Annotated in this window: 52 protein-coding genes (2 of these 52 only partly in view); 21 read left to right on the forward strand and 31 right to left on the reverse strand. The window is 61.7% G+C overall.

The features are described from left to right. Positions 1 to 663 carry the 5' portion of a GGDEF domain-containing protein gene (locus tag RTH74_RS19305; RefSeq protein WP_316915712.1) on the reverse strand. 378 nt of this gene lie to the left of the window's left edge, so only the first 663 of its 1041 coding nucleotides appear in the window; its start codon is at positions 661 to 663; the stop codon falls past the left edge of the window. Between the two features lie 185 nt (positions 664 to 848). Between RTH74_RS19305 and RTH74_RS19310 the strand changes: the two genes are divergently transcribed. Then, positions 849 to 1709: a CAP domain-containing protein gene (locus RTH74_RS19310; protein WP_316915713.1), complete on the forward strand. Its 861-nt coding sequence runs from the start codon at positions 849 to 851 to the stop codon at positions 1707 to 1709. Between the two features lie 13 nt (positions 1710 to 1722). Here the strand turns inward: RTH74_RS19310 and RTH74_RS19315 are convergent, their stop codons facing one another. After that, positions 1723 to 2310 carry an NAD(P)H-dependent oxidoreductase gene (locus RTH74_RS19315; RefSeq protein WP_125880477.1) on the reverse strand — a complete coding sequence of 196 codons (588 nt, stop codon included), beginning with the start codon at positions 2308 to 2310 and terminating at the stop codon, positions 1723 to 1725. A gap of 153 nt (positions 2311 to 2463) precedes the next feature. Between RTH74_RS19315 and RTH74_RS19320 the strand changes: the two genes are divergently transcribed. Continuing rightward, positions 2464 to 2772 carry a putative quinol monooxygenase gene (locus RTH74_RS19320; protein ID WP_316915714.1) on the forward strand — a complete coding sequence of 103 codons (309 nt, stop codon included), beginning with the start codon at positions 2464 to 2466 and terminating at the stop codon, positions 2770 to 2772. Positions 2773 to 2974: 202 nt separating this feature from the next. Here the strand turns inward: RTH74_RS19320 and RTH74_RS19325 are convergent, their stop codons facing one another. Beyond that, positions 2975 to 3403 carry a helix-turn-helix domain-containing protein gene (locus RTH74_RS19325; protein ID WP_296232863.1) on the reverse strand — a complete coding sequence of 143 codons (429 nt, stop codon included), beginning with the start codon at positions 3401 to 3403 and terminating at the stop codon, positions 2975 to 2977. Between the two features lie 73 nt (positions 3404 to 3476). On the opposite strand from RTH74_RS19325, the gene RTH74_RS19330 reads away from it, so the two are divergent. Then, positions 3477 to 3953: a DUF2938 domain-containing protein gene (locus RTH74_RS19330; protein ID WP_256579531.1), complete on the forward strand. Its 477-nt coding sequence runs from the start codon at positions 3477 to 3479 to the stop codon at positions 3951 to 3953. Here the strand turns inward: RTH74_RS19330 and RTH74_RS19335 are convergent. After that, positions 3941 to 5950 (reverse strand): U32 family peptidase, encoded by a 2010-nt coding sequence (locus tag RTH74_RS19335; RefSeq protein ID WP_316915715.1) that lies wholly within the window; start codon positions 5948 to 5950, stop codon positions 3941 to 3943. The genes RTH74_RS19330 and RTH74_RS19335 overlap by 13 nt on opposite strands. A gap of 146 nt (positions 5951 to 6096) precedes the next feature. Here RTH74_RS19335 and RTH74_RS19340 point away from each other — a divergent pair, with 146 nt between their 5' ends. Next, positions 6097 to 6741 (forward strand): YecA family protein, encoded by a 645-nt coding sequence (locus tag RTH74_RS19340; RefSeq protein ID WP_316915716.1) that lies wholly within the window; start codon positions 6097 to 6099, stop codon positions 6739 to 6741. An 86-nt stretch (positions 6742 to 6827) separates the two neighbouring features. On the opposite strand, the gene RTH74_RS19345 is transcribed toward RTH74_RS19340, so the two are convergent. The 3 genes from RTH74_RS19345 to RTH74_RS19355 all read right to left on the reverse strand — a co-directional run bounded on the left by RTH74_RS19345 (position 6828) and on the right by RTH74_RS19355 (position 9375). Then, the gene (locus RTH74_RS19345) at positions 6828 to 7649 is read right to left on the reverse strand and encodes an HDOD domain-containing protein (RefSeq protein ID WP_316915717.1); all 822 of its coding nucleotides are present in this window, start codon (positions 7647 to 7649) and stop codon (positions 6828 to 6830) included. A 169-nt stretch (positions 7650 to 7818) separates the two neighbouring features. Further along, positions 7819 to 8295 carry a serine protease inhibitor ecotin gene (gene eco / locus RTH74_RS19350; protein ID WP_316915718.1) on the reverse strand — a complete coding sequence of 159 codons (477 nt, stop codon included), beginning with the start codon at positions 8293 to 8295 and terminating at the stop codon, positions 7819 to 7821. A gap of 114 nt (positions 8296 to 8409) precedes the next feature. Then, on the reverse strand, positions 8410 to 9375 hold the full coding sequence (locus RTH74_RS19355) for a LysR substrate-binding domain-containing protein (RefSeq protein WP_316915719.1): 966 nt from the start codon (positions 9373 to 9375) through the stop codon (positions 8410 to 8412). A gap of 103 nt (positions 9376 to 9478) precedes the next feature. Here RTH74_RS19355 and RTH74_RS19360 point away from each other — a divergent pair, with 103 nt between their 5' ends. Beyond that, on the forward strand, positions 9479 to 9748 hold the full coding sequence (locus RTH74_RS19360) for a DUF2798 domain-containing protein (protein ID WP_125836887.1): 270 nt from the start codon (positions 9479 to 9481) through the stop codon (positions 9746 to 9748). Positions 9749 to 9768: 20 nt separating this feature from the next. On the opposite strand, the gene RTH74_RS19365 is transcribed toward RTH74_RS19360, so the two are convergent. The 5 genes from RTH74_RS19365 to RTH74_RS19385 form a co-directional block, all read right to left on the reverse strand. Continuing rightward, positions 9769 to 10428 carry a cytochrome c oxidase assembly protein gene (locus tag RTH74_RS19365; protein ID WP_316915720.1) on the reverse strand — a complete coding sequence of 220 codons (660 nt, stop codon included), beginning with the start codon at positions 10426 to 10428 and terminating at the stop codon, positions 9769 to 9771. Next, entirely contained in the window at positions 10418 to 11008 is a 591-nt protein-coding gene (locus tag RTH74_RS19370; protein WP_316915721.1) for an SCO family protein, read from the reverse strand. The genes RTH74_RS19365 and RTH74_RS19370 overlap by 11 nt, the downstream gene beginning before the upstream one ends. Before the next feature lie 230 nt (positions 11009 to 11238). Next, positions 11239 to 11586 carry a cupin domain-containing protein gene (locus RTH74_RS19375; protein WP_316915722.1) on the reverse strand — a complete coding sequence of 116 codons (348 nt, stop codon included), beginning with the start codon at positions 11584 to 11586 and terminating at the stop codon, positions 11239 to 11241. A gap of 211 nt (positions 11587 to 11797) precedes the next feature. Continuing rightward, positions 11798 to 12238, reverse strand: coding sequence for a phage infection protein (locus tag RTH74_RS19380; protein ID WP_316915723.1), 441 nt, complete (start codon positions 12236 to 12238; stop codon positions 11798 to 11800). A 187-nt stretch (positions 12239 to 12425) separates the two neighbouring features. Continuing rightward, positions 12426 to 13517 (reverse strand): SMP-30/gluconolactonase/LRE family protein, encoded by a 1092-nt coding sequence (locus RTH74_RS19385; protein WP_106735465.1) that lies wholly within the window; start codon positions 13515 to 13517, stop codon positions 12426 to 12428. A gap of 301 nt (positions 13518 to 13818) precedes the next feature. On the opposite strand from RTH74_RS19385, the gene RTH74_RS19390 reads away from it, so the two are divergent. After that, positions 13819 to 14562: a class I SAM-dependent methyltransferase gene (locus tag RTH74_RS19390; protein ID WP_316915875.1), complete on the forward strand. Its 744-nt coding sequence runs from the start codon at positions 13819 to 13821 to the stop codon at positions 14560 to 14562. A gap of 35 nt (positions 14563 to 14597) precedes the next feature. Here the strand turns inward: RTH74_RS19390 and RTH74_RS19395 are convergent, their stop codons facing one another. Beyond that, complete coding sequence (locus RTH74_RS19395) at positions 14598 to 15299, reverse strand: NAD(P)H-dependent oxidoreductase (RefSeq protein ID WP_316915724.1); 702 nt, start codon at positions 15297 to 15299, stop codon at positions 14598 to 14600. 119 nt (positions 15300 to 15418) lie between these two features. On the opposite strand from RTH74_RS19395, the gene gcvA reads away from it, so the two are divergent. Beyond that, the gene (gene gcvA, locus RTH74_RS19400) at positions 15419 to 16318 is read left to right on the forward strand and encodes a transcriptional regulator GcvA (protein ID WP_316915725.1); all 900 of its coding nucleotides are present in this window, start codon (positions 15419 to 15421) and stop codon (positions 16316 to 16318) included. Positions 16319 to 16400: 82 nt separating this feature from the next. Next, positions 16401 to 16625 carry an addiction module protein gene (locus RTH74_RS19405; protein WP_316915726.1) on the forward strand — a complete coding sequence of 75 codons (225 nt, stop codon included), beginning with the start codon at positions 16401 to 16403 and terminating at the stop codon, positions 16623 to 16625. 390 nt (positions 16626 to 17015) lie between these two features. Here the strand turns inward: RTH74_RS19405 and RTH74_RS19410 are convergent, their stop codons facing one another. Beyond that, positions 17016 to 18407 carry an FAD-binding oxidoreductase gene (locus tag RTH74_RS19410; protein ID WP_316915727.1) on the reverse strand — a complete coding sequence of 464 codons (1392 nt, stop codon included), beginning with the start codon at positions 18405 to 18407 and terminating at the stop codon, positions 17016 to 17018. Between the two features lie 293 nt (positions 18408 to 18700). Between RTH74_RS19410 and RTH74_RS19415 the strand changes: the two genes are divergently transcribed. Then, positions 18701 to 19000 (forward strand): putative quinol monooxygenase, encoded by a 300-nt coding sequence (locus RTH74_RS19415; RefSeq protein WP_316915876.1) that lies wholly within the window; start codon positions 18701 to 18703, stop codon positions 18998 to 19000. Between the two features lie 251 nt (positions 19001 to 19251). Here RTH74_RS19415 and RTH74_RS19420 read toward each other — a convergent pair whose 3' ends face one another. After that, positions 19252 to 19947 (reverse strand): GNAT family N-acetyltransferase, encoded by a 696-nt coding sequence (locus RTH74_RS19420; protein WP_125880463.1) that lies wholly within the window; start codon positions 19945 to 19947, stop codon positions 19252 to 19254. Positions 19948 to 20145: 198 nt separating this feature from the next. Further along, positions 20146 to 21318: a GGDEF domain-containing protein gene (locus RTH74_RS19425; protein ID WP_316915728.1), complete on the reverse strand. Its 1173-nt coding sequence runs from the start codon at positions 21316 to 21318 to the stop codon at positions 20146 to 20148. Between the two features lie 241 nt (positions 21319 to 21559). Between RTH74_RS19425 and RTH74_RS19430 the strand changes: the two genes are divergently transcribed. Both RTH74_RS19430 and RTH74_RS19435 read left to right on the forward strand, forming a co-directional pair. Next, complete coding sequence (locus tag RTH74_RS19430; protein ID WP_316915729.1) at positions 21560 to 21895, forward strand: hypothetical protein; 336 nt, start codon at positions 21560 to 21562, stop codon at positions 21893 to 21895. Then, on the forward strand, positions 21879 to 22070 hold the full coding sequence (locus RTH74_RS19435; RefSeq protein WP_316915730.1) for a DUF1289 domain-containing protein: 192 nt from the start codon (positions 21879 to 21881) through the stop codon (positions 22068 to 22070). The genes RTH74_RS19430 and RTH74_RS19435 overlap by 17 nt, the downstream gene beginning before the upstream one ends. A gap of 43 nt (positions 22071 to 22113) precedes the next feature. On the opposite strand, the gene RTH74_RS19440 is transcribed toward RTH74_RS19435, so the two are convergent. The 4 genes from RTH74_RS19440 to RTH74_RS19455 form a co-directional block, all read right to left on the reverse strand. Next, positions 22114 to 22680 (reverse strand): isochorismatase family protein, encoded by a 567-nt coding sequence (locus RTH74_RS19440; RefSeq protein WP_316915731.1) that lies wholly within the window; start codon positions 22678 to 22680, stop codon positions 22114 to 22116. A gap of 818 nt (positions 22681 to 23498) precedes the next feature. Further along, positions 23499 to 26048, reverse strand: coding sequence for an ATP-binding protein (locus RTH74_RS19445; protein ID WP_316915732.1), 2550 nt, complete (start codon positions 26046 to 26048; stop codon positions 23499 to 23501). Between the two features lie 122 nt (positions 26049 to 26170). Further along, a complete protein-coding gene (locus tag RTH74_RS19450; protein WP_037000242.1) occupies positions 26171 to 27421 on the reverse strand; it encodes a ribonucleotide-diphosphate reductase subunit beta in 1251 nt (416 codons plus the stop codon). A 470-nt stretch (positions 27422 to 27891) separates the two neighbouring features. Next, the gene (locus tag RTH74_RS19455) at positions 27892 to 30798 is read right to left on the reverse strand and encodes a ribonucleoside-diphosphate reductase subunit alpha (RefSeq protein WP_316915733.1); all 2907 of its coding nucleotides are present in this window, start codon (positions 30796 to 30798) and stop codon (positions 27892 to 27894) included. Between the two features lie 762 nt (positions 30799 to 31560). Between RTH74_RS19455 and RTH74_RS19460 the strand changes: the two genes are divergently transcribed. Continuing rightward, entirely contained in the window at positions 31561 to 32316 is a 756-nt protein-coding gene (locus tag RTH74_RS19460) for a winged helix-turn-helix domain-containing protein (RefSeq protein WP_316915734.1), read from the forward strand. Between the two features lie 10 nt (positions 32317 to 32326). Further along, positions 32327 to 33934, forward strand: a complete 1608-nt coding sequence (locus RTH74_RS19465; RefSeq protein ID WP_179544385.1) for an ATP-binding protein — start codon at positions 32327 to 32329, stop codon at positions 33932 to 33934. Positions 33935 to 34054: 120 nt separating this feature from the next. Here the strand turns inward: RTH74_RS19465 and RTH74_RS19470 are convergent, their stop codons facing one another. Then, entirely contained in the window at positions 34055 to 34759 is a 705-nt protein-coding gene (locus RTH74_RS19470) for a 4'-phosphopantetheinyl transferase superfamily protein (protein ID WP_316915735.1), read from the reverse strand. A gap of 540 nt (positions 34760 to 35299) precedes the next feature. Between RTH74_RS19470 and RTH74_RS19475 the strand changes: the two genes are divergently transcribed. Beyond that, positions 35300 to 37174 (forward strand): MFS transporter, encoded by a 1875-nt coding sequence (locus tag RTH74_RS19475; protein WP_316915736.1) that lies wholly within the window; start codon positions 35300 to 35302, stop codon positions 37172 to 37174. Between the two features lie 83 nt (positions 37175 to 37257). Here the strand turns inward: RTH74_RS19475 and sugE are convergent, their stop codons facing one another. The 3 genes from sugE to RTH74_RS19490 form a co-directional block, all read right to left on the reverse strand. Further along, positions 37258 to 37572 carry a quaternary ammonium compound efflux SMR transporter SugE gene (gene sugE / locus RTH74_RS19480; RefSeq protein WP_017674886.1) on the reverse strand — a complete coding sequence of 105 codons (315 nt, stop codon included), beginning with the start codon at positions 37570 to 37572 and terminating at the stop codon, positions 37258 to 37260. 142 nt (positions 37573 to 37714) lie between these two features. Beyond that, positions 37715 to 38662: a bile acid:sodium symporter family protein gene (locus RTH74_RS19485; protein ID WP_316915737.1), complete on the reverse strand. Its 948-nt coding sequence runs from the start codon at positions 38660 to 38662 to the stop codon at positions 37715 to 37717. Between the two features lie 184 nt (positions 38663 to 38846). Next, complete coding sequence (locus RTH74_RS19490; RefSeq protein WP_177429707.1) at positions 38847 to 39707, reverse strand: MurR/RpiR family transcriptional regulator; 861 nt, start codon at positions 39705 to 39707, stop codon at positions 38847 to 38849. A gap of 211 nt (positions 39708 to 39918) precedes the next feature. On the opposite strand from RTH74_RS19490, the gene zwf reads away from it, so the two are divergent. The 6 genes from zwf to RTH74_RS19520 all read left to right on the forward strand — a co-directional run bounded on the left by zwf (position 39919) and on the right by RTH74_RS19520 (position 45887). Further along, positions 39919 to 41388: a glucose-6-phosphate dehydrogenase gene (gene zwf, locus RTH74_RS19495; protein WP_316915738.1), complete on the forward strand. Its 1470-nt coding sequence runs from the start codon at positions 39919 to 39921 to the stop codon at positions 41386 to 41388. Then, a complete protein-coding gene (gene pgl / locus RTH74_RS19500) occupies positions 41375 to 42088 on the forward strand; it encodes a 6-phosphogluconolactonase (protein WP_316915739.1) in 714 nt (237 codons plus the stop codon). Before zwf ends, pgl begins: the two co-directional genes overlap by 14 nt. Before the next feature lies 1 nt (position 42089). Continuing rightward, entirely contained in the window at positions 42090 to 42761 is a 672-nt protein-coding gene (locus RTH74_RS19505; RefSeq protein WP_316915740.1) for a bifunctional 4-hydroxy-2-oxoglutarate aldolase/2-dehydro-3-deoxy-phosphogluconate aldolase, read from the forward strand. Positions 42762 to 42902: 141 nt separating this feature from the next. Further along, a complete protein-coding gene (locus tag RTH74_RS19510; protein WP_316915741.1) occupies positions 42903 to 44825 on the forward strand; it encodes a methyl-accepting chemotaxis protein in 1923 nt (640 codons plus the stop codon). 205 nt (positions 44826 to 45030) lie between these two features. After that, a complete protein-coding gene (locus tag RTH74_RS19515; RefSeq protein ID WP_099525543.1) occupies positions 45031 to 45465 on the forward strand; it encodes a YciI family protein in 435 nt (144 codons plus the stop codon). Positions 45466 to 45467: 2 nt separating this feature from the next. Beyond that, a complete protein-coding gene (locus tag RTH74_RS19520) occupies positions 45468 to 45887 on the forward strand; it encodes a VOC family protein (RefSeq protein WP_099525542.1) in 420 nt (139 codons plus the stop codon). A 141-nt stretch (positions 45888 to 46028) separates the two neighbouring features. Here RTH74_RS19520 and ggpS read toward each other — a convergent pair whose 3' ends face one another. The 6 genes from ggpS to phhA all read right to left on the reverse strand — a co-directional run bounded on the left by ggpS (position 46029) and on the right by phhA (position 53701). After that, positions 46029 to 48287, reverse strand: a complete 2259-nt coding sequence (ggpS, locus tag RTH74_RS19525) for a glucosylglycerol-phosphate synthase (RefSeq protein ID WP_316915742.1) — start codon at positions 48285 to 48287, stop codon at positions 46029 to 46031. A gap of 145 nt (positions 48288 to 48432) precedes the next feature. Next, a complete protein-coding gene (locus RTH74_RS19530) occupies positions 48433 to 49695 on the reverse strand; it encodes an MFS transporter (protein ID WP_316915743.1) in 1263 nt (420 codons plus the stop codon). Between the two features lie 145 nt (positions 49696 to 49840). Then, on the reverse strand, positions 49841 to 51184 hold the full coding sequence (locus RTH74_RS19535) for a DUF2254 domain-containing protein (protein WP_316915744.1): 1344 nt from the start codon (positions 51182 to 51184) through the stop codon (positions 49841 to 49843). 85 nt (positions 51185 to 51269) lie between these two features. Next, a complete protein-coding gene (locus RTH74_RS19540; RefSeq protein ID WP_316915745.1) occupies positions 51270 to 52469 on the reverse strand; it encodes an amino acid aminotransferase in 1200 nt (399 codons plus the stop codon). Further along, entirely contained in the window at positions 52466 to 52822 is a 357-nt protein-coding gene (locus tag RTH74_RS19545; protein WP_017362122.1) for a 4a-hydroxytetrahydrobiopterin dehydratase, read from the reverse strand. The genes RTH74_RS19540 and RTH74_RS19545 overlap by 4 nt, the downstream gene beginning before the upstream one ends. A 93-nt stretch (positions 52823 to 52915) precedes the next feature. After that, complete coding sequence (gene phhA, locus RTH74_RS19550; protein ID WP_316915746.1) at positions 52916 to 53701, reverse strand: phenylalanine 4-monooxygenase; 786 nt, start codon at positions 53699 to 53701, stop codon at positions 52916 to 52918. 253 nt (positions 53702 to 53954) lie between these two features. On the opposite strand from phhA, the gene RTH74_RS19555 reads away from it, so the two are divergent. After that, the gene (locus RTH74_RS19555) at positions 53955 to 55508 is read left to right on the forward strand and encodes a sigma-54-dependent transcriptional regulator (RefSeq protein WP_316915747.1); all 1554 of its coding nucleotides are present in this window, start codon (positions 53955 to 53957) and stop codon (positions 55506 to 55508) included. A gap of 86 nt (positions 55509 to 55594) precedes the next feature. Here the strand turns inward: RTH74_RS19555 and RTH74_RS19560 are convergent, their stop codons facing one another. After that, on the reverse strand, positions 55595 to 55705 hold the final stretch of the coding sequence (locus RTH74_RS19560) for a nucleoside deaminase (protein WP_316915748.1). It continues 444 nt past the right edge of the window; the window shows 111 of its 555 coding nt (coding positions 445–555); the start codon falls outside the window, past its right edge; its stop codon occupies positions 55595 to 55597.

The raw sequence follows: 55705 nt of genomic DNA on the forward strand, positions 1-55705 counted from the left end.
CTGCTTGAAGTGATCGATATCGACGAATACCAGCGAAAGCGGCGTGCCATTGCGCAACGCATGGGCACGCTCACGCTCGAATACCTCGGCCAGCTTCAGGCGGTTTGGCAGGCCGGTCAGAGAATCGGTGGTCGCCTGCTCGGTCAGGCGCTGCTCATTGAGCAGGCGGCTGCGCTCGTAGATGTGCGCGAAAATCATCACTGCCAAGCTGGCGAGGCCGAGATTGGCGATGATCTCGACGTTTTGCAGCAATTCATCGGACGAAAACCGCTGACTGAAGACGAACAGGCCGACACCGACGAACACGATCGAGCCGTACATCCCCAGGCGCAACCCCAGCAATAGATAGCAGATGATCGGAATTGTCTGGATCCAGGCGAACACCGCGAAGGTCGTGGTGGTCTGAGCCAGCGCCACAATCATGATGCTGAAGAACGGCAACAGGTAAATTGCGGTCAATAGCTGCAGGTTGCGTGTTTTATCGATGATGGTCAGCAGATACAGCGACACAGTGGCATAGCCGATCTCCAGACCGGCCAGCAGCCAGTTGTCGTGCAACAGATTGACGACCGAGAAGAACAAACCGCCGCTCAAGGTGATCCATAGCAAGGCTTTGAGGACCAGGCGGCGATGTTGTTCGTTCTTGGCGAAGTAACCGGGCATTAGTGTTCTCAGGCGGGAGAGGCGAGTGCATAAGTTGTGTGATGACGATAGATGGCGTCATGCAGGAAACCTGCCGTTCGGCCGCGATGCCAATGTACGCGGGCGTTCGATGGGATCAGGAAATCGACCATGACCCTGCGCCGGGAATTGCGTCAGAATCACGACGTTAGTTGGGAGAAGGCTGTATGACAACAACAATGAGCAAATGGGGAAGGCAAGGCTGCCTGCTGGCGCTGCTGTTGATGGGGATCGCGGGCACCGCTCAGGCGGCTGAGGACCTTGAGCTGATCGAGACGATCAACAGCTATCGTAGCGAGGTGCAACGCTGCGGCGTGCAGGCCTCCGAGCCATTACCGCCGTTGACCAACGATCCACGCCTGATCCTGCCTGCCAATGGCACTGCTGACCTGCAGGATTCACTGAGCGCGGCCGGTTACCCGTTGGTCAACGTACAGGCCATCACGCTCTCCGGCCCACGCAATGCGCAGGCTGCCATGCAGGCATTGAGCGAGAGCTTCTGCCGCGTGATGCTCGACCCTCAGTTCATCGATATCGGCGTCAGTCAGCAGGATCGCGACTGGCGCATCGTGCTGGCCCGGCCGCTGCTCAGTGGCCGGCTGCAAACCTGGCAGACCGAGGGGGAAAGTCTGCTCCTGCTGATCAACTCCGCCCGCGCCGAGGCGCGCCAGTGCGGTGACCAGACCTTTGCCGCTACTACGCCGCTGGTATGGAGCGCCGAACTGGGTAGCGCCGCCGAGAGCCATAGCCGGGCCATGGCCAATGGCAATTTCTTCGCTCATCAGGGGCGTGACGGCCTCACGCCGGGTGACCGCGCGGAGCTGGCGGGTTACAGCGGTACCAAGGTCGGCGAGAACATCGCCGCAGCGCTGGATACCACCGCCAAGGTGGTAGAGGGCTGGCTGGCCAGCTCCGGGCACTGCGCCAATATCATGAACCCGGAGTTCAGCGAGCTAGGCGCTGCCTATGCCAACGACCCGCAGAGCGATGCCGGCATCTATTGGACGGCGTTGTTCGGCGGGCAATGAGCGAGCGCCTGCGTCAGGCGACGCCGAACACCTGGGCCAGGTGCTGCTCGTAGCGCGCCACGTCCTGCTCGATGCTCGGCACTTTCATCACGTCATTGCAGATGAAGGTGGGCAGGCCAGTCATACCGAGGAATTCGTTGGCCTTGTGGAAGGGGAAGTACACCGCGTCCACGCCTTTGCCTTCGAAGAAGTCGGACGGATCTTCGAAGGCCTGCACCGGAGCGTTCCAGGTCAGCGACAGCATGTACTGCTTGCCCTGGATGAGCCCGCCGCTGCCGTACTTCTGCGAGGCGTCGGAGCGAGTACGCCCGTCGTTGGCATAGAGGCTGCCGTGACCGGCGGTGAACACCTCGTCGAGGTACTTCTTCACCGTCCAGGGCGCGCCCATCCACCAGCCGGGCATCTGGTAGATCACCACATCGGCCCAGAGGAATTTCTGCACTTCTTCTTCGACGTCGTAGCCGCCGTCGATAAAGGTGGTCTTGACGTCGAATCCGGCGCGGTCGAGGAAGGCCACCGCCGCGTCATGCAGGGTGGTGTTGTACTGGCCGTGGGAATGGGCGAACGCTTTGCCGCCGTTGAGCAGGAGGATCTTTTTCATGGGGGTTCTCCAAAAAATGTGGCTGCAGGTTATCCAGCCCTGCGCGTGCGAAACACCCCGAAACGGTCAAATCATTGTTGACTGAAAATCATGAAAGTCTTGCTGAATGCTGCGCTAGGGTGAGGCATCTTCCCACATCGAGGAACCTGCTCCATGTACGGCTTCATCCTTCACGCCCACACCAGACCCGAACAGTCCGAGGCCTTCGAGCAACTGTTTCGCGCATACGTCGAACCCAGTCGTGCCGAGCCAGGCTGCATCGAATATCACATGCTGCGCGACGCGCAGGACCCAACGCTATTCATCTTCTACGAGGTGTGGGCGTCACGGGAGGCGCTGGCCGAGCACACGGCGTTGCCACACATGGGCGCGTTTCACGACAAGCGCATGGACTACCTGCGTCGTGATTTCGAGATTCGTGAAATCGAGATGCTCAGCCCAGCCCGCTGCGTGAGTCGTTGAAAATCCGGTGCGCACGACTTGGGCGGCCCCGCGACACCCTACGGAGCGTGTTGCTCTTGGTGCGCACGGCGCACCCTACGGAGCGTTTCGCGCTTGGTACTACGGAGCACGTCGCTGTTGTAGGGTGCGCCGTGCGCACCGAGGCCAAGACGATGCAGCCGCAGGCCCGAGCACAAGCTGACGACACAAGCGTTGCGGCCGTTCAAGCCCGCTCGGGAACGGCAGGGCGCTTTCGGCCCATCTGCTTGCTGGCCATGGTCATCAGGCGCTGAAAGGTGGGGCAGCTCAGGTGGTTGTCGGCCGGGCAGAGCGCCGCATGGCGCAGCCCGTCGCGAATGGCGGACAGGCGGCGAATGGTGTGATCCAACTGCTCTGCCTTGCGTTCCAGTTGCTCACGGTCGATGGCAGGACCGCCCTCGGCAGCCAGCATCTCGGCGATAGCGTCCAGTGAGAAACCGGCCGTGCGCCCGAGTGCGATCAACGACAGGCGCTGCAGCACCGACTCGGCGAAGACCCGCTTCAGGCCATTGCGCCCGATGGAGTGGATCAGCCCTTTTTCTTCGTAGTAACGCAAGGTCGAGGCCGGCAGACCTGACCAGCGCGCGACCTTGCCGATATCCAGCTCTTTCATGCTTGACCTCAAGTCGACTTTAACTGGCAGCCTTGTTTTGAAGGCTTTTCAGATAGATTAGATGGAGGTGCGTATGGCAGTCGAGATCATCATGTTGGGTATTGGCGCAACGCTGTTGATGGACCTGTGGGCGCTGGCGCGCAAGCGCTGGTTCGGTGTGGCGGCGCTGGATTACGCCTGGGTGGGGCGCTGGCTGGGGCACATGCGTCATGGGCAGTTTCGCCACGCAGCGATTGGCCAGGCGCCCACGCTGCGCGGTGAGCGTGCACTGGGCTGGATCTTTCATTACCTGACAGGGCTGTTATTTGCCGCGTTGTTCCTGGCCTGGGTTGGCGAAGCCTGGGTGCTGCGCCCCACGCTTGCGCCGGCGCTGGCCTTTGGTGCGCTCAGCATGGCAGCGCCCCTGCTGCTGATGCAGCCGGCGTTCGGCATGGGCGTGGCCGCTTCACGCACGCCGCAGCCCTGGCGGGTGCGTGTGCGTGCGCTACTGACCCATCTGGTATTCGGCCTGGGCCTGTACCTGATGGGGCTGTTAGCTCAATGGCTGTAACCCGGCTTCTGGCGAATGGTCTTGAGCAGGTCGTCGGGTGAAATGTGCCCGACCACCTGGGTCGCCGCGCTGCCCGGTTGCGGCAGGTCGAGAATGTGGCCCTTCATCTTGCCGATCACGTGCATCTCGCACGGCTTGCAGTCGAACTTCAGGGTCAGCACTTCATCACCATGTACCAGCTGCATCGGCGCGACCTTGGTCTTCACGCCGGTCACACCCTTGGCCTGTTTCGGGCACAGGTTGAAGGAGAAACGCAGGCAGTGCTTGGTGATCATCACCGGCACTTCGCCTTCTTCTTCGTGGGCCTCGTAGGCGGCGTCGATCAGTTGCACGCCGTGGCGGTGATAGAAGTCGCGGGCCTTCTGGTTGTAAACGTTGGCCAGGAACGACAGGTGCGATTCCGGGTACACCGGCGCTGGGTCGGTCTCGGCCTTGCGGCCTCCACGTGGATGGGCAGCGACGCGCGCTTCGGTGAGTGCTTCGATGGCGTCGCGGCGCAGTGCCTTGAGCTGCGAGTTGGGTACGAAGAACGCCTGCGGCGCATCCAGCGTCACGCTTTGGGCGTGGTAGATGGTGGTGCCGAGTTGGGTCAGCAGGTCACGCAGGCCATCGAGTGCCTGTTCCGGCTTGTTGGCCACACCGAACGGGCCGGGCAGGGCAACGTCGACGCTGATGCCTTCTTCGCTGGTGGCAGTGAGCTTGAGCGCATCCTCGCGCAGCTCGGCTCTCCAGCTCACGCCAATGCGGCGCTCGGCGCTGGTGCGCTGCAGCGCCTGCTGCCAGTTATGGTCGAGGTTGCGCGAGAGCGGGTGATTCGGGCGCAGACGGAACAAGCCTTCGGGCATCTCGTTGGGCTCGACGCGGTAGCGGTAGCGCTTCTCGCCGTCTTCTTCGAACTCGCCCTTGAGTTCAGCAATGTTGGCGCGGAAACCGACCACCTCGCGCTTGACCAGCACATTGAGGCCGTCGCCGTTGGACAGCGGCTCATGGGTAACGGCGATCAGGTCGCGCTTGTTCACCTTCTCCACGCTGCCGACCAGCAGGCCGGTAAAGGTGGGCGAATCGAAGGCGCCGATGTCCACCTTGCGCTCTGTGACGAAGTAGTCAGTGCTGCCGCGGTGGAAGGTCTTGTCCGGATCGGGCACGAAGAAGTGCGCGGTGCGGCCGCTGGAGGCGCGGGCCAGGTCCGGGCGGTCCTCGAGAATCGCGTCGAGTTCGCGGCGGTAGTGGGCGGTGATGTTCTTCACGTAGGCCACGTCCTTGTAGCGACCCTCGATCTTGAACGAGCGCACGCCGGCCTCGACCAGGGCACGCAGGTTGGCGCTCTGGTTGTTGTCCTTCATCGACAGCAGGTGTTTTTCGTAGGCGATCACGCCGCCTTTTTCATCCTTGAGGGTGTAGGGCAGGCGGCAGGCTTGCGAGCAGTCGCCGCGGTTGGCGCTGCGCCCGGTCTGCGCGTGGGAAATGTTGCATTGGCCGGAGAAGGCCACGCACAGCGCGCCGTGGATGAAGAACTCGATGGCGGCATCGGTCTCGTCGGCGATGGCGCGGATTTCCTGCAGGTTCAGTTCCCGCGCTAGTACCAGTTGGGAGAAACCGGCCTGGTCGAGAAACTTGGCCCGTGCCAGGGTGCGAATGTCGGTCTGGGTGCTGGCATGCAGCTCGATGGGCGGAATATCCAGCTCCATCACCCCCATGTCCTGCACGATCAGCGCATCCACGCCTGCGTCGTAGAGCTGGTGGATCAGCGCGCGCGCCGGCTCCAGTTCATCGTCATGCAGGATAGTGTTGATCGTGGTGAACACCCGCGCGTGATAGCGACGTGCAAATTCCACCAGCCTGGCGATATCGCTCACCTCGTTGCAGGCGTTGTGCCGCGCGCCGAAGCTCGGGCCGCCGATATAAATGGCGTCGGCGCCATGCAGGATGGCCTCGCGGGCGATTTCGACGTCACGCGCAGGGCTGAGCAGTTCCAGGTGGTTCTTGGGCAAGGACATGGTGTTTTCTTTTATCAGGCTGGCACACGGGCAAGGCGCGCATTGTACCGGGCTGTGGCCCGCTGGGCACTCGCCAGATGCCGGACGGCTGGCAATACGCGCCGATGCAGGTACAGTAGCGGCCTTTTTCAGGCGGAGGCGTGGCGATGGACAACAGAGGGTTGGAGAAGCTCGATCAGTGGCTGCTCAAGTACGGCAACGATGACTCGATCCTCTCTGCCAGCGAACTGGACGGCTTCTTCGCCGCCATCGTCTCCGCCCCGCGCCAGGTTGCGCCTGCTGTCTGGTACTCGGCGATCTGGGCTGACCAGCCGCCGCAGTGGCCGAGCGACAAGGATGGCGAGCGCTTCATGAAGCTGGCTGTCGAGCTGATGAGCGAGGCGGCCTACATGCTCAGCGAGGAGCCAGATGACTATGAGGCGATCTTCCTCGCCGACGACAACGGCAAGGGCGAGAAGCTGATCGTCTCCGAATGGTGTGCGGGCTACCTGCGTGGTGCGGCGGTGGCCGGTTGGCTGGAGGCGGCGCTACCCGAGTCGGTTGCAGCTGCGCGGGCGCTGATCACCCTGCACGGCGACGAGAGTGGCAGCGCTACGCTCAAGGCCATGACCGACGCCGAGTACGACGCCAGCACGGCACTGCTCGAGCCGGCCGCCGTCGAACTGTACGAGTACTGGCAACAGAATCTGGACCCCGTGTTGCCGGTACGCCGTGATGACGCCAAGGTCGGGCGCAACGATCCTTGCTCCTGCGGCAGCGGCAAGAAATACAAGCAGTGCTGCATGCGCTGACACCACCTGTGCGGGTGCCGTCTCGCTGACGATTGACGCGTCAGGCCGTCGGCACCTGCAGCTTGTGCGCGTGTCTGGCGGCGGTGTTAGCCGAGCAACTCGGCAAACGCCTTGTCCGCCTCCAGCACCGCTGGCAAGGCTTCGAACAGCTTGTTCAGATCGACCTCCTCGAACAACGGGCCTTCCAGGCTCTGCTGCGCCGCCTCGCTGACGCCGTCCAGCTCGATGGTTTCCGCAACGGTCACTGACTGCGCGACCAGGCGCGCGTAGCTGCTGTCACTGGGCGCCTGAGTCGGACGTGCCTGGTAAGCAATGGCGTGCTGGATAAGCGCTGGCAACTGCCAGCGACGCGCCAGTTCGGCGCCTACTTCCGGGTAGCCGAAGCCCAGTTGCAGGGTTTCCTCGGCGGCGTGGGCCGCGGCCTCGCGTTTCGGATGGCGGTTCATGCGGCGGGCGAAATCCGGTGCGCCGGTCTGGATCAGCAGCTCGCCGATGTTGTGCATCATGCCGCAGGTGAAGGCGGCGTCGGTGTCCAGTTTCAGCTGCTTGGCCAGGCTGCGGGCGATACTGGCGACGCGAAAGCTGCGAATCCAGAAACCCTTGAGGTCGAAGCCGGTATCGACCTGAAACGCGCCCGTCATTGCTGACGCCAGCACCAGCGTGCGCAGGGTGTTGAAGCCCAGACGCATGGCGGCGTCTTCGACGCTTACCGCTTCACGGGCCCCGCGAAAACGCGCTGAGTTGGCCAGACGCAGTACCTTGGCAGCGATGACCGGATCGCGCTCGATATTGCGCGCCACGCTTTCCAGGCTCGAAGACGGGTTGTCGAACTGTTGAATCAGCTCCTGCGCGACCTTCGGAATGCTGGGCAGGGTGTGCAGTTGAGCGAACAGACTTTCTATATCCATGGCAACTCCGATAGGGAAGAACGCTGCAGTTGCGTTCGATGAGAAATAGCTTTCTGAGCATAGCTGCGGCTAACGCCTAAGCCAGTTCCATAGTTGCTATTTAGAGCCTTTTCCATGGTTGTTGCCAGTCAGAAATGCCCGCCCCGAGGGGCGGTTTTTCGACGATGGTTTACTGACGCGGCGCCACGCTGGTTTCGGCCGCTGCAGACCACACGCGGTAACGCACTTCGATATCTTTGGGGGTGTAGATCACCAGCGGCAGCTTGCTGTTATAGCGCACCAGTTGCGGCTCACCGCCAACGCGCACGAAGGCCTGCTTGCGGCTGCTGTCCGGGCAGGCCATCAGGGTGCTCATGGCCGGGCCGACCTGGACCAGTTCGTAGTAGCTGTAGCCCCAGCCTTCCACGATCTTTTCCTGCCACTGGCCGCCCAGGCGTTGCTGGTTGCAATCCACTTCCAGGGTCTTGCCGGCGATGATCTCTACCTTGTGCTCGGCTTCATTGGCTTGCACCGGCAACTCGATCACATGGCGGTTGTAGCCATCGGCTGCGGCGGGGTAGGGCTTGAGCGCTTCCGGGGTGGCAGCACAGGCGGCCAGCGGCAGGGCGCAAAGGAGGGAGAGCAGCGGCAGTTTGAGTCGGTTCATGATGATTCCTTGCTGAAAGGCCTTTTGGGCCGTCCGTGATGAGGGAACCGCCAGGTGGGCGGCGCAGCACTGACCGTTGTGGATAGGCCAAGTTCCTGCGTTTTTCAAGCTATCTCAGCGTGCCTCGGCTGAGGGTTTCAAGTCGGCGGGCAGGGCGTGTTGCAGGTAATCGATGAACAGACGCACCTTGGGCGTCAGCTCGTAGCGGCCACGCACACACAGGTAAAAGTCCAGTGGAGCGCCAGTCGCACGGCTGTCTGTAGGCGTTGCCGAGGAGAACAGTTCGACCAGGTCACCACGGGCCAGGTAGGGATCGGCGACAAAGGACGCCAGGCGGGTGATGCCGCCGCCTGACGCAGCGCACTGTGCCAAGGCATCGATATCGTTGCTGCTCATGCTCACTCTGACCTGGGCATCGAAGTGCACGCCTTCGCGAACGAAGCCCCAACGCAAGAAGCGCCCATCGGTGGCGACACGAAACAGCAGGCAGTCGTGGTCGCGCAATTGTTCGGGTTCACTGGGCTGCCCTGCGCGCTGCAGGTAGGCGGGTGCAGCGCAGAAGCGCGTCTGCGCAGTGGCGATGCGTCTGGCCACCAGGCCGCTCTGCAGTTGCTGCTCGATGTGGATACTGATGTCCACGCCTTCCTGCACGTGATCGACGCTGCCGTCGGTGGTCAGCAGTTCGCAACGGATGCGCGGGTACTGAGCCATGAAACCGGGGATCAGTGGAGCCAATACATGACGACCGAACGCTGCACTGGTGGCAATGCGTAACTGTCCGCGTGGCTCGTCCTGCAAGTCGGCGACGGCGGCGCGGGCGAGTTCCAGCTCCTGAAGGACAGCCTGTACTCGTTCGAAATACAGCGAGCCGGCGTCGGTGAGTGCCAACCTTCGAGTGGTACGGGTAAGGAGGCGAAGGCCCAGGCTTTGTTCCAGGCGGGCGATGTTCTGGCTCGCTGCGGCTGCGCTGATGCCCAGCAAGCGAGCGCCGGCAGCGATGCTACCGCTCTCCACAGCCTTTACGAAACTCTCCAGGCCGCGCAGGGTGTCTGTGCTTTTACTTTCCAATGCGCCGTTCATTCATAAGTTTATCTTGATACTCAACTTACCTTCCGCCCTCTACCGCCGCAATCATCTTCATCGCTAGAGTGCTCGATACTTTCATCGAACAGGAAACCTGAGCATGTCCGATCTCGACCTCGCTCCAGCCGCCGCGCGCAACTGGAAACTGCCTGCGCGTGCCATGCCCGTGGCCTTCGCCTTCTTCATGTCGGGCATCATGGCCATGCTCATGTCGCTGGTCATTACCGCTGCAAACCGTGGTCTTGGCCAGGGTTATCTACAGGCGGTGCTGAGCGCCTACAGCCTGGCGATGCCGGTCGCGTTCGTATGCGTGATGCTGGTGCGGCCGATCGTGCTCAAACTGGTGAGCCTGACCGTGCGCTTGCCGTGAACGGCATGCCGGGGCGTGTGCTATCGGGGCGGCCCTGCCTCGATGCCTGGACGCTCATCATCCCCGAGCAGGCGGACTGCCAGTGCCAGTGTGGCGCCGAGGTAGACCAGCGCACTCCAGCCTGCCATCAGCATGCCCCCCAGGCGTTGGTCGTCCAGGGCTTGCAGACCGAAAGCCCCCAAGCACAGTTCGGGAGGGTAGATGAGCCGTGGCGCCATGATCAGAACGAGCCCCAGCATGGTCATGTGGGCGAACGTCAGGAAAAAACCGCACAGCGTCAGCACCAGCCCCTGCTGGGTCTGCCTGGCGAAACCCAGTAGCCAGATGGCCAGGCCAACGGCCAGGAAGCTGGCCTGCTGCGCAACGAACAGGGGGGCGTGCAAGGCGGCGGCTTCGTGCGCGGCAGGCAGGTGCCAGCCCCACACCACCACCAGCTCGGCGATGAAGGCGGCGCTGAGCCAGCTTGCTCTTGCGTAACGGTCGAGACGGAGCCCGGCGCGCGCCAGGCCGATGGCCAGCAGCGGGGCTGCGAGTGCCACGACGCCCAGGTGCAGGATCATGTGCAGCGAGAACGCCGTGCGGCTCATGGCCGGCAAAGGGCCAAGCCAGAGGGCTGCCAGTATCAGCAAGCCCAGGTGCAGAGGCCAGTTACGTGATGATTCGGTGCGCTCAGTTTGCATCGAGGTAGTCACCGATACTGCTTGCCAGGTGTTCGGGGGTGACGTTCTGTGCGAACAGTTCAACCAGACGTCCGCCCGGGGCTACCAGGTAGAGGCTGGTGGTGTGGTCGAGCAGGTAGGTGCCGTTGGCCTCGCGCCGCGCGACATACACTCCATAGGCGTCGGCTGCCTGCCTGACCTGCTGGACATTACCGCTGAGGCCGATAATGCGCGGGTCGAAGAAGCCCGTGTAGCGCTGCAGAAGCTGTGGGCTGTCGCGTTCCGGGTCGAGGGTAATGAACACGGGTTGCAGGTGCTGGCTACGTGGGCCGAGTTTGTCCAGCGTCTTGGCGACCGTGGCCAGGGTAGTCGGGCATACATCCGGGCAATGGGTGAAGCCAAAGGACAGCAGGACCCAGCGTTCGGCAAAACTGTTTTGGTCTATGCGTCGACCCTGATGGTCGACCAACTCGAATGACCCGGCGACTTCCCCGATCCGCGCGGCCGCCGGTACGGCAGCCGGCCAGAGCTTGTAGGCCAGCGGCAAGCCTGCCAGCAATAGGCTGATGCAAATTGCCGTGCCCCATAGTGATCGCCTCATCCTGCTCTCTCGCGTCGCGTCCCCCGATCTTTACAGACCTGCAATCGGCCATCAGGTGCCCGGAAAATCTGTCGTTTGCATGATGGCGAGCGTGCTTGGCTCGGTGGGCACGATGTTTGAGGGAGTAGGCGTGACTGAATTCCGAGGGTGGGCGGCGTTGCTCGTACTCACTCAACAGTGGACGAGTCGGTGGGCGCCGTGCCGGGCGCACACCGATAGGCCCGCCGCGATCAGGCGAAGACGAAGTATTTGCGCACGGTTTCGACCACTTCCCAGGTGCCCTTCATGCCAGGCTCGACCACGAAGATATCGCCAGCCTTGAGGTGAATCGGCTCCATCCCGTCCGGGGTGATGATGCAGTAGCCTTCCTGGAAGTGGCAGTACTCCCACTTCACGTACTCCACGCGCCATTTGCCGGGCGTGCAGATCCAGGTGCCCATGATCTTGCTGCCGTCTTCGGAGGTGTAGGCGTTGAGGTTGACGGTGTGCGGGTCACCCTCCATGCGCTCCCACTTGCAGGCATCGACGACGGGCATCGGCTGGGTATCGCGCAGAACGGTGATCGGTTTGTTGGCCATGGGGCGCTCCGGTGAGTGATCAAAGGGGCGTTCACCATAGAGCGGGGGCGGGGCGGTCGATTGCCTGGGGTCGACACGGGGCTGCTCATTCGCGCAGTGCGCGAGACTTTCTAGTGCTGAAAAAACCAAGGCCGGCTTATCAGGCCGGCCTTGTGGGGCTGCGCGTTCCATCGAGTCATACGACGTTCTCGATCAGTTCATCAGGAAGGTATCAGGCGGTGCGGCTTTCGATCAGACGGTCAGAGCCACCTTCGGCGACGCGGTTCTGGATCAGACGGTCGGAGCCACCTTCAGCGACGCGATTCTGGATCAGACGGTCAGAGCCACCTTCAGCGACGCGATTCTGAATCAGACGGTCGGAGCCACCTTCAGCGACGCGATTCTGGATCAGACGGTCGGAACCACCTTCGGCGATGCGGCTTTCGATCAGACGATCCGAGCCACCTTCGGCGACGCGGTTCTGGATCAGGCGATCGGAACCACCTTCAGCGATGCGGCTTTCGATCAGGCGGTCGGAACCACCTTCAGCGATGCGGCTTTCGATCAGGCGATCAGAGCCACCTTCGGCGATTACAGGTTGGGCGGAGGAGGCGGCGAATACGTTGGCTGCCAGTACAGAGAAAGCAAAGCTGAGGATGAGTTGGCGTTTCATGGTGTTTTGCTCCAGCGGTGTTGTGGTTGGGTATGGAGCAGATGTTACGCACTGGATTTTTTCAGAGAACTTCATTGGCATGATGGTGAACATCGATGCCGCTGATGTTTGCTGTAATGACTGAAATAGAGCGCTCTAAGCCTGTTTGGAAAAGCCGGCCACGGCCGCGTAGGCCGTGGCGCAGCGGTTAGTTGATGAAGGTGGCGCCGCGTGCGTTGACGAACAGGGAATAGATGCCATGGCTGCTGGCCATGAACAGGCGATTACCTTTCTCGCCGCCAAAGCACAGGTTGGCGCAGCGTTCCGGCAGTGAGATATGACCAATGGCCTTGCCCTGCGGGTTGAACACGCGCACGCCATCGAGCTTTTCCGGATCGCTCTCGGCCGAGCCATTGCTGCCCCAGCCGCACCACAGGTTGCCGAACTCGTCGCACTTGATGCCATCCAGCGCGCCGGTGTCGGTGGCTTCGATGTGTTTGCGGCGTTGGCCGAGGCTGCCATCGTCGTTCACCTGATAAGCCCACACCAGGCGGTGCGGCTTGGCGCGGCCCTCGACGATGTAGAGGGTCTTCTCGTCGGGCGAGAAGCACAGGCCGTTGGGGCCGGCCAGATCCTCGATCACACGGGTGACCTGTTGCGTTTCGCCGTCGATCCGATAGACCCCATGGGGCAGTTCCGGCTCGATCTTGTAGCCCTCGTAGAAGTTGCCGGTCTGGAAGGGCGGGTCGGTGAACCAGACCGAACCGTCGCGCTTGACCACCAGGTCGTTCGGCGAGTTGAAGCGTTTGCCCTCGAACGCATCGGCCAGCACGGTAATGCTGCCGTCGTGTTCGGTACGGGTGATGCGTCGGCCAACGTCCTGGGTGGTCGAGCCCTCACAAGCGATCAGCCGGCCCTGGCGGTCGCGCACCAGGCCGTTGGAATAGTTCGACGGCTGGCGGTAGACGGCCAGCGACTGGCTGATCTCGTCCCAGCGCATGATGCGGTTGTTGGGGATGTCGCTGACCAGCAGGTAGCGACCGTCACCGAACCACACCGGGCCTTCGGCCCAGCGGATGCCATCGGCAAGCTTTTCCACGCTGGCGTTGAACAGGCGCAATTGCATAAAGCTGTCATCCAGCGCCTTGACCGCACCGGAGGGGTAGCGCAGATCGAGAGGCTGCGTGGCATTGGCCAGTTGCGGCAGCAGCGAGGCAGCGCTGGCGGCAGCGGCGGAATAGACCAGCGACTGCTTGAGAAAGTGGCGGCGCGAGCCGTCGGGGCGTTGTTCGTCATTCATCATGAGGTTCCTTGTTGTTCTTGTTGATCGCAGATGCGACTTTGTGAACTTATATGATGTGTGATGACTGTGGAAGTGCTTCAGTGCTGCCGTGACAGCTTGACTGCGCAAAATCATATGTCATGCGGGCAACAGGTGGGTGGAGGCGGGTGTTGTTCTGTGATGTCGTACGATGACTGGCTCGAGGTGCCTACTTGCTCGAGTGAAAGTTGCTGATTCAAGTCATGCCACTTCAAGTCAATGCCCAGCGGCAGCAGCCTGAGCTATGATGCGCGCCCTTCGTCTGCGCGCCCCTCTCATCATGTCCGGCAATGCCCTCTATACCGACCTGTCGGGTTACTACGATCTGATGTGCGCGGACATCGACTACGCCGCCCAGAGTCATTGTGTGCACCGCCTGCAACAACTGTTCGGCAACGGCGGCAAGCGCCACCTCGATCTGGCCTGTGGCACCGGTCCGCATGTGCGCCATTTTCTCGATACTGGCTACTCCAGCAGCGGCCTGGACATCAACCAGCCGATGCTCGACCGCGCCGCCCAGCGCTGCCCCGAGGCACGCTTTGCCCGGCAGGACATGTGCGATTTTCAGGTCGACGAGCCGCTGGACCTGATCACCTGCTTTCTCTATTCCATCCACTACAGCGCCAGTATCGAGCGGCTCAAGGCCTGTATCACCAGCGTGCACGGCGCCCTCGCGGTTGGCGGAGTGTTCTGTTTCAACGCGGTGGACAAGCAGCGCATCGACAACGCCTCGTTCGTTGCCCACAGCGCACGGCATGCCGAAGGGCAGTTCCGCTTCAGCTCCGGCTGGTACTACCGCGGTGAAGGCGAACAGCAGGCGCTAAGGCTGCGTATAGAACGTACCCTCGCCGAACAGACCGAGGTCTGGCACGACGAACACCCGATGGTGGCGGTGAACTTCGCCGAGCTGCAGAGCCTGCTGGCGCCGCACTTCGAGGTGCAGGTGCTGGAGCACGACTATCAGCGCCTGGTGCCTTGGGATGGCAGCTCCGGCAACGCGCTGTTTGCCTGCACCAAGCGCTGAGGCGAGGCAGCGTCATCCTCAGGCTGGCCATTGCCTCACGCCGGCTCTTCGATGCGCTCGGCTTGCAATGAACGCTGCAGCTCGGCCACCAGCGCATCGACCTTGGCCAAGGCCTGTTTGACGGATTCGGCGAGCAGTTCACCGCCGACTTCCTGACCCTCGATGGCAATCTGGTGCACGCGGGTGATGCCGATGAAGCCGAGCGCAGTGATCAGGTTCGGCTCCAGATGGTTCATATGCGCCATCTCTCCGCCCACATCGAAACCGACACCACCGCGCGCCGTGAGGATTACCGCATGGCGCGGCCGGTCGGCCAGCTTGGGGATGTAGGGATCGAGCGGGTTGCTATCGTCCACATCCACGGTGCGGCCGGGGCGCACCACCTGGTCGACCCACGCCTTGAGCGCGGCAGGCATGCCGAAGTTGTACAGCGGCGTGCCGATCACCAGCACGTCGGCGGCGACCAGTTCATCCACCAGGCGATCGCTCTCGACCAGGGTGTCGTGCATCCAGCCCTCGCGTTTCGGCTCGGGGGTGAAGGATGAGGCGATCCAGTCATGGCTGATGATCGAGGGCGGGTTCTGGCCGATGTCGCGGTAGGTAACGACATCCTGCGGACGGCGCGCCTGCCACTGGCTGATGAAACGATGGCTGAGGTTGCGGCTGTGCGAACCGTGCAGGTCCTTGCCGGCGAGGCCGGGGCGGGCGCTGGCGTCGAGATGCAGAATATGGGACATGATGAGTCTCCTGCTTGAATTTGAATTCATCTGTGATTAACAGCAGACTCAGGCTAAGTTCGCCCCAGTCGGGCGACAAACGATCAATATTTTTCGTAACGGATGAGGAAAATTCAGCTATGAGCCGACGCCGACTTCCTCCGCTCTCCGCCTTGCGCGCCTTCGAGGCGGCCGCACGCCACGAGAGCGCCAAGCAGGCCGCTGAAGAACTCTCCGTCACCGCCACCGCGATCAGCCATCAGATTCGCGCGCTGGAAGACGCCCTCGGCGTCGCGCTGTTCGTGCGCAAACCGCGGCAGCTGGAGCTGACCATGGCCGGACGTGAACTGCAGCAAACGCTGGAAAGCGCCTTCGACAGCATCGGCGCCGCGGTCGAACGGCTCAGTGCGACGCCCAGCCGACAGGCCATCACCCTCAGCACCACGCCGGCCGTGGCCGTGCGCTGGCTGCTGTCGTGGGTGTGCATGCTGCGCGACTCCCACCCCACGATCGACCTGCGTATCCACGCCTCGCACGAGCCGGTGGCGCTCGATGGTGTCACGGCGGATATCGCCATTCGCTACGGCGACGGCCGCTGGCCAGGCCTGGTGGCGGAAAAACTCTTCGACAATACCTTCGTGCCCGCCTGCAGCCCGCTACTGGAGCTGCACGATGCCGCCGACTTGCCCAGGCATACGCTGATCCACTTCCGCAACCAGGCGGCGATCTCCTCGCCGATCGACTGGGCCGTCTGGCAGAAGAAGGCCCAGGTGTCGGGGCTGGATGTCGGGGCCGGGCTGGTGTTCTCCGACGAAACCCACGCCGTTTCGGCGGCCGTTGGCGCCCAGGGCGTGGCGCTGATGAGCCGGCAACTGATCGAGGATGAACTGAGAGAGGGGCGACTGGTGCAACCCTTCGGCCCGGAACTGGAGGGCAAGCCGTTCTTTCTGGTGTACCCGGAGAGCCGTAGAAACGATCCGACCATTCTCGCTGTGCGGGAGTGGATCATGGCGGTGCCGGGTGGGTTGTGTTCGCTGTGACGGCTGTCTAAGGAGCCGCAGCCGTGGCAGCCGCTAAGCATCTTTGCCAAGATTTGTCGGTAAACGAGCGAGAGGTGAAACCATGGATCTGCAGAAGATCGAGGCTGAAGCCCTGCATCTTTCCAAGAAGGAGCGGGCGCAGCTGATCCAGCGTCTGGTCTTGAGCCTGGATGCCCCTTCGGAAGACGAACTGCGCTCAGACTGGTTGCTTGAAGCACAGCGGCGTGCACAAGAACTCGATAGCGGCTCGATTAAGGCGGTGCCGGGTGATGAGGTAATGAAGAAGGCCAGAGCCCTGATTCGATGAGATATTTTTCCACCCGGCAGCGGAAGCCGAGTTTCTGGAGTCAGTCGGTTATTACGAATCGAAGGTTCCTGGATTGGGTGGGGCATTGATCAACGAGTTTCAGACCTTGGCCAAATTGATTGGCGAGTCACCCATGGCCTGACGATTGAACTTGAACCAGATACTCGCAGCGTCCCCTTCGGCGTTTTCCGCTATCGATCATTCACCGGCCAAGGCCTGACGGCTTTCAGATTCTGGCCGTTGCCCATCACCGCCGCCGTCCGCAGTACTGGCTTGGCAGGTTTTGATTCTGGGCTTTCCAGCTGTCTCCCATGCGGCTGCATGGGAGTCGCCCTGTGACCTGGTTAATGCCAGACAGCAGAACTCCTGAGCGTTGGACCGCGATTTCAATCAGTGGCCACCGGGCTGCAGGTAATAGGCATCCCACAGCTTATTGCGGAATTTGTTGGTGGGGTCGACGCGCTTTTTCAGCGCGAAGAACTCCTCGGCGCGCGGATAGGCGGCAAGGAACTGTTCCCGGCTGGCGTGGATTTGATAGGGCAGGTAGTAGCTGCCCTGGTGGGCGATGGCGAGGTCGATCAGCTGTCGTGTCCAGTCGCCTACGGCGGCGCGTTCGCTGGGTGAGACGCCCTGGCGGTAGTAGATCACCAGCGCGAAGGTGTCTTCGCGGGCCCAGGCCAGCAGCGTACCCGGGTCGGCCTTGGCATGGCGGATGGAGATATTGGCGACCTTGACCTTGTGCGCTTTGAGCACGTCTCTCATGCCCGCGACAAAGGGCTCCAACTGGGCTTCGGGCACGAAATACTCCTGCAGCACGTAGCTGTAGTCGGGGCCGGAAATGGGCTGCAGCTCGCGCACATCCAGGCTGGCTTCATGGTTGCGCCACTGTACTTGCGGTCGTTTCAGCAGCAGTGGGTCTACGACGCTTTCACGCACCTTGGCGCCGCTATTGCTGCTGGCCACTGCCAGTGCGGCGCGCATGGCCTTGTAGTCGCGGTCCAGCGGTATCAGGCGTTCGGTGACGGTCAGCGGTGCGTCCGTACGCAGGTAGGACACGGCGCGAACGCTGTCGTAGTCGTCGGTGTAGAGAATGCCGTTGTGCATCACCACGTCCAGGTTATCGACGACCTGGCTGGCGAAGAACTGCGCATAGTCGCCAAGCGGCATGAGCTGCGTCTGCCGCACCAGCTTGCTGTTCTCCACCAGCGGCAGGGTGGCCTCGACGATGACGCCGAGCCCGCCGTAACCGCCTATGGCGCCATGGAACAGCTCGCTGTTGTGCGTCGGGCTGGCATCCACCACCTGACCGTCGGCCAGCACCAGGCGTAGCGAGCGAACACCGAGCACCAACGGTCCCTGGCCGACGTATCGGCCATGGGCGTTGACGCTCAGTGCGCCGCCGACGGTGAAGTTGGCGTAGGACTGCATGATCTGCGGCGACAGGCCGTGCGGGTCGATGTACTCCAGTATCTCGCGCCAGGTGATGCCGGCTTGCACCCGAATCTCCCGGCGCTCTGCGGAAAATTCCAGCACCTGGTTGAACCGGCGCATGTCCAGTTGCAGGGCCTGCTCGGTGGCGGTCTGTCCGCCCATGCTGTAGCGCCCGCCGCCAATGGCGATGGGGCCGGCATGCTCACGCACTGCTTCGACGATCTGCTCCAGTTCGGTGGGCGCCAGTACCTGCGCCACTTCGATGGGGTTCATGCCGGTGACGTCGTTGACGGTCTCGGTGGCGTGCGCGCAATGGCACAGAAACAGCAGTAGGACGAGGGCGAGGCGCATGGAGCTTCCTTGTTCGCAGCGGAGAACGAATGGCTTGGCCGATAGTGCGTCGTGGCGTGTTCAGGTGGCAATCGCCAACGGCCATTCAGGGGTTTCATTTTCAATAGGTCGAAGAAAGTATTAGCGCGTTCTGTCGGTGTTTCTTTTCGATTGAATGGACAAGGATGACCACCACTCCACAAAGAGTGATGACGATGAAACCCATGATCAAACACCCGCGTCTTTGGCTGTGCGTGCTGCTGTTCACTGCCCTTGCCGGGTGCATAAGCCAACCCATCGAACGAGTTAACACCATGAGCAAACCATTGGTATCCCTTGCCGTACTCAAGGCCAAACCCGGTAAGCAACAGGAACTGAAAGCAGGTTTGCTGAGCCTGATAGAACCCACACGGGCCGAGCCGGGAAACCTTGATTACGTGCTGTTCGAAATGCGTGATGAGCCGGGCACCTTTTACATGCGTGAAGCCTTCAAGGATCAGGCGGCCCTGGATGCGCATTTTGCGACGCCCTATTTTCAGGCGTTTGCCGCCACCGCTGATGAACTGCTCAGCGAGCCATTGCAGCTGATATTCCTCGAGCAGGTTTCCAACTGAGTGGGACCCATGGCCATTGCTTGATGCATGGGGATGCCCGTTGGTTCGCTGATGGTCGTTTCCATGCCTCTAGATGGGCCGCCTGGTGGTCTGCGCCCACCGGGCGAGAGTCCCTGTATTAATGCTTTATCAGCGTTGGCGGGCGTTCAACGTCCGCCAACTGCGCGTGTGCATGCGTGGTGTCGGCTGACCGATACAGGTGATTGCAATCGGCGTTTCGTGAAACCCCACGGCTAGCGTGGGGCATCGCCTCAATGCAACGCGCGCGATGGCAGGCGCTCGTCGACCAACTGCTGAGCCTGAAGGGCGAGCGTGTCGAGATGCGCGTCACGCTGCTTTTCCGCCTGTTGCATGGCGCGCTGGCCGTGCTGCTTGAGCAGGTAAGCGTGAATCTGCCTGACCTCCGTGGAGGCAAACACCGGCGCTAGGTCGGCGACCGCGACCATGCCGCTGGAGCGGTAGTCGCGGCTGTTCATCACCACCAGCGCTCCCTGAGCGGCCAGCACCTGCAAGCCCAGAGCCTCGAACAGCGGCACCTTGTCTGCCACGCAGGCCAGCTCCAGGTGCGGGCGTCGCTCCAGCACGCGTTGCAGCAGCGCCCGGCCGATGCCCTGAGCGCGATGCTCGCTATGCACCGCCAGATAGGCGAGGGTGCAGGCGGCAGCATCGTCCGGGCTCGGCAGATACAGGGCAAACCCCAGCACACGGGCCGGGTCTTCATCGTCCAGCGCCAGTAGTAACTGCACGGGGCCTTCGGCGTCGCCGTTCATAGTCTGCAGGTGCAGATGCAGCTCATAGCCGATCACGTACTGGTACAGCTGATACAGCGGATTGCTCGGCAGCAGCGGTACCGCGCTGACATCGGCGAAGTAGTCCACCACCATCTGCTGCACTTGGCTCTTCAGTGACTCGGGCGGCGGGCTGCTGAGGTGGGAAAGGGTGAACATCGGTATATGGGGTCCGCTGGAAAATGCGTGGGCCGTGGATTGTAACCCGCGGGCTGCGCTCATGATCCGCCTGAGGCTTACAGGGTCGTTCCCACGCTCTGCGAGGGACTGCATGGCGTGGCGCTCTGTGTCGCAAACTCTAGCGTTCGACGTCGATCAGGATTACCGGCGGATCGGCGTCACTGTGCGCTTTTACCTCTATTCGGCCGGTCTCGACTCGCCACCTGTGCGGTCATCCACTCGCGTGCTGTTGCGGCCGCCGCGCTTGGACTGATAAAGCGCGGTGTCGCCTTGCTCGATCAGCGCCGCCAGGCTGACCGGTGGTTGGTCGAACAGCGTGGCGCCGATGCTCAAGGTGACAGCCTGAGGCGTGGTAAAGGCTTGCGCTGCCATGTGGTTGAAGCGCTGGCGCAGCGCATCGCCCAAAGCCACGATGCGATCATTCGATGCATCGCCTATCAGGATGACGAACTCGTCGCCGCCCAGGCGGGCCGTCAACGCCCGCTCCGGCAGCAGCGCGCGCAGCATCTCGCCGAGGGCGATCAGCAGGCGGTCCCCCGCAAGGTGGCCGTGGAGATCGTTGACCTGCTTGAAGTTATCGATGTCGATCAGCAGCAGCGCGCCAGGGCGCGTGGGCGAGGTTTCCTTCAGCAGGTTGCCGGCTCTCGCCTCCAGTGCGCGACGGTTGTACAGCGCGGTCAGCGGATCGCGAGCAGCCAGGCGCTCGATGCGTTTCTCGCGGCGCCAGCGCACGGTGCCGGTCATCGACAGGGCGATCAGCATCAGCGCCATGGCGCCTTCCACCAACGAAATCTGAATGATCAAACCGCGAAAGGCGCTGAGGTCTATCAATGTGCCGGGAATCACCGCGGTAATTGCCTTGGCCGCATAGAACAGGCCGTGCATCAGTAACACATAGCGCAACTGAACGGCGCCCACGCTCAATGACTTGCCATGAGGGCGCAGCAGAGCGCTGGCCTTGAGGGTGACCAGGGCGACCAGCATCGAGTTGGTGAACAGCATGACCCTGGACCACAGCGGCCCCTCTGGCAGGAGCAGCATCGCCAGCCAGGCGACGAAAATCAGGTACCAGGCCCGCGAGAAGCGCGCCTCGGTGAAACGCGCCACGCCCAGCAGGAACAACCAGTGCGCCGTTACCAGCAGGCCATTGGCGAACCAGATGCCGATCAGGATCAGACCGCTGCCACGCAGCAGGGCAAGGGTCGAGCCGATGGCGATGGTGGCGAAGCCCGCACTCCAGAACAGCAAGGGCGACTCCCGCACGTTGCGCCACTCCACCGCCAGGTACAGCGCTGCGGCCACGGCGAGGGCGACGGTGAGAGTCAGCATGGTCGGGGCGTCGAACGCCATGTTCTGAAGGGCCTGTATGAATCGATGATGAGGGAGCGGTGGGCATTACGCCGACGGTTTGTTTGGCGGCAGATTGTAAAGTGCAGGGAGGATTTTCAAAGGGCTGGCGGTCGGGTATCTGCATTGATGATTGGGCGCTTTTGATCGCTCCTACGCTCTGCGTGGGAACGCCAGTACAGCATCCTCGCCTAGCGCGTCTCGGGTAACATGGCGGCGCACCGCCCCAGACCGGAAGAACCTTGTGCCATCGCTGAAACGAAAATACTCAGGCATCGAGCGCGAGCTGATTCGCACCCTGACTCTTGCCTGTGAAACGGCGAAAAGCGAAATCGTCGGCTTCCAGTGGCTGACCCATGATGTGAACTACGAGCAGTTTCCGCAGAGCCTTGTGGTGACCTGGATGTTCGACAGCGAAGCGAACAAGGCGCGTGCACTTGCCTGTGCCGACAAGGCGAGAATGCTGGCACTGACATTGGCTGCTTTCGATGAGGTGGGCATCAGCGTTTCCAGCGTCGCCGACCACGTCGCGTTCTCGGTAGAACGACCGGCAAGGGGCAAGCGTGGCCAAGGATATTGAGAACCCCTGCGTGTCGCTGTGCCAGCTCAACAGTGAGCTGTGCGTCAGTTGCGGGCGCACGCGTGAGGAAATCCGCAAGTGGCGGGGCATGAAACGGCCCGAGAAGATGGCCTGCGTGCAGAAGGCCGCAGCGCGGATGAAGGCGATTACCAAGAAGAAAAGCAAAACCCAGTAGGGTGGATAACGCTTTTTTCATCCACCATCAGCGGTTGTCCGGGCTACTTACTAAACCGTGCAATCACATCTTCTGATGACATGACCTCAGCATATTCGGCGCCCAGTATGGCCAGGGTCAGCTCGTATACGGTCGAGGCTTCCCAGCGGGTTCCACCTGGCCCTGTTACAGGTACGGCAGTCGTGGCATCTGACGGGAGGATGATGCTGTACCCGAGCGCTTTGCCTGCGCGGATGGTGGCATCCATGCTGTTGTGAATCACAACGCCGGTCAGCACGATGCGATTTGCATTCATTCCCTTCAGTGCGGCATCCAGTTGGGTACCTATGAACGCGCAGTTTTCATTCTTGATGATGATGGCTTCGCCCTCTATTGGCGCGACTTCCTTTTTGATGCCATTCCAGGGGCCGTGAAGGTAATAGCTGGAGGTGGGCGTCTTTTCATCGTGTTTCACGTGGAGGACGGGCCAGCCATTCGAGCGCCAGAATTGCAGGAGACGTTGGATGACGGCCAGGTAACCGGGGTGACTTTTGCCATCCCAGACGGGTTGGTCGATGGCGTCCTGAACGTCGAGGATGATCAAGGGGATTGGACTGGGCATGTCCGGCATTTGGCGTCGTCTCCTTACGATGTGGGTGCAGTGTGCTGCAGTGTTTTTCTATCAACAACCATGGCAGCGTCCTAGAGCTCTCGGGCTTCGGTGCGGTAATTGGTGTGATGCCGCCGCTGATGTGGTTACTTGAATACCGGTTCCGCCCTTACGGCGGGTCACTTCTGGCAAACGCCCCAGAAGTAACCAAGAGGGCTTGCCCCTGGCATCCGGCCCGACTTCGTCGGGTTCCCTCGCTCCATCGCTGTTCCAGGGGCACGCCGCGAAGGGCCATCCCTGGCCCATCGCGGCTCTCGCGGCATCCATGCCGCTCAACCCCTTACACAACGATTCCACTCGGCCTCCTGGGGGGCGTTTGGCGTCGTCTGCGAGATTGGTGCTCCAGAACCTAGGAGCCAAAGCATTGCGGCAAGGCCGCAATGCTTTGGCTCTGCTTTTTGGATTTGCCTACACGGACAGTTCAGGCGACTCGGTTTCCGAATCCCGTCAGGAGGCCGAGTGGAGGTGCTGTGGAGAGGGGCGTTTGGCATGGATGCCAAACGAGGAACGATGGGCCAGGGATGGCCCACCGTGACGACCCTCGGAGCAGCGCCGGAGCGAGGGGGACGCGCGTAGCGAAACCCGGATGCCGGGCGCGCTTTCTCTTTGGTTTCTTTCTGCGCGAGTAAAGAGAAACGGAGCGCAGCGGAGTAACAGCCGCAGGCTGGCCCGAAGGGCGAGCGAAGCGAGTCATGTGACTTGCCGTAAGGGCGAAACCAGTAGAAGAGCGCGACATAGAAAATAAATCTGTCCCCTTTACCCGTTCCTTTGCCTTCTCGTCATGTCACTCTTCTTATAGTGATTTTAATATAATCACTCCGGTATCCCTCCTGATGTACTACGGTCGAAGTGATTTCGGGATTAATGCCAAATGCATCGGATATTTTTAAAATTGTTTTTGAAAGTAGTGAGTCTTCGCTGAGCAGTGTATCTATAGATTGATTACGGCCCATTTTACCTTTTAAATCCATCAGGCAATGAAGTACTCTTGGGTCAACTATGGTGCCATAAATGATAGATAGTGATTCGGCGGGTTTTATCACAAATGTATCGGTGTCGTCTTGTTTTAGAAAGATTATTATCTCTTCTAAGTTTCTAGCTATTTCAATTAGGCCTGACAGGGATACTAGTTTTCTGTTTAAGATAAATAAGGGGCGCGATTCTGAGATGACGCCATAATTACTAAGGGCTTTTTGGATTCCTAATGTTTCCCCTTCGTGAGAGCAAATCGAAAAAGATTTTTCGGAGGATTTAATGGCCCAGTCTAAAAGTTGAGATGATCTTAGGTGTTCAAATCGTTCTCTGGCGGCATTTGTTACTTGTCCTTCCATGATGCCGTAGGTGTTAGGATATTCTCCTCGTCCAGCGTATATTCCTTTGTCGTATACTAGAACTGATGAGCCATTATATCCGCTGGGTAGGGACAAAAAAGCTCTACCGATGGTCTGGTTCGAGATGATAATGTCTGTTAATGAATTTGAAAATCTCTCGTGAATGGAGTTTTCTTTAATGCCTAGGATGGACTTAAAGAAGTTGAAAAATTCAGCTGGTGATGATTCTTTCCAGTTAGGAAGATTTACCGTTTCGCAAGTGGATGACAGCTTAATGGTGACGGGGATTGGGAGTGTGGCGCATATTAGCTTTATAGCCTCTTTCCAAGAGCTTGTTGAGGCTTCGGCAATTTCGTAACGTCTTTGTCTTGATATATAAGATGCTTTGGCGTTGTTTAGGATGCTGCTGGGGATTCGCAGCCTGATTCTTGTAGACCATAGAGTTGAGCGCTCTAGCTGGTTTGAGTTTTTCAAGATAGGCCTTGCATCTAGTCCTGAGCTAAAGTGAAGAACCTTAGTGTCAGTCACAGAGTCAAAATATCTCCGGGAAATTACAGCGACATCGCTGGCCCACATGAAAATAGAAAAGAAGCCAATTCCATATCTTCCTCTTGGATGGAGCTCGGAATTTTGTAAACTTGGAAACTCTCTTTGTGCTTCGTGAGATTTCCAGAAAGAAAGTCCGAAGTCTAAAAGTGGGCCGGTCAATACACGTTCTGACATCCCTACGCCATTGTCGGAGATTTCAATTACTGTTTCATCGGAGTCTTCTTCTAATATGGAAATCTGTATTTTTCCATCATTAAGGTTGAAGTCGTGATCTATTGTCGCTCTTGCCTCTATAGAGTCTGCTGCATTCTGTATTAACTCGCGCAGTGGGGCGAAGTGGAAGCTGTAAAGATCTTTTCCCCCTAGAGTTCTCGCGAGGTGTGGAACATTAGATACTCTCAAGTTTAGTGTGACTGGCTTCCAGCCAGAAGCTTTTATATATTTTGCTAAGTGCTCGGGCGAATTGCTTCCAAGAACTCCGCTGGCAATAAAGCTCGGATATCCTTTTTGGATGTTTATCTCCTCTGCGGATCTTAACTCATTGTCTACCATTCTTAGTGTGTCGAAAGCTATTTGCCAAGCTTCTGCATTGTCTAAATCAAAGTCGGATGTGCTGGTGTAAATTAATTTTCCATGTTCAATAAGTGGTTTGGCAATTAATGATTGGAAAGACCAGTGTTTTGCGGAAATTCCTGTGGGTTTTGTTAGTGCAAAGAGAAGTCTAGGGGCTCGTCTAGAGTCTATATGTGTCGCATCTGCACATCTTAAGATTAGAGAGATTTTTAAAGGGTCAACAGTCCAGCTTGCTGGGAAGTCCGGTGCGGCACCTATCGGTGATGCAAACTCAGTTTGCAGTTTGCTATGACTCCAGTGATGGCTGTGGGCAATTCTGCCTATTGTGGTTGCGTAATGAGTGCGTAAGTCTGAATCATCTAATAAGAATATTTCTGAAGCGTCTTGAGGGGATCTCCACTTTGTTGTTGCAAGTTCTTCTGCTTTTTGTGCGTGAAGGTTGCGGAGTGCTTCAATTAGAGCAGCTGATCTTATGTCAGAGTCACTTATCGCGCTTTTGGGGTTGCTGCTTAGTTGATTTTTTATGGTTGTATATGCGTTTGAGTACTCAAGCGTTTTTTCAATATCTTCTTTGCCGTTAGGGTATGCTGCTACTGTCATTCCGGCGTCGTGAAGTAATATTGCTCCACCTAAAACAAATGTTTCGGCTGGGTTTAGGGAATAATTACTTCCAGTAAATAAGTCAGCCATTTCCCAGAGTGCATCTAAGTGTGTGAGGTCATGCACTGTATAGCCAGGCATGTCTCGTGGAATGAATCCTATGAGATTTCCGACGCGTTCTCGAAAAATATTTAGCGCTGTTTGAAGTCGCTGTCTTTGAGGATCGTGATCATCCCCGTTTGGGTCTAGTGCTGATAATAGACGGCTCTTTATCATTCTTTTTCTCTACTTTATCAATGGCATAAAAAAGCCCCGCACTAGGCGGGGCTTTTTATTAAGCTTCAACCCCAACATCCCTGGCAGGTGTAGGGTCAATCTACTCTGATGTCAGCGAGCCATCAATCCCAGCTCAACGCCCCACCAGTCTGATACTCGATCACTCGGGTCTCGAAGAAGTTCTTCTCCTTCTTCAGGTCCATGATCTCGCTCATCCACGGGAAGGGGTTGGTGGTGCCCGGGTACTCTTCCTTCAGGCCGATCTGGGTCAGGCGGCGGTTGGCGATGAACTTGAGGTAGTCCTCCATCATCGCGGCGTTCATGCCCAGTACGCCGCGCGGCATGGTGTCACGCGCGTATTCGATCTCCAGCTGGGTGCCCTGCAGGATCATCTGGGTCGCTTCGTCCTTCATCTGGGCATCCCACAGGTGCGGGTTCTCGATCTTGATCTGGTTGATCACGTCGATGCCGAAGTTCAGGTGCATGGACTCGTCACGCAGGATGTACTGGAACTGCTCGGCGGTGCCGGTCATCTTGTTGCGGCGGCCCATTGAGAGGATCTGGGTGAAGCCGCAGTAGAAGAAGATGCCTTCCAGTACGCAGTAGTAGGCGATCAGGTTGCGCAGGAACTGGCGGTCGGTTTCCGGGGTACCGGTTTCGAACTTGGGATCGGAGATCGAGCGGGTGTACTTCAGGCCCCAGGAGGCCTTCTTCGCGACGCTCGGGATCTCGTGGTACATGTTGAAGATCTCGCCTTCATCCATGCCCAGCGATTCGATGCAGTACTGGTAAGCGTGGGTGTGGATCGCTTCCTCGAAGGCCTGGCGCAGGATGTACTGGCGGCACTCGGGGTTGGTGATCAGGCGGTACACGGCCAGTACCAGGTTGTTGGCAACCAGGCTGTCGGCGGTGGAGAAGAAGCCGAGGTTGCGCATGACGATGCGGCGCTCGTCTTCGCTGAGACCGTCTGTGGATTTCCACAGGGCGATGTCGGCGTTCATGTTCACTTCCTGCGGCATCCAGTGGTTGGCGCAACCATCCAGATACTTCTGCCATGCCCAGTCGTACTTGAAGGGTACGAGCTGGTTGAGGTCGGCGCGGGCGTTGATCATCTGCTTGTCGCCGACCTGTACGCGCGCGGAGGCGCCTTCGAGGTCGTCCAGGCCTTCCTGGATGTCGAGGTCGTTCAGGGCTTTCTTGGCGCGGGCGACGGCGTCGGAGTCGTTGGCGTCGACGGCGCGGGCCTGCTCGACCGAGCCGGCAGCTTCGCTGTCGAGCTTGTCGAAATTGGTGCCGGCGCTCTGTGCGTTGGCATTGCTTGCGGCGGCTGCTTCTGCGCCGTCTTCCTTGTCGAATTCATCCCAGCTCAGCATGGCTTGGCTCCTGCGTGAGGGCCGGCGAATAAACCGGCCTGTATGGATATACAGATAATTTGAATTATGTTCCGTTGCGTGATGCGCGCAAGGGTAAACGGGTACCGCTGGTCAGCAGGCGGTGGATTGCTGGCTGACCGTTGCCCCTCGACCCGGAAGAGGAGGGGCGGGAATTTGTGAGAGGGGCAATGCTCGGGTAGGAGCGGATTTATCCGCGATTTTCGCGGCTGAAGCCGCTCCTACAAAAAGCCTTCCTTCTCCCTCTCCCTAACCCTCTCCCGCAAGCGGGAGAGGGGACTGATCAGTGTGTTGCTCTAGCTTTTTATCCAACCCTTCGAGCGTGCAGCTGAGCGAGTAGTCGCAAGGCACCTGCTGGAGTGGAGCCCCTGAGCGTACGCATGTACGTGATGGGGGCCGCTCTAGCAGGTAACGCCGCGAATGCCGCTCAGATCCACGCGTCAGTCTTACGATTACTGGCAAGCTTCGCAGTCGGGTTCGTCGATGGCACAGGCCTTTGGTACTGGCGCCGGAGCCGGAGCTGCCTGCTGGGCAGGAGCCTGGGCCTTGGCCGAGAAGCCTTCGTCACCACCAGCGGACACTGCGTTGAGCTTGCCGGTGTTGATGGTGGACTTCTCGGTGCTGGTGGCGGCCAGGGCACGGAGGTAGTAGGTGGTTTTCAGACCACGGTACCAGGCCATGCGGTAGGTCACGTCCAGCTTCTTGCCCGAGGCGCCGGCGATGTACAGGTTCAGCGACTGAGCCTGGTCGATCCACTTCTGGCGACGGCTGGCAGCGTCGACGATCCACTTGGTTTCCACTTCGAACGCGGTGGCGTACAGGTCTTTCAGGTCCTGCGGGATGCGCTCGATCTGCTGCACGGAGCCGTCGTAGTACTTCAGGTCGTTGACCATGACGCTGTCCCACAGGCCGCGGTTTTTCAGGTCGCGAACCAGGTAGGGGTTGATCACGGTGAATTCGCCGGAGAGGTTCGATTTCACGTACAGGTTCTGGTAGGTCGGCTCGATGGACTGCGACACGCCAATGATGTTGGAGATGGTCGCGGTCGGCGCGATGGCCATGATGTTCGAGTTACGAATACCTTTTTTGACGCGCTCGCGGATCGGCGCCCAGTCCAGCGACTCGGACAGGTCGACGTCGATGTACTTCTGGCCACGGGCTTCGATCAGGATCTGCTGCGAATCCAGCGGCAGGATGCCTTTGCTCCACAGCGAACCTTCGAAGGTGCTGTAGCTGCCACGCTCTTCGGCCAGGTCACAGGAGGCCTGGATGGCGTAGTAGCTGATGGCTTCCATCGACTTGTCGGCGAACTCGACGGCAGCGTCGGAGCCGTAGGCGATGTGCTGCAGGTACAGGGCGTCCTGGAAGCCCATCAGGCCGAGGCCGACCGGACGGTGCTTGAAGTTGGAGTTACGTGCCTGGTCGACGCTGTAGTAGTTGATGTCGATGACGTTATCGAGCATGCGCACAGCGGTCTTCACGGTGCGGCCGAGCTTCTCGATGTCCAGCTTGCCGTCGACGATGTGGTTGACCATGTTGACCGAGCCCAGGTTGCAGACCGCGATCTCGTCCTTGTTGGTGTTCAGGGTGATCTCGGTGCACAGGTTGGAGCTGTGAACCACGCCCACGTGCTGCTGCGGGCTGCGCAGGTTGCACGGGTCCTTGAAGGTCAGCCATGGGTGGCCGGTCTCGAACAGCATCGAGAGCATCTTGCGCCACAGGTCTTTGGCCTGGATGGTCTTGTACAGCTTGATCTTGCCGTACTCGATCAGGGCTTCGTAGTACTCGTAGCGCTCTTCGAAGGCCTTGCCGGTCAGGTCGTGCAGGTCCGGTACTTCGGACGGGCTGAACAGGGTCCACTTGCCGTCTTCGAAGACGCGCTTCATGAACAGGTCCGGAATCCAGTTGGCGGTGTTCATGTCGTGGGTACGACGACGGTCGTCACCGGTGTTCTTGCGCAGCTCGAGGAATTCCTCGATGTCCATGTGCCAGGTTTCCAGGTAGGCGCAGACCGCGCCCTTGCGCTTGCCGCCCTGGTTGACGGCCACGGCGGTGTCGTTGACCACTTTGAGGAAGGGCACGACGCCCTGGGATTTGCCGTTGGTGCCCTTGATGTAGGAGCCCAGCGCGCGCACCGGGGTCCAGTCGTTGCCCAGACCGCCAGCGAATTTCGACAGCATGGCGTTGTCGTGGATGGCGCCGTAGATGCCCGACAGGTCGTCCGGCACGGTGGTCAGGTAGCAGGAGGACAGCTGCGGACGCAGGGTGCCGGCGTTGAACAGGGTCGGGGTGGACGCCATGTAGTCGAACGAGGACAGCAGGTTGTAGAACTCGATGGCGCGGTCTTCGCGGTTCTTCGGCTCTTCGATGGCCAGGCCCATGGCCACGCGCATGAAGAACACCTGCGGCAGTTCGAAACGGATGCCGTCCTTGTGGATGAAGTAACGGTCGTACAGGGTCTGCAGGCCGAGGTAGGTGAACTGCTGGTCACGCTCGTGGTTCAGCGCCTTGCCCAGCTTCTCCAGGTCGTACTCTTTGAGTTTCGGGTCGAGCAGCTCGTACTCGGCGCCTTTTTCCACGTAGGCCGGCAGGGCCTTGGCGTACAGGTCGGCCATCTCGTGGTGAGTGGCGCTGGCGGTGATGTTGAGGAAGCTCAGGGCTTCGGCGCGGATGTTGTCCATCAGCAGGCGAGCGGTGACGTAGCTGTAGTTCGGCTCACGCTCGACCAGGGTACGAGCGGTCATCACCAGAGCGGTGTTGACGTCTTTCTCGGCCACGCCGTCGTACAGGTTCTTCAGGGTTTCGCGCTCGATCAGCGAGCCATCGACTTCGGCCAGGCCTTCGCAGGCTTCGCGGATGATGGTCTGCAGGCGGCCCATATCCAGCGGCTGCAGTTCACCGCCAGCGGTGGTGATGCGGATGCTCGGGTGCGGCTGGGCAATTTCGCTGCCGGCACTGGCCTTGCGCTTGTTGGCCTGGGCTTCGCGGTAGATCACGTAGTCGCGGGCGACTTTCTGCTCGCCGGCGCGCATCAGGGCCAGTTCGACCTGGTCCTGGATTTCTTCGATGTGGATGGTGCCGCCGGACGGCATGCGGCGCTTGAAGGTAGCGGTGACCTGCTCGGTCAGGCGCGCGACGGTGTCATGGATACGCGACGAAGCGGCAGCGGTGCCGCCTTCTACTGCAAGGAAGGCCTTGGTGATGGCGACGGTGATCTTGTCATCGGTGTAAGGGACGACGGTGCCGTTGCGCTTGATCACACGCAGTTGGCCGGGCGCGGTGGCAGCCAGATCCTGAGAGGATTCAGCGGCCTGCGGCGCCACGGCCTGCGGGTTCTCGCGAGTAGTGTCGGTATGCATGGAGATCTCCGTGTTCTGTAATTTTTGGTTGGACGTCACGATTAGAAACTGTGCCCTGTCCGCCGTTCATTCCATTAACAACTGAACCGCACGCGGCAGCGGGGCCGGGTACGGGGTGTCGCAAGAGCGGGCAGGTTAGGCACGACTTCAAGTGCCGTCCTGGCGCATAAGTCACAGCGGGGCATTACCACACCCCGCCTACTACATATAGTGGTCGACTGGCGGATAAGACCGCAGTCTGACCAGCTCACACGCAACGTCTGGCGTTGCTGCGCGGCTGTAACCCAGGCCAGGCCTGGGCTAGGGCGAAACGGTTAGCCGGGACACCTGGAAAACCCTGCGAAAAGGGCTTGCGCGATTCGTTCTTTTTGTGTCCGGTTTTCTGCAGTAACCCAACATCTGGTGGGTGCTGCGCGATGGGGATACAAGATAGTGCGCTGTTGGAGGCATTGCAAGGCGCTAGAAAAAGAACTGCCTGTGGATAAGCTGTGAGTGCCTTGTGGGTGTTGGCAGCCTAGCCCGCGTGTTCTCTGGCTCTGGCTACCAATGACCGTTCGTCGCCCCTGGGGGAAGGATTTCAGCGAGTTGGCGAAGCTGTTCGGCGGCGCACAGACTACCACTATATATAGTGCTTTTGGCATGTGCTGTGCTTAACCCGGCGCCAGGCTTAGGCGCAGGTTTGCCGCTCGCGCCGGGACGCGCTCAGCCCCTAGAATGGCGACGGTGTTTGCGGCGCTTGCCGCTATGCGAAGGGGAATGGGTGTGGAACAAGAAGCGTGGCAGATTCTGATCGTCGAGGATGACCAGCGCTTGGCGCAGTTGACCCGCGAGTATCTGGAGGGCAACGGCCTGCGTGTGTCCATCGAGGCCGATGGTGCGCGTGCGGCGGCGCGGATTCTCGCCGAGCAGCCGCACCTGGTGATTCTCGACCTGATGCTGCCTGGTGAAGATGGTCTGAGCATCTGCCGCAAGGTACGCAGCGGTTACAAGGGACCGATCCTGATGCTGACCGCGCGTACCGACGACATGGATCAGGTGCTGGGCCTGGAGATGGGCGCCGATGACTACGTGTGCAAGCCGGTGCGCCCGCGTGTGCTGCTGGCGCGCATTCGTGCGCTGCTGCGCCGCCGTGAGGGCAGCGACAGCGAGCGTGATGAAGGTCAGCCGCGACGTCTGCAGTTTGGTGCGCTGGCTATCGACAGCGCCATGCGCGAAGCCTGGCTGGGCGAGCAGGGCATCGAGCTGACCAGCGCCGAGTTCGATCTGCTCTGGCTGCTGGCGGCCAATGCCGGGCGCATCCTGTCGCGCGAGGAGATTTTCAATTCCCTGCGCGGTATCGAGTACGACGGCCAGGACCGTTCCATCGACGTGCGCATTTCGCGCATCCGCCCGAAGATCGGCGATGACCCGATGCATCCGCGAATGATCAAGACGGTGCGCAGCAAAGGCTACCTGTTCGTCGCCGAGGCCGCCGAAGCACTACCGTTCGGTGATGCGCCGCCGATCCTGCGCGATTGATCGGGCAGCCATGAATTCCATCTTCCTGCGTATCTACGGCGGCATGCTCGCCGCGCTGGTGCTGGTGGCGCTGTTGGGCGTCGGCACCCTGCACCTGGTCAACGAGGTGCGCGGCGACCAGTACCGCGAAGGCCTGGCGCGCGGCACCTTCCGCCTGATGGCGGACAACCTGCTGCCGATGAACGAGGTGGAGCGCAGGCGCGCCCTGGTAGTGTGGTCGCGCCTGCTTGGCATTCCGCTGGAGCTGCAGGCCCTGAGCGACGTGCCGCTGGAAAGCAGCGAGCGCAATCGGCTGCAGCGCGGCCATGTGCTGGTGCAGCAGACTGGGCCGCATTCGGCCAAGGTCTATGGCCTGCTCGACGGCAAGCAGCCGTTGCTGCTGACCGGTGAGATTCAGCAGATCAGCGAGCAACTGGCGCGGGCTACCAACTACCTGCTGATCGACGAACTGATCCGTTACCCGGTAGAGGAACAGCCGCAGCGCCTGGCCGAGCTGAAGGCAGCCAAGCAGTTCGGCTTCAACCTGCAACTGGTACGCCTGGAGGACGCCACCATCGACCTCGACCAGCGGCGGCGTATCGATGAGGGCGATACGGTGATGGCGCTGGGCAAGGGCGGCGACTCCATCTATGTCTTCTCCGGCATCGTCGATACACCCTGGGTACTGGAAATCGGCCCGCTGTACCAGATGAACCCCTATCCGCCGCAACTGCTGGTGCTGATCGGCGCGCTGGGCCTGAGCCTGATCGGCTTGATCGTCTACCTGCTGGTGCGCTCGCTGGAGCAGCGCCTGCGTGCGCTCGAGGGTGCAGCCACGCATATCGCCAGCGGCCGCCTGGATGCGCGCGTGCCGACGCGTGGTGCGGACTCGGTAGGGCGCCTGGCCAGCAGCTTCAACGCCATGGCCGAGCACCTGCAGACCTCCCTGAGCACGCAGCGCGAGCTGGTGCGCGCGGTGTCCCACGAGCTGCGCACGCCGGTGGCGCGGTTGCGCTTCGGCCTGGAGATGATCGCCGATGCACCGAGTGAAAATGCTCGGCGCAAGTACATGGACGGCATGGACAGCGATATCCAGGATCTCGACAAGCTGGTTGACGAGATGCTGACCTACGCGCGCCTGGAGCAGGGTTCGCCGGCGCTGAATTTCCAGCAGGTGGAGCTCAAGGCGCTGATCGATCAGGTGATCGACGAGCTGGCGCCGCTGAGCAACAAGGTGCGTGTGGAGGCGGGTGCGGTGCTCAGCGTGCAGGCCGAGGGCGCCTGCTGGGTCGAGGCTGAGCCGCGCTACCTGCACCGCGCGCTGCAGAATCTGGTCAGCAACGCCATGCGCTACGCCGAAGGCAAGGTGTTGATCAGTTGTCAGGTCGGCTACAAGCGTTGCCGCATCGACGTCGAGGACGACGGCCCGGGCGTGCCGGAAGAAGCCTGGGAGCGCCTGTTCAGCCCCTTCCTGCGCCTCGACGACAGCCGCACACGGGCCTCTGGCGGGCATGGCCTGGGCCTGTCCATCGTGCGCCGGATCATCTACTGGCATGGCGGTCGGGCGCAGATCAGCCGCAGCGACAGCCTTGGCGGTGCGCGTTTCAGCCTGGTGTGGCCGCGGCGTCAGGGGGAGTAGGGCGCGATTGCGTGTTGGACCTGGTGCGCGCGGCGCACCCTACAAAGCTGCGATATCCCACGCTTCGCCGGTAGGGTGCGCCGCGCGCACCGGCTTATCCATGTACGTCGGGGCGCTTGATCACGCCGCCACGGCCACCAGACTCAGCACCCTGTTATCGAACAGCGCGAACTGGCTATCCAGCTCGGCGCCCGTGCGCCAGTCCGGATGCAGGTCGATCAGCAGGCGTAGGCGTGCGCTGTCGTGGTCCATCTCCAGCAGCTCGGCGTCATGGAAATAGAAGCGTGTCAGGGTCAGCGGGTAGAGCGCCTTGAACAGGCTTTCCTTGAGCGAGAAGGTCAGGCTAATGCGCGTGGCGCGGGTCTCGTCGTCCAGCCCCGACAGGCGCTGCAACTCGGCCTGAGTGAGGATTTCGCCCTGCAGGCGCTGGGCGCGCTCTACGGGCAGCAGGCGCTCGACGTCCAGGCCTAGCGCGCGCCATCGCTCACGCTGGGCGACCAGTGCAGCAGCCCAGTTGTCGCCATGGGTGATGGAGCCGACCACGCCCCGCGGCCACTGCGGCGCGCGGTCTTCACCGACGGCCGGCACGCTGGGCTGGCCGGCCACGCGGCGCAGCGCCTCGCGGGCACACAGGCGTCCGGCCAGGTACTCGGCCTGACGCTTGGCGACGCCGCGCACCGGGGCGATATCGCAGCGAGCGAAGTCGTCTTCTGCGAGTAGGGCAGGGTCGAAATGTGTGCTGATCAGCTGCGCGCCGTCCACTGCGCGGGGTAGCGGGTTGTGCGTGTCGAGTGGGCTGCAGCAGGCGGGGTGGTAAGCGTTCATGGGCGCGATTGTGCCGCGCGGCGGACCGTGCAGTCATCTGCCGTTTACATTTCTTTGCAGGCAGTTAACAAAGCTAAACGGACGCTGAGGCTGGCTTTTGTCAGACTGCGCTGGCATTCCCCTGGGAGTGCAGGTGAGGTTGTAGTCAGTGCGAGGGCACTGACGTTTTCTCCGAGTTCGAGAACGGTAGCCCGATTGGGCTGCCGTTTTTTTTGCGCTGCGTTTGGCGGCGCCCCCTGCTGGGCCGGGGCCGTGAAGGCGCACTCGGGTGTGGGAGGCGCTTCAGCGGCGAGCTTTTTGCGGTTGCTGTCGCGGCTGAAGCCCCTCCCACAAAGGTAGTGCTGTTCACACAAGAAATGGTGGAACGCGATTAGCCCCCTCGTCCCTCTGGGGAGAGGAGAGCTAAGCGCGCATCTTTAAATGAACAGTCTTACCTCCTCGTTAGCCAAGGCATTCGCATTTGCCCTGTGGCTTTCATGGGGGGATTTGCAGTCAAATGCCTGTGCGGGCAAAAACCGACTCCCGCGAGGACCATGGACGATGACCCAACAATCGCAGTTCGCCCTGCTCGGCAAGAAGCGCTTTCTGCCGTTTTTCGTGACGCAATTGCTCGGCGCCTTCAACGACAACATCTTCAAGCAGTCGCTGATTCTCGCCATCCTCTTCAAGCTCAACACGGGCGTCGACCGCGATCTGCTGGTCAACCTCTGCGCCTTGTTGTTCATCCTGCCGTTCTTTCTGTTCTCCGCCCTCGGCGGCCAGTTTGGCGAGAAGTTCGCCAAGGACGCGCTGATCCGCAAGATCAAGTTCGCCGAGATCGGCATCATGCTCGCCGGCGCCGCCGGGGTGCTGCTGGACAACCTGCCGCTGATGCTCGCTGTGCTGTTCGCCATGGGCACGCAGTCGGCGCTGTTCGGCCCGGTGAAGTATTCGATTCTGCCGCAGCACCTCAAGGAGCAGGAGCTGGTGGGCGGTAACGCCCTGGTGGAAATGGGCACCTTCCTGGCGATTCTGGCCGGCACCATCGGCGCCGGGATCATGATGGCCAGCAGCAGTTATGCGCCGATCGTCGCGGGTTCCGTGGTCGGCGTGGCGCTGCTCGGCTACATCGCCAGCCTGGGCATTCCCAAGGCGTCGGCTGCCATGCCTGAACTGCCGCTGGACTGGAATATCTTCCGTCAGTCCTGGGTGATCATGAAGCTTGGCCTGGGCCAGCGCCCTGCGGTGTCGCGCTCGCTGGTGGGCAACTCCTGGTTCTGGTTTCTCGGCGCGATCTACCTGACGCAGATTCCGGCCTACGCCAAGGAGTGGCTGTATGGCGACGAGAGCGTGGTGACGCTGATTCTCACCGTGTTCTCGCTGGGCATCGGCCTGGGCTCGATGCTCTGCGAGCGCATGAGCGGGCACAAGGTGGAGATCGGCCTGGTGCCGTTCGGCTCCATCGGCCTGACCCTGTTCGGCATGCTGCTGTGGTGGTTCTCCGGCGGTTTCCCCGAAGCTGCTGCGCCGCATGACTGGCTGGCGCTGCTGGGCTACGGCCAGGCCTGGTGGATTCTCGGCTGCATTCTCGGCATCGGTCTGTTCGGCGGCTTCTACATCGTGCCGCTGTATGCGCTGATCCAGTCGCGCACCGCCGAGCACGAGCGGGCGCGGGTGATCGCGGCGAACAACATCCTCAACGCGCTGTTCATGGTGGCGTCGGCCATCGTTGCGATCCTGTTCCTGAGTGTCGCCGGGCTCTCGATTCCGCAGCTGTTTCTGGTGGTGTCGCTGATGAACATCGCGGTCAACAGCTACATCTTCAAGATCGTCCCCGAGTTCAGCATGCGCTTTCTCATCTGGCTGCTGGGGCATTCGATGTACCGGGTCGAGCACAAGGGGCTGGATGCCATTCCCGACGAGGGTGCGGCGGTGCTGGTGTGCAACCACGTGTCCTTCGTCGATGCGTTGTTGATCGGCGGCGCTATTCGCCGGCCGGTGCGCTTTGTCATGTACTACAAGATCTACGACCTGCCGGTGCTCAATTTCGTCTTCCGCACAGCCGGCACCGTGCCGATTGCCGGGCGCAACGAGGATCTGCTGATCTACGACGCTGCGTTCAAGAAGATCGCCGAGTACCTGCGCAATGGCGAGCTGGTGTGCATCTTCCCCGAGGGCAAGCTGAGCGGCGATGGTGAGATCGACGAGTTCAAGGCGGGTGTCGAGCGCATTCTCGAAGAGAACCCGGTGCCGGTGATTCCCATGGCGTTGCAGGGCTTGTGGGGCAGCTTCTTCAGTCGCGATCCGCACAAGGGGCTGTTCAAGCGCCTGTGGTCACGGGTGTGTCTGGTGGCGGGAGCACCGATTGCGCCGGAGCAGGCCAAGCGCGAGGCGTTGCAGGCGCAGGTGGCGGCCTTGCGTGGGGATTGGCGTTGATGAAGGTGCGCATGGCCTAGGCGGCCCCGCGACATCCTACGGATCACCTGCTTCCGTAGGGTGTGCTGTGCACACCGGGCTTTCTAGTGGCTCATCTTGAGCCCGATCAGCCCGCAGACGATCAATGCCACGCTGGCCAGGCGCAGCAGCGCCATCGACTCGCCGAACAGGATGATGCCGGCGATCACCGTGCCCACGGCGCCGACGCCGGTCCAGATGGCGTAAGCGGTGCCCAGCGGTAGCTCCTTCATGGCCAGACCGAGCAGGCCGAGGCTGACCAGCATGGCGCAGACGGTCAGCGCCGTTGGCAAGGGGCGGGTGAAGCCTTCGGTGTATTTCAGACCGATGGCCCAGCCGACCTCGAACAGGCCGGCGAGAAACAGAATGATCCAGGACATGGTCACCTCCAGTGGCTGAAGGGGCCGTCCCCCGGATGAGCCACCCTGAGCTCAGGGTGCGGAGGTCGTCCTCGCGTGCGCCAATATTGTGCATATTGGCGTATCCGGGGCAAGTTGCCCCGGATTGGTGCGAGGCGTTGGGTCAGCCGGCGGCTTTCTCTGAGCTCTGACTCATTCGGCGATAAATGGTCGCCAGCAACGGGCCGGACAGGTTGTGCCAGACGCTGAACAGGGCGCTGGGCACGGCGGCCAGCGGGCTGAAGTGCGCGCTGGCCAGGGCGGCGCCGAGGCCGGAGTTCTGCATGCCGACTTCGATCGACAATGTCTTGCGCTGCGCCAGCGACATGCCGAACAGGCGTCCGGCCAGGTAACCCAGGCCCAGCCCGATGCCGTTGTGCAGGATCACCACGGCCATGATCAGCAGGCCCGATTCGGCGATCTTGCCCTGGCTGGCCGCGACCACGGCGGCGACGATGGCGACGATGCTCACCACGGAAATCAGCGGCAGCACCTCGACAGCGGTCTTCACTCGCTCGCCGAGCAGGCGCTGGGCGATCAGGCCCAGGGCGATGGGCAGCAGCACCATCTTGAGGATGGAGATGAACATGGCGCTGAACGACACCGGCAGCCATTCCGAGGCCAGCATCCAGATCAGTGCCGGGGTGACGAGCGGGGCGAGCAGGGTAGTGACAGCGGTGATCGAGACCGACAGCGCCAGGTCGCCACGGGCGAACCAGGTGATCACGTTGGAGGCGGTGCCGCCCGGGCAGCAGCCCACCAGGATCACGCCCACGGCGATTTCCGGCGGCAGGGCGAACGCCTGGCACAGCAGCCAGGCGGTGCAGGGCATGATGATGAACTGAGCCAGTACGCCAAGCAGCACGGCCAGCGGGCGACGAGCGACTTCCTGGAAGTCCGCGCCCTTGAGCGTCAGGCCCATGCCGAACATGATCAGACCGAGCAGCGGCACGATCCAGGCGGTCAGTGGCAGGAACCAGCTGGGCTGGAAGAAGGCCATGACGGCGAACAGCAACACCCAGATGGCGAAGGTGTTGCCGATGAAACGGCTGAGGGCAATCAGAGCTTGCATGACGGATTTCCTGGCAGGTTCGGAAAAGCCGGCAAGCCTACCAGAAGCGTCGCTATTTGCCTGGTCGAGCCACGACAGTATTTAGCCAGCAGTGCAGCAGAACGGTAGAAGCCGGGTTGCCGGCGATGCCTTTTGGATAGTGCCGATACGACGAATCGTCGGCAGGCTGGCTCCTGCAGGCGCCTCAGAGCGGCTCTTCATCCGCCGGGTAACGGCTGGCGCTGAGGCTTTCCTTGATCTTGCGCAGGTGTGGCTGGAAGTCGACGCCGCGGCGCAGGGTGACGCCGGTGGCGAGTACGTCGAGCACGGTGAGCTGGATGATGCGCGAGGTCATCGGCATGTAGATATCGGTGTCTTCCGGCAGCGGAATGTCCAGGCTCAGGGTGCTGGCCTTGGCCAGCGGCGAGCCGGCGGCGGTGAGGCCGAGTACCGAAGCACCGTTCTCGCGCGCCAGGCGCGCCACTTCCACCAGCTCGCGGGTGCGTCCGGTGTAGGAAATGATCACGAACAGATCACCGGTGTGCGCCACCGAGGCGATCATGCGCTGCATTAGTACGTCGGAGTGCGCCGAGACCGCGAGGTTGAAGCGAAAGAACTTGTGCTGTGCGTCCAGCGCTACCGAGGCCGAGGCGCCGAGGCCGAAGAAGTGGATCTGCCGCGCCTGGATCAGCAGGTCGACGGCACGGCTGACATGTTGCGGGTCTAGGCTCTGGCAGGCGCTGTCCAGCGAGGCGATGGTGCTGCCGAAAATCTTGCGCGTGTAAGCCTCGGGGCCGTCGTCGGCCGATACCGCGCGGCTGACGTAGGCGGCGCCGCTGGCCAGGCTCTGCGCCAGCTGCATCTTCAGTTCCGGATAGCCGTTGGCGCCGAACGAGCGGCAGAAACGGTTGACCGTCGGCTCACTGACGGCGGCGGCCTGGGCCAGCGCAGCGATGCTGAAGCGCGTGGCCTGCTGCGGGTCGTGCAGGATCACTTCGGCGACCTTGCGTTCGGCCTTGTTCAGGTCGTCCAGGCGGCTCTGGATCTGTTCCAGCAGGTTGCGCACGCGGTCCATAAGGGCTCCTAACAGGCGGTTGAACGGGCTTGGCGACAGGCGATGGGCGGTAAAACAACCGGCCTATCCTACTGATGCCGCCCCGTGGCCACCACTGGCTTATCGGATGTAGTGAATAATGTTGTTGCTATCACAACATTTTTCCTTGATAAAAGCAGTATCACCCGGTATTTCTAGTGCATCTTGATAAAAGAACAAACTCATGCCTGCGATGAAGCTTGAATCCTGCACCTTTGCCTTGTTCGGCGCGCTGGGCGATCTGGCCTTGCGCAAGTTGTTTCCCGCGCTTTACCAGCTCGATCGCGCCGGTTTGCTGCACGATGGCACGCGCATCCTCGCCCTGGCCCGTGAAACGGGCGAGCCGAGTGATCACCTGCGCGCCATCGAACAGGCGTTGCGCCTGCACGTACCAGCCAAGGAGCTGACGGAAGCCGACATGGCGCGCTTCCTAGCGCGTCTGAGCTACCTGAGCATGGACTTCCTCAAGGCCGACGATTATGCGGCGTTGCTCGAGCATGTGAGCCCGCAGGATCAGTTGATCGCCTACTTCGCCACGCCGGCCTCGGTATACGGTGGTATCTGCGCCAACCTGGCTGCCGTGGGGCTGGCAGAGGGCACGCGGGTGGTGTTGGAGAAACCGATCGGCCATGACCTCTCGTCCTCGCGTGCGGTCAACGATGCCGTGGCTCAGGTGTTCCCGGAAAACCGCGTCTATCGCATCGACCATTACCTGGGCAAGGAGACGGTGCAGAACCTCATTGCCCTGCGTTTTGCCAACAGCCTGTTCGAGACCCAGTGGAACCAGAACCACATCTCCCACGTGGAAATCACCGTGGCCGAGAAGGTCGGTATCGAAGGGCGCTGGGGTTACTTCGATCAGGCCGGGCAGTTGCGCGACATGATCCAGAACCATTTGCTGCAACTGCTCTGCCTGATCGCCATGGACCCGCCCAGTGACCTGTCCGCCGACAGCATCCGCGACGAGAAGGTCAAGGTGCTCAAGGCGCTGGAGCCGATCAATGTCGAGCAACTCGGCCAGCGCGTTGTGCGCGGCCAGTACGTCGCTGGCAGCAGCGATGGGCGCGCGGTGCCCGGCTATCTGGAAGAAGAGAATTCCAACACCCAGAGTGACACCGAAACCTTCGTCGCCCTGCGTGCCGACATCCGCAACTGGCGCTGGGCCGGCGTGCCGTTCTATCTGCGTACCGGCAAGCGCATGCCGCAGAAGCTGTCGCAGATCGTCATCCACTTCAAGGCGCCGCCGCACTACATCTTCGCCCCGGAGCAACGCCAACTGATCGGCAACAAGCTGATCATCCGTCTACAGCCGGACGAGGGTATCGCGCTGCAGGTGCTGACCAAGGATCAGGGCCTGGACAAGGGCATGCAGCTACGCAGTGGTCCGCTGCAGCTGAGTTTTTCCGATACCTACCGCAGTGCGCGCATCCCCGATGCCTACGAGCGTCTGCTGCTGGAAGTGATGCGCGGCAATCAGAACCTGTTCGTGCGCAAGGACGAGATCGAATACGCCTGGCAGTGGTGCGATCAGTTGATCGACGGCTGGCATCGTCTCGGCGAGGCGCCGAAACCCTACACAGCCGGCAGCTGGGGCCCCATGGCCTCGGTCGCGTTGATCACCCGAGATGGCAGGAGCTGGTATGGCGATCTCTGAACTGAAACTGCCGTCAGGCGTGCAGGCCTGCCCGCACGATGACGCCGAGCAACTGGCCCAGGCCTTGGCCGTACACGTGGCCGATGCGCTGCGCCAGGCCATCGTCAGTCGCGGTCAGGCCACCCTCGTAGTGTCCGGCGGGCGCAGTCCGGTGCCGTTCTTCGAGGCATTGGCGCAGCAGGATTTGCCCTGGGCGCAGGTGCTGGTGAGCCTGGCTGATGAGCGTTGGGTGCCGATCAATCATGCGGGCAGTAACGAGGCGCTGGTGCGTCGTCATCTGCTCCGTGGTCCGGCCGCCGAAGCGCGTTTCCTCAGCCTCTATCAGGTCGCTGGCAACCTCGAACAGGCGGCCGAGCTGGCTGATGCTGCGGTCGCCGAACTGGCGCCGATAGACGTGCTGGTGCTGGGCATGGGCGATGACGGTCATACCGCCTCGCTGTTCCCGCACAGCCCTAATCTGCAGCAGGCGCTACAGCCGGACTGCGCACGCCGCGTATTGCCGATGCTTGCCCCGAGCGAGCCGGCGCAACGCCTGACCCTGACCCTGCCGGTGCTGGCCAGCGCACGCCTGCCGCTGCTGGCGATCCAGGGCCAGGCGAAACTGAACATCCTCAGTGCGGCGCTGCAGCCCGGTGAAACCTCCGAGCTGCCGATCCGCGCCTTCCTCAATTCCCCTCTTGAAATCCATTGGTGCCCCTGACATGACCAGCCTCGACCAAGGCCAGCGCGCGCGCATGGCCGACAAAATCGCCGAGATCGACCGCATCTGCGCGCAGGCGCGGATCATGCCGGTGATCACCATCGCCCGCGAGGCGGACATCCTGCCGCTGGCCGACGCCCTGGCCGCTGGTGGCCTGCGCGTGCTGGAAGTGACCCTGCGCTCTGAGCACGGCCTGGAAGCGATTCGCCGCCTGCGTGCCGAGCGCCCGGAACTCTGCGTCGGCGCTGGTACCGTGCTGGATGAAGACATGCTCGCCGCGGCGACTGCCGCCGGTGCACAGTTCATCGTCACGCCGGGCAGCACGCGTGAGCTGTTGCTGGCGGCGCTGGATAACCCGCTGCCGCTGCTGCCGGGTGTGAGCAGCGCATCGGAGCTGATGGTCGGTTACGCCCTGGGTTATCGCCGCTTCAAGCTGTTCCCGGCGGAGATCTGTGGCGGTGTCGCGGCGCTCAAGGCGCTGTCCGGGCCTTTCGGCGGTGTGCGCTTCTGCCCAACCGGTGGCATCACCCCGGACAACCTGCAGCGCTATATGGCGCAGCCCAACGTCATGTGCGTGGGCGGCACCTGGATGTTCCAGCGCGAGTGGGTGGAAAGCAGCGACTGGGCACGTATCCAGCAATCCAGCACCGAGGCCTTGCAGCTGCTGGACTGATACGCGGCCGCTGCAGAATGTCGCAGCCGCTTAATATCTGTGCCCTGCCAGTCGCTTACTACGTCAGCTGATCCCTTGTGCTGGCTTCAACAAAAACAATTCTCCAGCGAAACCTGAAACATCCGCAGTTGGAGAATTGTTATGAACACCTGGTTCGCGAACCTAAGCGTGACCCGCAAGCTGGCGCTCGGCTTCGGTCTGGTGCTGGCCCTGACCCTGATCCTCGCCAGCGTGGCCTGGACCAGCATGGGCAGTCTGATTCAGCGCAGCAACTGGACTGCCGACATCAGTCACCTGAGCAATCTGCTGACCGAGCTGCGCGTCGACCGCCTGCGCTACATGCTCGATAACGGCGACGAGAAGATGGCCGAGGTGGTGCAAAAGTCGCTGGCCAGCTACAGCAATGCGCACGCCGAGGTGCGCAGCCGCTTCCGTAGTGAAGAAAACGTTCGCTTGCTGACGCAGCAGGCCGAGCAGATCGAGCTGTACAAGCAATCCTTCAATCGTATGGCCGATGCCTATCGCACGGCGCGCGCTGCTCGCGAGCAGATGGGCAGCCTGGCGAAGCAGGCTTTTGCTGAGCTTGAAAATCTGTACAAGGCCGTGCAGCAGATGCCGGAGTTCGACGAGCGGCGCTCCCCGCGTTACCTGGCCGTGCGCGATGTGCGTGAGAGCCTGCAGCTGACCCGCTACGAAGTGCGCGGCTACACGGCCAATCCCAATGCCGATACCGAACAGGCGATGCGCACCCAGACCGAGCGTGCCGTGCAGAGTATCGATGCCCTGGCTGCGGCCTTCGCCGGCGAGCAGGGTGGCGCGATCAGCGCTGTGCGCGCCGGTCTCGATGCCTATCGGGCGCAAGTGCAGCGTTTCAGTCAGGCCAACGACATCATCGTCGCCGAACGCGTGGCGCTGACCCAGCAGGGCTACCAGATCGTCAAGGATAACGCCGCGCTGGTACAGATCCAGATCGACCGTCGTGACGAGGAAACCGCCACTGCACGCAATCTGCAGATCATTACCACGTTGCTGGCCCTGCTGTTCGGCGTGCTGGCTGCCTGGATCATCACCCGGCAGATCACCCGTCCGCTGCAGGACACTCTGGGCGCGGTACAGCGCATTGCCGAGGGCGATCTCACCGCTACCGTACAAGTCGACCGTCGCGACGAGATGGGTCAGTTGCAGCAGGGTATCCAGTACATGGCCAGCACCCTGCGTGAGCTGATCTCCGGCATCCGCGACAGCGTCACGCAGATCGCCAGCGCCGCCGAAGAATTGTCGGCGGTCACCGAGCAGACCAGCGCCGGTGCCAACAGCCAGAAGAGCGAGACCGATCAGGTCGCTACCGCCATGCACGAGATGTCGGCCACCGTGCAGGAAGTCGCGCGCAATGCCGAGCAGGCTTCGCAGGCGGCCAACCAGGCCGATGGCCAGGCGCGTGTCGGTGATCAGGTGGTGGCCGAGGTGATTTCGCAGATCGAACGCCTGGCCGCCGAAGTCAGCCGCTCCTCCGAGGCGATGAATGGGTTGCAGCAGGAAAGCGACAAGATCGGCAGCGTCATGGACGTGATCAAGTCGGTGGCCGAGCAGACCAACCTGCTGGCGCTCAACGCCGCCATCGAGGCGGCGCGCGCTGGCGAGGCCGGACGCGGTTTTGCCGTGGTCGCCGATGAGGTTCGCGGCCTGGCGCAGCGTACGCAGAAGTCCACCGAGGAGATCGAAGCGCTGATCGCTGGCCTGCAGAGCGGCACTCAGCAGGTCGCCGCGGTGATGCGCAACAGTCGCAACCTGACCGACAGCAGTGTCGAGCTGACGCGCAAGGCTGGCGACTCGTTGGGCAGCATCACCCTGGCGGTGTCCAACATTCAGTCGATGAACCAGCAGATCGCCGCTGCTGCGGAACAGCAGAGCGTCGTGGCCGAGGAAATCAGCCGCAGCATCCTCAGCGTGCGTGATGTCTCCGAGCAGACCGCCACTGCCAGCGACGAAACGGCCAAATCCTCGGCCGAGCTGGCGCGCCTGGGCGGCCAGTTGCAGTCCATGGTCAGTCGCTTCCGCGTTTGATCCTGCCTGCGCGGCGCGTTCCTTGAGGCGCCGCGCACTCTATCCCTGCCGCGGGTCGTATCAGGCGACCTGACGAAAATATTCCTAGCGCCTGTCGATTCTTTCCTCACTCGTTCGACTACTGCATAGAACCCCGCCCTGGGTTCACTGTCAGCCGTAGGGAGACACCCTGCGCGCGACTTCGACTCGAACAAGGAGAAAGGCGATGCGTTTCATGGTGATTGTCAAAGCGACGGCCGATTCCGAAGCCGGTGTGATGCCCAGCGAAGAGCTGCTGACGGCCATGGGCCGTTACAACGAAGAGCTGGCAGCCGCTGGCGTGATTCAGGCTGCCGAAGGTCTTCACCCCAGTTCCAGGGGCGCCCGTGTGAGGTTTTCCGGGGCGCAGCGCACGGTGATCGATGGTCCGTTCATGGAGACCAAGGAGTTGGTAGCCGGCTTCTGGATCTTTCAGGTCGAGTCGCTGCAGGCCTGCATCGACTGGGTCAAGCGTTGCCCCAACCCCATGCCTGGCGAATCCGATATCGAGATTCGGCAGATCTTCGAGGCCGAGGATTTCGGCGCCGAATTCACCCCCGAGTTGCGTGAGCAGGAAGAACGTATCCGCGCACGCATGAGCAGTGAAAATCAAGGAGAGTAGCGATGAAGATTCATGCCTATCTGATGTTCGATGGCCAGTGCGAGCAAGCCTTCAATTTCTACGCCGAGCTACTGGGCGGCAAGCTGGAACTGATGCGCTTCGGTGAAAGCCCGGATGCCGGCGAGGTGCCGCCGGAGTTTCATGACCGGGTGATGCACGTGTGCCTGACGGCGGGTGACCAGATCCTGATGGCGTCGGACACCATCCCGCAGTATCCGCACGAGGGCATCAAGGGCTGCTCGATTTCCCTGCAGGTGGACAACGTGCCGGAGGCCGAGCGCCTATATGAGGCACTGTCGGCTGGTGGCGAAGTGCAGATGGAGTTGCAGGCTACCTTCTGGGCGACCCAATTCGCCATGCTCACTGACCGTTTCGGTGTGCCATGGATGATCAATTGCGTGGTCGATAGCCAGGAGGGTTGACGGCGAGTTTCTCGGCAAACGTAGCCCGGATGAAATCCGGGGAAACGAGACTGCGCCTTCGCGGCTGAAGCCGCTCCTACCAGACCAGTTAGGCCGTAGGAGCGGCTGGGCGGCATTCCGCTTCAGCCGCGAAGGGCTTTCTCAGCTCGCCAGCGTCAGCGGCTTGGGTTCTTCCTGCACTTGCACGCCCGCCAGGAACTCCTCGCCCCAGCGGCGAATGTCGTTGTAGCAGACGATATCGAACAGCTCGCGCAGGCGTGCCTGGGCCTCGCTTTTGGGCAGGTTCAGCGCCAGGTAGCAGGTCTGCGCCAGGTCGGCCGGATCATGCGGGTTGGTCAGCAGCGCGCCCTTGAGCTCGGCTGCGGCGCCGGCGAACTCCGACAGCACCAGCACGCCACGTCCGCCGAGCAGGCCCTGCGCTGCGACGAACTCCTTGGCCACCAGGTTGAGGCCGTCACGTAGTGGGGTGATCCACATGACGTCGGCCATGGCGTACCAGGCGCTGACCTCCTCGAAGGGCAGGCTGCGGAAGAAGAACTGCAGCGGCGTCCAGCCAATGCGTGCGAAGCGGCCGTTGATACGGCCGACCGCCTGCTCGATCTGGCTTTGCAGCTCGTTGTAGACGGTCATCTCCTTGGCCGCCGGTACGCACACGGTGACCAGGGTGACCTTGCCGATCAGTTCGGGGTTATCAGCCAGCAGGCGCTCGTAGGCGTTGAGCTTTTCCAGAATGCCTTTGGTGTAGTCGAGGCGCTCTACCGAGAGGATCAGCTTCACGCCTTTCATTTCCTCACGCAGTTGACCCATCAGTTCCTTGATCTTCGGCGCCTCCAGGGCGCCTCGCACGCGATCTATGTCCAGCCCGACAGGGTGTGCGCCGAGCTTGACCTGACGGGTGCCGGTGTCCAGTTCGGTGGTCATGCGCTCCAGGCCCACGGCGCAGCCGTAAGTGATGAAGCGCGGCGCGCAGTTCTGCCGCTCCAGGGTTTTCAGCGGGAACACGCCACGGGCGACGTCGACGAAATTTTCCACCTGGCGTGGAATGTGGAAGCCGATGTAGTCGCACTGCAGCAGGCTGCCGACGATCTGCCGGCGCCACGGCAACACGTTGAACACGTCGGCCGAGGGGAAGTAGGTGTGGTGGAAGAAGGCGATGCGCAGGTCCGGGCGCAGCTCGCGCAGGTAGGCCGGCACCATCCACAGGTTGTAGTCGTGCAGCCAGACGATGGCGCCTTCGGCGGCCTCCAGCGCGGTGCGTTCGGCGAAGGCGCGGTTGACCTTGAGGAATACCTGCCAGTCGTCCTCGTTGAAGGTGGCGCGTTCCCAGAAGGTGTGCAGAGTTGGCCAGAATGCTTCCTTGGAGAAGCGCTTGTAGAAGATATCGACTTCTTCCTTGCTCAGCTTGACCCGCGCGGCGGTGAGCTTGGGATAGCGCTCGGCGTCCACGGTGGTGTGGCTGTCGAACGGTTCGTCGCCGTCCTCGTGCACGGCCCAGGCAACCCAGGAACCGGGGCGGCCGTCGCCGAAGAAGCTGAGCAGAGTGGGAATGATGCCGTTGGGCGAAGTGGGGCGGCGGCGCTGCAGCTTGCCGGCCGCGTTGCGGTATTCCTCATAGGGCAGGCGGTGATAGACCATCACCAGCTCGGCCTTGCCGGGTTGCGCGGCCTGGCGGCGTTCGGCGGCGATACCGTGCTCGCCGAGGAAGCCGAAGTGGGCAAAGGCTTCGAGGATGCCGCCGCAGCCCGGACGCTCGGCGTGCAGGGTGCGTGAATGGTGGTTGGTGGCTTCCAGCAATGCGTTTTCCGACTCGCCGACGCACACGCCATGGAAGCTGGAGCTGAGCATGGACAGGTCATTGAGCGTGTCGCCAGCGGCCAGCACCTGATCGTGGCTCAGCTCCAGCCAGTCGGCCAGGGCCTGCAGGCTGCTGCCCTTGTTCACGCCCTTGGGCAGGAAATCCAGGTACAGCTCGGCGGAGTACAGCAGGTCGCAACCCAGCTCATCGGCGATCTCGCGTAGTGCCGGGTTGGCCGCCTGTTCGGGCGTGCAGAAATAGGAGCAGCGACGCGCCTGTGGCACGTCCTGGCGTTCCAGACCGAATGGCTCGATGGCGCTGGCTACCTGGGTTTCGCCGGGCCAGCGGGCATCGACCACGCTCTGCAATTGCTGGATCGGTTGCAGGCTGTCGCCATGCACCAGGGTCGCGCCGACGTCGGCGATGATGTAGTCCGGCTGCGGCAGCGTTGGGTCGGCCAGCAGCGGCAGTACGGCTTCCAGGCTGCGCCCGGTGACGTAGGCGAGCTTGATTTCGGGGTGGGCGGCGATGGTCTGATAGAGGCTCAGGCGATCTTCGGGGTCGCCAGCGAGAAAGGTTCCATCCAGGTCGGTAGCTAATAGCATCGTTGTTTCTCCAGAAGTGGCCGGTACGGCTTGGCGCTAAGGCGCGCGGCCGACGGGCCGGGTTTCTGGCTGCTTGGGGTAGGCTCGGGGCCTTGCCGAAACAGCCGTCCTTCAGCAGGTCGTTTTTCAACAGCCTGCCAGGTGTTCAGGAGGCGTGGGGGGAAGGTTCCTCCGTAGCTTCGTGATCTTGCGGTGGTGCATCGGGCATCAGCTCTAGCACCGTAGGGCTGGTACGCAGCATGGGCGTGAAGTGCGCGGCGTCGCCGCTGACCAGATCGCTGACATGGCGCAGCCGGTAAAAGGTATAGGCGGCCAGCAGGCCGAGGGTGCAGGCGAAGTACAGTGGCAGTGCGCTGGCGCCCAGTTGCTCCATCAGCACGCCAGCCAGCAACGGGCCGCACACCGAGCCGATGCCATTGACCATCAGCAAGCTGGCGGAGCCGGAAAGAATCTCGTCGCTGTGCAACTGGTCGATCAGTTGCGCCACGGCAATGGGGTAGATGGCGAAGGCCAGCCCACCCCAGATGAAGATGGCGCCGAGCAGCAGCGGACCGGCCGGCAGCAGGCTCATGATCAGCGCCAGGGCGACTGCCAATATCACCACCCAGAGCAGTACCTGGCGCCGGTCGTGACGATCCGAGTAGATACCGATGGGCCATTGCAGCAGGGCGCCGCCGAGAATGGTCGCGGTCATCAGCAGGCCTACGCCGGAGGTATCGAAGCCGGCCAGGCTGGCGTAGACCGGCGCCATGCCCCAGAAACCGCCCATGGCCAGGCCGGAAAGCCCGGCGGCGACTATCGCCAGTGGCGCGATATTCCAAAGTTCGCGCAGGTTGGTCGGCGGCGTTTCCGGCAGGCTCGGCTGTGCCTGACGAGTCAGGGTAATGGGCATCAGCGCAGCGCTGATGAGGATGGCTGCGATGGCGAACAGGGTGAACTGCACCGGGTCGGCCAGGTGCAGCAACTGCTGGGCCAGCGCCAGGGCGCCAAGGTTGACCGCCATGTACACAGCGAACACCTGGCCGCGCTTCTCGTTGGGCGCCTGGGCGTTGAGCCAGCTCTCGATGACCATGTACAGCGTCACCAGCCCCAGGCCGTAGAGCACCCGTAGGCCCAGCCAGACCCAGGGATTTATCAGCAGCAGATGGAGCAGGGCGGCGATGGCGGCCAGGGCGGCACAACAGGCGAACGCGCGAATGTGCCCGATACGTTTGACCAGCGGAGTCGCCAGCCAGGTACCGAGGAGGAACCCGACGAAATACCCGGACATGATCAGTCCGAGCATCGTGGTGGAGTAGCCTTCGGCGACGCCACGCAGGGTCAGGAGGGTGTTGAGCAGACCATTGCCAAGCAGGAGTAACGCGACCCCGCTCAGCAATGAACTGATGGGGGCAATCAGGGACCACATGCAAACTACCCTAGGGAACTGTGCCTCTGATAGCAAGCATGAAGTACGCCATGTTTTTTGTGTTTCGTTTTTATCTATTTGATTTTTAAAGATTATTTTTACTGATGAACGGTCATGCAATTTTTTGGCGGCAAACTTGGCACCATCATGGTGCCTCGTTCGCGATTTGCAGGGGCGCCAGCGGCTGATCCGAGTCCTGCAATGCGCGATTGATGCGAGTGATGAAGTCGTTGATTTCCTCGCGATCACGCCGCTCGCGCAAATGGCGCTCGGCAGTGTCGCGTACGCTGCGTGCATGGCGCAGAAGGTCGGCGCGTTGCTGGCAGCTGGCAGGGCGATGCAGCAGGTTCTTGAAGGCCTGCAGCAGGCTGACCAGCACACAGACATCGGCGGCGCCATAGGTGCGTATCGGACCCAGAAGTTGCAGCAGTAGCTGGTCCAGCGACAGCTCCTGGTAGCACAGCCGCGGTGGCTCGTCGGGCAGGCTGGCGAAATCTCGTTCGGACAGCGCCAGGCGTCTGCTCAACAGTACGCTGAGCAGGTCCACGGTCTTGATTGCCGTGCCCGGATCGTTGATGCCGGGGCTCAGCGCCTTCACGGCGATCTCCGACATCTGCCGGCAACCGAAGAAGTAATGGCTGCTGGCGTACTCCTCGATGAAGAAGTCGAAGCAATCGAGCAGTTGCTGGCACACGGCTCCATCTAGCGGACGTTCCAGGCGAAACAGCGGATGGCCCTCGCTGACGAAGAAACCGCGGTGGGCAAGGACTGTCATCCGTACCTGATGGCGCTGCAGCAGCGTGTTGACCTCCTTGACGTTGAGCTCCTTGAAGTAGCCGTTGCGCTGCGCGTGAACGGTGATCCACTCACTGTCATCCGGCCATTGGGGCGCGGCGTCGCGCGAAGCTGGACTGCCGCCGCAGGCATCGAGCTTTTCCAGGCTGGTGCTGTAGAGGTTACCGAGGATGTGCTCGACCTGAATCGACTGCGAGATCGAGCGGATGAAGTGTACGAACAGGCCCAGGCAGACGATGCCCAGGGCCAGGGTTATGAGCACGCCGAGGCTGGGTATCCGCTCATTGTTGCCCTGCTCGATGGTGGTGATCAGCAGCAGCGCGTAGAGGATGGTGCCGAGGTAGAACCCCAGGGTTTTCTGGTGCCCCTTGTTGCTGACCAGGCCGGGAATCACCCGTGGTGACAGCGATGCGGCTGCGTTGTTGAGCACCACCATGACCATCGAGAAACTGAACACCATCAATGACAGAATGCCCGTGACCAGCGTGCCGAGGATCAGCCTGGCATTGTCTGCATTGCTTACCAGGCCGAGATCAACGTGATCCTTGAACGCCATCATCCACGGCTGGTACTCGGCAGCCATGGTCAGCAGGCACAGCAGGAAGAAGCCGATGGCGATCAGCGTCGGGTAGAACGCCAGGCTGTGGATGATGCGCTGGTAGGCGCGAAAAAGGATGTTGCTGGGTACGGCCATTGGCGAATCCGTCGTGAATGGCGATGACCGCACTATAGCTGTGAAGCTGGCAGGCGGCGGTCTCTAAGACCAGCCGCCTGCTGACTCAGTTCACGCAGACCCGAGCGATGGCGCTGGCCAGTTGATCCAGCCGGCTGGCATCCAGCCCCGCGACGTTGGCGCGGCCACTGCCGACCATGTACACGCTGAACTCTTCGCGCAGACGTTGCACCTGCAGCGGCGACAAGCCGGTGTAGGAGAACATGCCGCGCTGCTCGGCAATATGCGCGAAGCGCTCGCTCAATCCATGCGGCGCCATTGCTTCGACCAGGCCACGGCGCAGGCTGGCCACACGCAGGCGCATGCCTTCCAGTTCATCCAGCCAGAGGCCTTTCAGCTCGTCGTCACCGAGTATCTGCGCCACTACCGCCGCGCCATGGGCGGGCGGCGTCGACCACAGGTTGCGGGCGATGGAGGCCAGCTGGCTGCGAATGTCGACGAGCTTCTCGGCGTCGCTGGCGCAGACGATCAGGGCACCGGTGCGTTCGCGATAGAGGCCGAAGTTCTTCGAGCAGGAGCTGGTGATCAACAGCTCCGGCAACTCGGCGGCGAACAGGCGCACGGCCCAGGCGTCCTGCTCCAAACCGTCGCCAAAGCCCTGATAGGCGAAGTCGATCAGCGGCAGCAGTTCACGTGCCTTGACCACCTCCAGCACGCGTTTCCAGTCGCGCGGGGTAAGGTCGAAACCGGTGGGGTTGTGGCAGCAGGCATGCAGCAGCACCACATCGCCCTTGGGCAGGTGAGCGAGGGCGGCGATCATGGCTTCCACGTCGAGGCGGTTGTCAGCGCCGACGTAGGGATAGTGGCCGACCTTGAGCCCGGCTTCGGCGAACAGGGTTTCATGGATCGGCCAGGTCGGATCGCTCAGCCAGATACCGCGCCCCGGCAGGCAGTGACGAATGAAATCACCCGCCAGACGCAGGGCGCCGGTGCCACCTGGTGTTTGCGTTGCACCGGCGCGCTGCCCGGCGAGCAGTGCCGAGTCCGCACCCAGCACCAGCTGGCTGAGCAGCGTGCCGAACGCCGCGTCGCCATGGCCGCCGATGTAGGTCTTGGTCTGTTCAAGGTCGATCAGGCGCTGCTCGGCCAGTTTCACCGCACGCGGGATCTGCGTCAGGCCCTGAGCGTCCTTGTACACGCCAACGCCAAGGTCCAGGCGCGCCGGGTTGCTGTCGAGGCGATAGGCCTCCATCAGGCTGAGGATGGGATCGCCCGGCACGCGGGCGACCTGGGCGAAATGGCTCACTTGCGGCCCTCGGCGCTGGCAGCCAGTACATCGGTGCGTGCGGCCATGATGAAATCGTTGCGGTGTAGGCCGCGCATTTCGTGGCTCCACCAGGTGACGGTGACCTTGCCCCATTCGGTGAGCAGTGCCGGATGGTGGCCGACTTCCTCGGCGATGGCGCCCACGGCATTGGTGAAGGCCAGGGCATGGCGGAAGTTCTTGAAAAGGTATACGCGCTCCAGCTCCATATGGTCGCCACGCACCTCGATGTTCCAGTCGGGGATCTCGCGGATCAGCTCGGCCAGTTCTTCATCGGACACTTTCGGCGCATCGGCGCGGCAGGCTTCGCATTGGGCTTGGGCAAGGCTGGTCATTTCAGGCTCCTTGAGGATTAGAGGTCAGAGCATAGAAGGTAAGAGCTATCGAACAGCTCCCTGGCCAATGAATGGGCGAGGGAGCTAAAAAGGCTACGCGGCTTTCGGCGGAAATTTCGGCGCGTGCAGGCCGAGCGCCATGGCCTGATGCACCAGCGCCATGATGTCTTCCTGAGCCAGCTCGAACAGGCGCTTGAGCTCGGGTAGGACGAAGTACACCGGCTGCAGGATATCGATGCGATACGGCGTGCGCATCGCTTCCAGCGCATCGAACGCCTGGTGCTCGGGCACGTCGGACAGGGCGTAGAGGGTTTCCTTCGGCGAGGAGAGGATGCCGCCGCCATAGATGCGCCGGCCCTGTGGGGTGTCGAGCAGGCCGAATTCGATGGTCAGCCAGTACAGCCGCGCCAGATAGACGCGCTGCTCTTTCGTGGCCTGAAGGCCGAGCTTGCCGTAGGTGTGGGTGAATTCAGCGAACCAGGGATTGGTCAGCATCGGGCAGTGGCCGAATATCTCGTGGAAGATGTCCGGTTCCTTCAGGTAGTCCAGCTCCTCGGGCGTGCGGATAAAGGTGGCGACGGGAAACTGCTTGCTGGCCAGCAGCTCGAAGAAGGTCTGGAACGGGATCAGCGCCGGCACCCGAGCCACGCGCCAGCCGGTGCTGGCTTCGAGTACCCGGTTGATCTCACCGAGCTGCGGAATGCGCTCCATGGGCAGGTCGAGTTGCTCGATACCGTCCAGGTATTCCTGGCAGGCGCGATTTTGGATCACCTCCAGCTGGCGGGTGATCAGGGTATTCCACACCTGATGCTCGCTTTCCGGGTAATGGATAAAGCCACTCTCGTCCGGTTCCCGGGCCAGGTACTGCGTACTCTTCATCGCTGCCTCCTTCTGGGGGCTGTTGTTCTTGTCTTGACCCGAGCATGCCGCTGATTGCTCGGGTTGAAAGCAGGCGAGTGAGAGGCGGTGCCTTGTGCAGGGTCCAGAAACTGTAAAATTTTGATTACGATTTTGCCGGAATGGCGAATATCCAGCTTGCTGGTTGGTTTTGGTGTCACATATTCTTGACGGAAATTATGCTGCCATCGTCGATTTCTACGCCCCGGCGGCCACAACAACAAGAGCCTGAGCCATGCGTATCAAGGTCCACTGCCAGAACCGTGTCGGCATCCTGCGTGACATCCTCAACCTGCTGGTCGACTACGGCATCAACGTCGCCCGTGGCGAAGTCGGGGGCGAGCAGGGCAACGCCATCTACCTGCACTGTCCGAATCTGATCAATCTGCAGTTTCAGTCGTTGAGGCCGAAGTTCGAGGCCATTGCCGGCGTATTCGGCGTCAAGCGCGTCGGGCTGATGCCCAGCGAACGGCGTCACCTGGAGCTCAATGCGTTGCTTGGTGCACTGGACTTCCCTGTGCTGTCCATCGACATGGGCGGCAGTATCGTCGCCGCCAACCGCAGCGCCGCGCAGTTGCTCGGCGTGCGCGTGGACGAGGTGCCGGGCATGGCGCTGTCGCGCTACGCCGAAGACTTCGACCTGCCCGAACTGGTGCGCGCCAACAAGACGCGGATCAATGGGCTGCGGGTGAAGATCAAGGGCGATGTGTTCCTCGCCGATATCGCCCCGCTGCAGAACGAACACGATGACAGCGAGGCGCTGGCTGGCGCGGTGCTGACCCTGCATCGCGCCGACCGCGTCGGTGAGCGTATCTACCATGTGCGCAAACAGGAGCTGCGTGGCTTCGACTCGATCTTTCAGAGCTCCAAAGTGATGGCGGCGGTGGTCAAGGAAGCGCGGCGCATGGCGCCATTGGATGCACCGCTGCTGATCGAGGGCGAAACCGGCACCGGCAAGGAGCTGCTGGCGCGCGCCTGTCACCTGGCCAGCCCGCGTGGGCAGTCGCCGTTCATGGCGCTCAACTGCGCCGGCTTGCCCGAATCCATGGCCGAGACCGAGCTGTTCGGCTACGGCCCTGGCGCCTTCGAGGGCGCGCGCCCGGAAGGCAAACTCGGCCTGCTGGAACTGACTGCTGGCGGCACGTTGTTTCTCGACGGCGTCGGCGAGATGAGCCCGCGTCTGCAGGCCAAGCTGCTGCGCTTTCTGCAGGATGGTTGCTTCCGCCGTGTCGGCAGCGACGAGGAGGTATATCTGGACGTGCGGGTGATCTGCGCCACCCAGGTCGACCTGTCCGAGCTCTGCGCCCATGGCGAGTTTCGTCAGGATCTGTATCACCGCCTCAATGTGCTCAGCCTGCACATCCCACCGCTGCGTGAATGCCTCGACGGCCTGGCGCCTTTGGTCGAGCACTTTCTCGATTCCGCCAGCCGGCAGATCGGCTGCGCACTGCCAAAGCTGGCGCCGCAGGCCTTCGAGCGCATGGCCCGTTACCACTGGCCGGGCAACGTGCGGCAGTTGGAGAACGTGCTGTTCCAGGCGGTTTCGTTGTGCGATGGCGGCACGGTGAAGGCCGAGCATATCCGCCTGCCGGATTACGGTGCGCCGCAGCCATTGGGAGAGTTTTCGGTGGAAGGCGGCCTCGACGATATTCTCGGCCGCTTCGAGAAGGCGGTGCTGGAGCGGCTATTCCGCGACCATCCAAGCAGCCGCCAGTTGGGCAAGCGCCTCGGTGTTTCCCATACCACCATCGCCAACAAGCTACGGCAGCACGGGTTGGGCAAGGAGTAGACGCAGGGTGCGCCGCGCGCACCAATGCTCCGCTAGCCCTGGCTGATGCCTGAGATTTTTGGTGCGCACGGAGCCCCCTACGGTTTTCAACGACCGCCGCGCCAGGCCGCGAGCACGCGCTCGCGCATGGCTCGTCGGTCTTGCAGGCGATCAATCAGTTGCTCGGCCAGGTCGAGCCAGTAGGGATCGACCTTGGC

The sequence above is a fragment of the Pseudomonas sp. zfem001 genome (assembly GCF_032621725.1).
Taxonomy (GTDB): domain Bacteria; phylum Pseudomonadota; class Gammaproteobacteria; order Pseudomonadales; family Pseudomonadaceae; genus Aquipseudomonas; species Aquipseudomonas sediminis.

What these genes read in the sequence shown, in the direction of transcription:
- RTH74_RS19390 (WP_316915875.1), top strand. Translation starts at nt 13,819, where the DNA reads ATGTCCGGCAATGCCCTCTATACCGACCTGTCGGGTTACTACGATCTG.
- RTH74_RS19520 (WP_099525542.1), top strand. Translation starts at nt 45,468, where the DNA reads ATGAAGATTCATGCCTATCTGATGTTCGATGGCCAGTGCGAGCAAGCC.
- RTH74_RS19440 (WP_316915731.1), bottom strand. Translation starts at nt 22,680, where the DNA reads ATGCCGGACATGCCCAGTCCAATCCCCTTGATCATCCTCGACGTTCAG.
- RTH74_RS19505 (WP_316915740.1), top strand. Translation starts at nt 42,090, where the DNA reads ATGACCAGCCTCGACCAAGGCCAGCGCGCGCGCATGGCCGACAAAATC.
- RTH74_RS19420 (WP_125880463.1), bottom strand. Translation starts at nt 19,947, where the DNA reads ATGTTCACCCTTTCCCACCTCAGCAGCCCGCCGCCCGAGTCACTGAAG.
- ggpS (WP_316915742.1), bottom strand. Translation starts at nt 48,287, where the DNA reads ATGCTATTAGCTACCGACCTGGATGGAACCTTTCTCGCTGGCGACCCC.
- RTH74_RS19470 (WP_316915735.1), bottom strand. Translation starts at nt 34,759, where the DNA reads ATGAACGCTTACCACCCCGCCTGCTGCAGCCCACTCGACACGCACAAC.
- RTH74_RS19310 (WP_316915713.1), top strand. Translation starts at nt 849, where the DNA reads ATGACAACAACAATGAGCAAATGGGGAAGGCAAGGCTGCCTGCTGGCG.
- RTH74_RS19530 (WP_316915743.1), bottom strand. Translation starts at nt 49,695, where the DNA reads ATGTGGTCCCTGATTGCCCCCATCAGTTCATTGCTGAGCGGGGTCGCG.
- RTH74_RS19425 (WP_316915728.1), bottom strand. Translation starts at nt 21,318, where the DNA reads ATGGCGTTCGACGCCCCGACCATGCTGACTCTCACCGTCGCCCTCGCC.
- gcvA (WP_316915725.1), top strand. Translation starts at nt 15,419, where the DNA reads ATGAGCCGACGCCGACTTCCTCCGCTCTCCGCCTTGCGCGCCTTCGAG.
- RTH74_RS19315 (WP_125880477.1), bottom strand. Translation starts at nt 2,310, where the DNA reads ATGAAAAAGATCCTCCTGCTCAACGGCGGCAAAGCGTTCGCCCATTCC.
- RTH74_RS19455 (WP_316915733.1), bottom strand. Translation starts at nt 30,798, where the DNA reads ATGCATACCGACACTACTCGCGAGAACCCGCAGGCCGTGGCGCCGCAG.
- RTH74_RS19415 (WP_316915876.1), top strand. Translation starts at nt 18,701, where the DNA reads ATGAGCAAACCATTGGTATCCCTTGCCGTACTCAAGGCCAAACCCGGT.
- RTH74_RS19485 (WP_316915737.1), bottom strand. Translation starts at nt 38,662, where the DNA reads ATGCAAGCTCTGATTGCCCTCAGCCGTTTCATCGGCAACACCTTCGCC.
- RTH74_RS19335 (WP_316915715.1), bottom strand. Translation starts at nt 5,950, where the DNA reads ATGTCCTTGCCCAAGAACCACCTGGAACTGCTCAGCCCTGCGCGTGAC.
- zwf (WP_316915738.1), top strand. Translation starts at nt 39,919, where the DNA reads ATGCCTGCGATGAAGCTTGAATCCTGCACCTTTGCCTTGTTCGGCGCG.
- RTH74_RS19380 (WP_316915723.1), bottom strand. Translation starts at nt 12,238, where the DNA reads ATGAAACGCCAACTCATCCTCAGCTTTGCTTTCTCTGTACTGGCAGCC.
- RTH74_RS19475 (WP_316915736.1), top strand. Translation starts at nt 35,300, where the DNA reads ATGACCCAACAATCGCAGTTCGCCCTGCTCGGCAAGAAGCGCTTTCTG.
- RTH74_RS19465 (WP_179544385.1), top strand. Translation starts at nt 32,327, where the DNA reads ATGAATTCCATCTTCCTGCGTATCTACGGCGGCATGCTCGCCGCGCTG.
- RTH74_RS19360 (WP_125836887.1), top strand. Translation starts at nt 9,479, where the DNA reads ATGTCCGATCTCGACCTCGCTCCAGCCGCCGCGCGCAACTGGAAACTG.
- RTH74_RS19330 (WP_256579531.1), top strand. Translation starts at nt 3,477, where the DNA reads ATGGCAGTCGAGATCATCATGTTGGGTATTGGCGCAACGCTGTTGATG.
- RTH74_RS19510 (WP_316915741.1), top strand. Translation starts at nt 42,903, where the DNA reads ATGAACACCTGGTTCGCGAACCTAAGCGTGACCCGCAAGCTGGCGCTC.
- RTH74_RS19355 (WP_316915719.1), bottom strand. Translation starts at nt 9,375, where the DNA reads ATGAACGGCGCATTGGAAAGTAAAAGCACAGACACCCTGCGCGGCCTG.
- sugE (WP_017674886.1), bottom strand. Translation starts at nt 37,572, where the DNA reads ATGTCCTGGATCATTCTGTTTCTCGCCGGCCTGTTCGAGGTCGGCTGG.
- pgl (WP_316915739.1), top strand. Translation starts at nt 41,375, where the DNA reads ATGGCGATCTCTGAACTGAAACTGCCGTCAGGCGTGCAGGCCTGCCCG.
- RTH74_RS19450 (WP_037000242.1), bottom strand. Translation starts at nt 27,421, where the DNA reads ATGCTGAGCTGGGATGAATTCGACAAGGAAGACGGCGCAGAAGCAGCC.
- RTH74_RS19340 (WP_316915716.1), top strand. Translation starts at nt 6,097, where the DNA reads ATGGACAACAGAGGGTTGGAGAAGCTCGATCAGTGGCTGCTCAAGTAC.
- RTH74_RS19445 (WP_316915732.1), bottom strand. Translation starts at nt 26,048, where the DNA reads ATGATAAAGAGCCGTCTATTATCAGCACTAGACCCAAACGGGGATGAT.
- RTH74_RS19395 (WP_316915724.1), bottom strand. Translation starts at nt 15,299, where the DNA reads ATGTCCCATATTCTGCATCTCGACGCCAGCGCCCGCCCCGGCCTCGCC.
- RTH74_RS19515 (WP_099525543.1), top strand. Translation starts at nt 45,031, where the DNA reads ATGCGTTTCATGGTGATTGTCAAAGCGACGGCCGATTCCGAAGCCGGT.
- RTH74_RS19545 (WP_017362122.1), bottom strand. Translation starts at nt 52,822, where the DNA reads ATGACCAGCCTTGCCCAAGCCCAATGCGAAGCCTGCCGCGCCGATGCG.
- eco (WP_316915718.1), bottom strand. Translation starts at nt 8,295, where the DNA reads ATGAACCGACTCAAACTGCCGCTGCTCTCCCTCCTTTGCGCCCTGCCG.
- RTH74_RS19535 (WP_316915744.1), bottom strand. Translation starts at nt 51,184, where the DNA reads ATGGCCGTACCCAGCAACATCCTTTTTCGCGCCTACCAGCGCATCATC.
- RTH74_RS19405 (WP_316915726.1), top strand. Translation starts at nt 16,401, where the DNA reads ATGGATCTGCAGAAGATCGAGGCTGAAGCCCTGCATCTTTCCAAGAAG.
- RTH74_RS19375 (WP_316915722.1), bottom strand. Translation starts at nt 11,586, where the DNA reads ATGGCCAACAAACCGATCACCGTTCTGCGCGATACCCAGCCGATGCCC.
- RTH74_RS19320 (WP_316915714.1), top strand. Translation starts at nt 2,464, where the DNA reads ATGTACGGCTTCATCCTTCACGCCCACACCAGACCCGAACAGTCCGAG.
- RTH74_RS19325 (WP_296232863.1), bottom strand. Translation starts at nt 3,403, where the DNA reads ATGAAAGAGCTGGATATCGGCAAGGTCGCGCGCTGGTCAGGTCTGCCG.
- RTH74_RS19555 (WP_316915747.1), top strand. Translation starts at nt 53,955, where the DNA reads ATGCGTATCAAGGTCCACTGCCAGAACCGTGTCGGCATCCTGCGTGAC.
- RTH74_RS19410 (WP_316915727.1), bottom strand. Translation starts at nt 18,407, where the DNA reads ATGCGCCTCGCCCTCGTCCTACTGCTGTTTCTGTGCCATTGCGCGCAC.
- phhA (WP_316915746.1), bottom strand. Translation starts at nt 53,701, where the DNA reads ATGAAGAGTACGCAGTACCTGGCCCGGGAACCGGACGAGAGTGGCTTT.
- RTH74_RS19365 (WP_316915720.1), bottom strand. Translation starts at nt 10,428, where the DNA reads ATGCAAACTGAGCGCACCGAATCATCACGTAACTGGCCTCTGCACCTG.
- RTH74_RS19370 (WP_316915721.1), bottom strand. Translation starts at nt 11,008, where the DNA reads ATGAGGCGATCACTATGGGGCACGGCAATTTGCATCAGCCTATTGCTG.
- RTH74_RS19345 (WP_316915717.1), bottom strand. Translation starts at nt 7,649, where the DNA reads ATGGATATAGAAAGTCTGTTCGCTCAACTGCACACCCTGCCCAGCATT.
- RTH74_RS19385 (WP_106735465.1), bottom strand. Translation starts at nt 13,517, where the DNA reads ATGAATGACGAACAACGCCCCGACGGCTCGCGCCGCCACTTTCTCAAG.